A 57,671-nucleotide genomic window follows, 5' to 3' on the forward strand; every position below is an offset into this window, starting at 1 on the left:
AGCCGACCTCTTTTACTTCTTTATTATATGTGTGTAGGTGCTTACTACCTTTTTAGTGCCTATAAAATATGGATCTTCATTTATAACCTCTGACCCATAAGCATTATGACTGCACATCTTTAAAAGATAAGTGAGAATCATTATTAATATTTAGTTACACTCACATCAATTGGAATAATGAGTGACTAAATACATGGATATATCTCGTCGACGTTTTCTTCAATCTTCCTTAGCGATCTCTGCGCTTACCGTTCTGCCTGCATGTTCTCTATCTAGGAGTACTAATAAACAGGGGCAGCATATATACGACATCACTGCAGAGCCTTCTACTGCACAATTGGTCCCAGGATTTAACACGGATGTACTTGCGTTCAATGGCTCGATTCCAGCACCTACGATTCGATGTCGCCAAGGCGAGAAAGTTATAATTCGGTTTACTAACAAGCTTTCAGAGCCGACTACAATCCACTGGCATGGCTTGCGAATCCCTATTGAAATGGATGGTGTCCCTTTCTTGAGCCAGCCGCCTATCATGCCGGGTGAAACATTCGTTTATGAATTTACACCGCCAGATGCGGGCACGTTTTGGTATCACCCACACATGAATAGTGCTAAGCAGCTTGGTATGGGGTTAGTTGGATTAATTATCGTTGATGAGGCAGAGCCTGTTCAGTTTGATGAAGAACATGAAGTCGTCCTGAAGCATTGGCATATAGACAAACAAGGTCAGTGGAAAAAACTTATGGTGCCGCGCTTGAGTGCACGTATGGGGACTCCCGGAGAGTGGAGTAGTGTCAATGGTGTTCATGAGCCTGTTTATACGCTGAAGCAGAATGCTACCACGCGATTAAGAATTGCTAATGTCGATAACACCATTACTTACCCGATCGCTATTGAAGGCGCAGAGGCTTGGGTTATTGCTATTGATGGTAATCCTGTTAGAACGCCTTATAGGCTCACTCAACACAAAATTGGTCCGGGAATGAGGTTGGATGTCGGATTGATTGCTCCGAAGGTTGGAGAGCGTGTTTATGTGCGTCAAATGAAAGGGCGCTTCCCATTCCCTTTGTGTGAGTTTGATATTGTTGAGTCTAACCTACCGAGCAACCAGAAACTGCCTTTATTGCCTCTCAACCCTGTGCCTGATCTTGATTTGAAAAATGCGGAGCAAATCGATTATGTGTTTGAGTGGGAGGGGGCGGTCACTCCTGCTGATAAATCGGGCAAAGCGATACCTAAATTCTGGCTGATGAATAAACGAGCTTGGGAGGGAATGAGTAAAGATAATATTCCTGCGCCGCTTTCAACATTGGAGATGGGAAAAACCTATATCTTTAATCTAAAGAACGTGACTCAATACCACCATCCAATTCATCTTCATGGACACACATTTACCGTTCTTGAATTAGACGGCAAAAAACTCGATGAACCGTTTAATACCGATACGGTCTTACTTGGAAAAAACGGCAGTGCGAAAGCGGCATTTGTTGCAGATAACCCAGGACGTTGGATGTACCATTGTCATGTGATTGAACACATGAAGACGGGGTTAATGGGTTATATTGAGGTAAAGTGACTCCTGTAACTTTTTAAATCTTGATAAGTTTTAAGCGCTATACTTTGCTGAATTCTAAGATTGTATAATCACTATTGCCGTAAATTTGATTACAATGTCGCCATTAACTTTTTTGGGGGAATTATGGGACAACTATCCGTTTTGGGTTTTATTGCATTGGGTGGCGCATTTGGTGCATGTTCTCGTTACTTAATTTCTGAACTTTGTGTGATGCTACTTGGTCGTGGCTTTCCGTACGGTACCTTAACCGTGAACGTGGTCGGTTCATTTATTATGGGTCTACTCATTGCTGCGTTTGAAACTGAGTTGATGGTCACTGACCCATGGCGTCAAATCATCGGTCTTGGCTTTTTGGGCGCATTAACCACATTCTCTACCTTCTCGATGGATAACGTGTTGCTTATGCAGCAGGGTGCTTTCTTTAAGATGGGATTGAACGTATTGCTGAATGTCGTGTTAAGCATTTCGGCTGCGTGGATTGGTTTCCAATTATTGATGCGTAGCTAGCAAAAATACTCAAATCTTAATCAGGTCGGCTTGGTTTAACCAAGCCGTTTTTATATACTGATTTTACTTGTCGGAGTGCCATAAGGCTGAGACCGTTAATTCGGGATCCGTTGAACCTGATCAGATTAGAATCTGCGAAGGGAACAAGAGAAGATATTTACACCAGAGCTCTATCTGGTCGACCTATCAAATAATCGAATGTTGTTATAGACGAAGAGCACTCACTCAATCTTCCTTAATTCGATTCCTCTTGTCGCATCTATCCGCCAAGCATTTTTATCCCAATACTTTTTATCTAAGCATAACAAAGCAAGGAAAAATGCTATGTCGAGTCGCAAGCAAGCGAGACTGGAAGCAAAACAGTTCATTGATACACTCTCGGTACAACCGTACCCAAATTCAAGCAAAGTCTACGTAGGGGGTTCACGTCCCGATATTCGTGTGCCAATGCGTGAAATATCACTCGCTGACAGCCTTATTGGAGGCACAAAAGAAGCGCCTATTTTCGAGCCTAATGAGCCTGTACGCGTTTACGATACCTCGGGTGTATACACAGATCCAGAACACACCATAGACCTCTACAACGGCTTACCTAAGCTGAGAGAAGGGTGGATTGAAGATCGTGCCGATACTGAGCTACTTGATGAAGTAAGTTCGGTATACACCAAAGAACGCTTAGAAGACGAAACGTTAGACGATCTTCGTTACGGCAATCTACCACGCATTCGACGTGCTAAAGGTGGGCAGTGCGTGACTCAATTACACTATGCTCGCAAAGGTATTATTACCCCAGAAATGGAATACATCGCCTTACGTGAAAATATGGGGCGTGCTCAATACCGTGATGAAGTGCTGAATCAACAACATCCGGGTCAAAGCTTCGGAGCGAATCTCCCAAAAGACATTACCGCCGAGTTTGTACGCAGAGAAGTTGCTGAAGGTCGCGCAATTATTCCTTCTAATATCAACCACCCAGAATCCGAACCAATGATCATTGGACGTAACTTTTTGGTCAAAGTGAACGCCAACATCGGTAACTCATCGGTCACTTCTTCGATTGAGGAAGAAGTAGAGAAGTTAGTCTGGGCGACGCGTTGGGGTGGTGATACCGTTATGGATCTCTCTACTGGACGTAACATCCACGAAACTCGCGAGTGGATTCTGCGTAATAGTCCGGTTCCGATCGGTACCGTACCTATGTACCAAGCGCTTGAGAAAGTGAACGGTGTTGCGGAAAACCTTAACTGGGAAGTGATGCGCGATACTCTGATTGAGCAAGCAGAGCAGGGCGTTGACTACTTCACTATCCATGCCGGCTTACTACTTCGTTATGTGCCAATGACTGCAAAACGCGTTACTGGCATTGTTTCTCGTGGTGGTTCTATCATCGCGAAATGGTGTTTAGCGCATCACCAAGAAAGCTTCTTATATACCCACTTCCGAGAGATTTGTGAAATCTGTGCTAAGTATGATGTGGCGCTTTCTCTCGGTGATGGTCTGCGTCCTGGCTCGGTTGCCGATGCTAACGACGAAGCGCAATTTGCAGAGCTTCGTACCCTTGGTGAGTTGACCAAGATTGCGTGGGAATATGACGTACAGGTCATTATCGAAGGTCCTGGTCATGTTCCAATGCACATGATCAAAGAGAACATGGAAGAGCAGCTAGAGCACTGCCATGAAGCTCCGTTCTACACCCTTGGTCCACTGACGACAGACGTCGCTCCTGGTTACGATCATATTACGTCAGGCATTGGCGCTGCCATGATTGGCTGGTATGGCTGTGCGATGCTTTGCTACGTAACTCCTAAAGAGCATCTTGGCTTACCAAACAAAGAAGACGTGAAGGTAGGCATGATCACTTACAAGCTTGCTGCACACGCCGCTGATTTGGCGAAAGGACACCCTGGCGCTCAAGTTCGTGATAATGCGCTTTCTAAGGCTCGCTTCGAGTTCCGCTGGGAAGACCAATTCAACTTGTCACTCGACCCAGATACCGCACGCGCTTTCCATGATGAAACCTTGCCTCAAGAGTCTGGAAAAGTTGCTCACTTCTGTTCGATGTGTGGACCAAAGTTCTGCTCCATGAAGATTTCGCAAGAGGTACGAGAGTACGCGAAAGACACAGAGCAAGTTGCTGCGGACCAAGCTATCTCGATCAAAATGCTCGATGATCCTCTCGAGGGGATGCGTCAGAAATCGCAAGAATTTAGAGATACAGGTTCTGAGTTATACCATCCAGCAGCACATGCCGAGGTAAGTGATTAATGAGCAAAATCCTTATTCCGTCATCATTGATTGAACTAACAGGTTTAGTTCAGCAATGTTTGTTGTTGGCGAAAGAACAGGGTTTTAGCATTGAAGACATTGAGTTGGGTGTGAGCCCAACTCAATTTATTCAGCTTGTTCACGACCAACAGACCACAAACATAACGACAGATCTTATTAATGATTATGACTCTGAGCATGAGAGTTCATTTACGCTTTATTACCGTTCTACTTTGTCGGTAGAAGCGTGTGCTAAGCAACCGTCGAAAGTGATTTATATTGGTATTGCTGATAATCAGGTTTCCGATGAAAAGGAGAAAGTGCTTCAGCTTGATATCTGGCGTCACCCAATTAACAACGAAGTAAGAGCGCTTTCTGTTAAGTCCAAACTCAACGCAATGTTCGATCCCGAACATCACCTTGCTTGGATAGTAACGCTGACAGTACTCGGTTTTCCTATCGAAGATGCGTTAACACTTGCTCGAGGAATGCTAACTCAACAAGCGAATGTTTCACGTGAAACACTATCGAATGACAACCTTGACGAGGGGCAATCAACTCAGTGGGCTGACCAATTTGATGATTTCCCCACACCTGTACTGGAAGATAACCGACTCGGTATTCAAGTTGGTTGGTCAGCACAAGGAGAGAGCGTTAGCTTTCCAACTCTAACTAAGCAAAGTCTAGGGCTCTATCCAGTCGTTGATGATGTCGCTTGGATTGAGCGTTTACTGCCTTTAGGCATTAACACTATTCAACTACGAATCAAGAACCCACAACAAGTCGATTTGGAACAACAGATCATTCGAGCAATTGAGCTAGGTCGTCAGTATCAAGCGCAAGTGTTCATCAATGACTATTGGCAGTTGGCAATCAAGCATGGCGCTTATGGCGTTCACCTAGGACAAGAAGACATAGAAGAATCGAATTTGGCTCAGCTAACTAAAGCCGGCATTCGTCTTGGTCTTTCTACTCATGGTTATTATGAGCTACTGCGCATCGTACAAATTCATCCTAGTTACATCGCGCTAGGGCATATTTTCCCAACCACCACAAAACAGATGCCATCGAAACCACAAGGTTTGGTGCGCTTGGCACTGTATCAAAAACTGATTGATAGCATTCCTTATACAAATACAGAGGCTGCTTTCCGTCCTTCAAAAGACAAAGCAATGAGTAGCGATTCACTCGGTTTTCCGACGGTAGCAATTGGTGGCATTGACCAATCTAATGCTGACCAAGTTTGGCAAACGGGCGTCTCTAGCTTGGCAGTTGTGCGTGCTATTACGTTGGCAGAATCACCTCAGTCCGTCATCGAGTTCTTCGCACAACTGATGAAGGAAAGACAACTAACGTTTACTGAGCAGAATAGTGAATTGGCGGATATCAAGAGAGGCGAGCATGCTCACGGATAAGCAGTTCCTTCGCTATCAACGCCAAGTCGCTCTGCCTGAAATTGCCGAAGTTGGGCAAGAGCGTTTGAGCAAATCGCATGTGCTGATCATCGGTTGTGGTGGATTAGGGAGCGCAGCGAGTTTGTACTTGGCTGCAGCGGGCGTTGGTAAATTGGTTGTGGTTGATGACGATGAAGTTGATAGCAGTAACCTACAGCGTCAGATCCTTTATCGTGAACAAGACCTTCAAGTTGCGAAAACAGAAGCAACTGTAAAACAGCTCACTGACCTTAATTCTATGGTTCAAGTTCGTGCCCTCAATAAGCGATTAGACAAAGCACAGCTGCAGCTTGAGGCGATGCTAGCGGATGTGGTGTTGGACTGCACCGATAACATGCCAACGCGGCAGTTAATTAACCGAGTTTGTTTCGAGCAAAATACGCCGCTCATCTCAGCGGCGGCAATTGGTTGGCTAGGGCAATTCGCAGTCTTTGATTACCAAACACCAAGTGAACAAGAAGCGCAGAGTAAAGTGTGTTACCGCTGTTTGTATCCGTTTGACGAATTACCACAAACTCAAAAGTGCAGTGAGAGCGGTGTCGTCGGTCCGGTGGTGGGCACACTTGGCAACTACCAAGCGATAGCAGCAATTCAAAAACTGGCGACGGGGAAGTTTCATGTCGAGACTGCCAAGTTACATCTGTTTGATGGGTTGAAACTGCAATGGCAAATCATGGCGATAAGCAAAGACAAACAGTGCCAAGTGTGTGCTCAGGTTTAGCTTACGAGTAATGGGCAGAATTAAGAGAGTTGGAAGCAATGACGTTATCAGAACAACAAACAACACAAATGACCGCTGCTGACTTAGATGTGATCACTATTGTCATTAATGACCAGTCACATCAAGTTGCCAGTGAGTCGAATCTACAGCAAATCATTAGTCAATTTGCGCTGCCTGAAATGGGCTGTGTTTTTGCAATTAATAACAATGTTGTGCCGCGCAGTGAGTGGGCTAGCACAGTTCTTTCACAGGGAGATAGCATCTCTTTGTTTCAAGCGATCGCAGGGGGTTAAAGTCGATGCTTAAAATTGGTGATAAACAATTCGAATCAAGACTGTTCACAGGAACAGGGAAGTTTGCCAACAGCCGATTAATGGCAGAAGCGATTCAAGTGTCGGGATCTCAACTTGCGACCATGGCGTTGAAGCGTGTAGATGTGAACGACCAACAAGATGATATTTTGCTGCCGTTAGTACAAGCAGGTGTGAACTTATTGCCGAACACCTCGGGTGCAAAGAATGCTAAAGATGCCGTATTTGCGGCACAGCTGGCCCGAGAAGCGTTAGGTACTAACTGGTTAAAACTGGAAATTCATCCAGACCCGAAGTACTTGATGCCCGATCCAATTGAGACGCTTGCAGCCGCTGAGCAACTGGTTCGTGAAGGTTTCATTGTGCTTCCTTATTGTCATGCTGACCCGGTTCTGTGTAAACGATTGGAAGAAGTAGGCTGTGCTGCGGTTATGCCATTAGGTGCGCCGATCGGTTCCAACAAAGGGATAGTTTCTCACGACTTCTTAGAGATCATCATCGACCAAGCCAATGTTCCTGTCGTTGTCGATGCGGGTATCGGTACACCTTCACATGCCGCACGTGCGATGGAAATGGGCGCGGATGCCGTGCTCGTTAATACCGCGATTGCGGCTTCGAGCGATCCCGTTGCGATGGCGAGAGCATTTAAGTTGGCGGTAGAGTCGGGGCGTATGGCTTATGAAGCCGGACTTGCTGGTAAGGTTTCTCATGCGGTTGCGTCGAGTCCACTGACGTCATTCCTAGATGAGCTTTAGTCCTAGATTGGTTTAGCTATTAAGCGAGGAAAACATGAGCTTCGTTGAACAATTTAAGCAGCTCAATTGGGATGACATTTCGATGTCGATCTACGCGAAAACGGAACAAGATGTTGAGCGAGCATTGAATAAGCCCAAGCGTGATTTGGAAGATTTTAAAGCGCTAATTTCACCTGCGGCTGAAGCATACTTAGAGCAAATGGCGCAGTTGTCATACTCGGCAACTCGCAAGCGTTTTGGCAATACCATGTCGCTTTATATTCCATTGTATCTTTCAAACTTGTGCGCCAACGCTTGTACTTATTGTGGCTTCTCAATGGAGAATAGAATCAAGCGTCGTACCTTGAATAGGGACGAAGTGACTGCAGAAATCGAAGCCATTAAACGCATGAAATTTGATAGCGTATTGCTGGTAACTGGCGAACACGAAACCAAAGTGGGCATGAAATACTTTCGCGAAATGGTGCCGATGATTAAGCAACGTTTTAACTATTTAGCGATGGAAGTGCAGCCGCTAGATCAAGACGAATACGTAGAGCTCAAGACATTGGGTTTAGATGCGGTGATGGTCTATCAAGAAACATATCATCCTTCGACTTATGCTGAGCACCATTTGCGTGGCAATAAGATGGATTTCGAATATCGGTTGGATACACCCGATCGTCTTGCAAAAGCTGGCATCGATAAGATCGGTATTGGCGCTTTGATAGGATTGGAAGAGTGGCGTACCGACTGCTTTTATGTGGCAGCGCACTTGGACTATCTTGAGCGCACGTATTGGCAGACTCGTTACTCGATTTCATTTCCGCGTTTGCGCCCTTGTGAGGGGGCCAGTTCTTTAAATGGAAAGCAGCCAAAATCAGTAATGACGGATAAGCAGCTTGTTCAGTTGATTTGCGCTTATCGTTTGTTGAATCCAGAAGTGGAGTTGTCGTTATCGACGCGTGAGTCACCTAAGTTCAGAGACAACGCATTGCCGTTAGGTATCACCAGTATGTCTGCCGCATCGAAAACTCAGCCGGGTGGTTATGCGATGGATGATGTTGAGCTCGAGCAGTTTGAGATCAGCGATGAACGAAGTGCGGGTTCTGTGGAAGATATGATTCGAGCCAAAGGCTTTGACCCAGTATGGCGAGATTGGCACTCGGCGTATTCTGGTTAAGTAGCAAAGAAAGCCACTGGTCATCGTTATGTTTCACGTGAAACATAGGCAAAAAAGAGGGTTGATGCAAAACATCAACCCTCTACTTTTTTCTAGCTTCTAGCTGTGTGCTACAGGTAGCGTTGCTTGACGAAGCCACTTTTTAACATCACCTTCAACTAGCGCGCTGATCTCATCCCATACTTTCTGATGGTAATCATTCAGCCAAGCAAGTTCTGGACGAGTTAGCATATCAACGTTGATGTTGCGCTTGTCGATTGGGCAGCGTGTTAGCGACTCAAATGACAGCACAGGGAAGTCTCCGTTAGTTGGTGTTTCAACAACAAGCTCTAGGTTTTCAATACGGATACCGAATGCATCTGCACGGTAGTAACCTGGCTCGTTGGATAGCACCATACCTTCTGTTAGAGGCACGTCGATTTGTTTCTTCGAAATGCTCGCTGGGCCTTCATGAACACTTAGGAAGTGACCAACACCGTGACCAGTACCGTGATCGTAATCGTAGCCTTCCGCCCATAGGTGCTGACGAGCTAGTGTATCGATTTGGTAACCACGTGTGCCTTTCGGGAAACGTGCGCGAGCAACACCGATGTGACCTTTTAGCGCGAGAGTGAATTGTTTAATCATCTCTTGTGAAGGCTGACCGATCGCAATTGTACGCGTGATGTCGGTAGTGCCATCTAGATACTGACCGCCTGAATCCACTAGGTAAAGTGTGTTCAGTTCTAGCTTGCCAGGTTCAGGTTGGTTCTCGTGGTTGTAGTGACACATCGCCGCGTTGCCGCCCGCAGCTGAAATGGTATCGAAGCTAAGATCCATAAGTGTCGGGTCTTCGCTACGGAACGCTTCCAGTTTGTCTGCCAGCGTCGCTTCATCATGCAGGTTACCCGCAACGACTTCAGCATCTAACCAAGATAGAAACTTGCTCATCGCCACGCCATCACGGATATGACATGCTTTCATGCCTGCGATTTCAACTGCGTTCTTCGCCGCTTTTGGCATTAGGCATGGGTCAGCTTTACTCACCACTGATGCGCCAGCATTTTGTAGAACCAACTTAAACCATGCGTTACTTGTCGCAGGGTCAACCAGTACATTCTTGCCAGTTAGAGTTTCTAGTCGTGCTTGTAATGCTTCTGGGTGATGAACTGTTACGCCGGCACCAACGTGAGCGTCAAACTCAGCAGGTAGGCGAGCTGGATCTAGGAAGTATTCCACACTTGAATCTGAGTGTAGAATCGCGTGAGAAAGCAGAACTGGTAGACGTGATACATCTAGACCACGAACGTTGAGCAGCCAACAGATAGAATCAAGTGCTGTGATCACTGCGCTGTCTGCGCCGGCTTTTTTCACGAGCTCTGCGATTTCTTGACGTTTGCTTTCACTTGATTGACCAACTGCTTCTGTTGCCATTAGGCGAACATCAGAAACCACAGGAGCAGGGCGGTCGTGCCATAGCTCATCAATTGGGTTGCTGTCGAGAATCTTAAGTTCAAGTGCACCTGCAAGTTTTGCTTGTGCCATGTCTAGCCAAGCAGAGTTGTGCATGCGAGGGTCGATTGCCACAGACGCGCCATTCGCTAGATGGTCTTTAATCCAATCTAACGCGGGCTCTTCAATCAGGTGACGGTATTCGAATAGATCAGCAGGAACCTGCTTGGTTACTTGTACCGTGTAGCGACCATCAACAAAGATAGCGGCTTTGTCTTTGGTGATTACCGCAGCACCAGCAGAACCGGTAAAACCAGTTAGCCAATGTAAACGCTCGTTGTGCGCTGGTACGTATTCGCCTAAGTACTCGTCTTCATGTGGGACAAGTAGGGCATCAATATTATGTTGTGCTAGCCATTCGCGAATTGCATTCACGCGGCTTTGGGTATCGTTGTGCATCTGTGTTATTCCTTCAAATTACCGCTCCTTCATGCTCAGGTGTGGGAGCTGTTTCCATCTGCTTCATGCAGTTTACGATTCCATTGAGGTTCGCAATCACTTCAATAGAGTCGGAGTACAACAGGCCATAGATGAGCCAAAAAGGACTATCGACTGTTAAGCTACTCATTTTATCGTAAGAGCGCAAATCGCGTCCGGGATTTTTATCTAAGATGATCGGTTTTTTGCGTGATCATGGTACGTAGCCAAGTTAAAGCTGGGTCATTTTCTCTGTCTCTGTGCCAGAACAAAGTGTAAGCCATTGGTGGGAATTCGAGTGGCAGTGGCAGCAATGCCATGTCGTGTTGCTTGGCTGCCAGCTTCACAAAGTGGCTTGGCGCAGTAAACACAAAATCGGTGTAAGAACACAAACTGGCAGCGCTGTTAAAGTCCGGGACGGTGACTGCGATGTCACGCTCGCGACCAATGTCGGCTAAACGATAGTCGAGCAACCAACGGTCGTTGCCATCACAACGCACCTGTACATGACGCAGGGCTAGGTAAGCTTCTAAGTTCCAGTTACCACGCAAAGCCGGGTGGTCTTTACGCACGATACACATTTGGTGGTCGCGATAGATTTCCTGTTCACAAATGTCATCGGGCGGCAACATAGTCAGCTTGGCATCGTTGATGTCGATATCTCGCCCCGTCATACCCAAATCAATCTCACCACGTTGAATCATTTTAAAAGTCTGTTCAGACCATGGATGCGTGCTGATGGTCACGCCAGGTGCTTGTTGGAATATTGCTGGCAAGAAGTGGGGCAAAATCAACGGGTAGACACTCTCCACCGCAGCAATTTGAAAACGGTATTCACTGCTCTGTGGTGAGAACTCTTCTGGTTGAGTCAGGACATCAAGTTGATTTATCAACAGATCCAGTTTCGGTTTGAGGAACAAAGCTCGTGGTGTTGGCGTCAATCCATGCGAGTTTCGTGTGAACAAAGGGTCATCAAACTGAGTGCGTAACTTGGCCAAAGATTTACTCACTGCAGACTGACTCAAACAGAGTCGGTGTGCAGCTCGAGTAACATTCAACTCCTCGATTAGTACCTTAAAACAGACCAACAAGTTGAGGTCGATGCGTACCAGTTTCTCTACGTTCACTGTGATTTTCCTCATTGGAATAATGGTCATGAGTATACATCATTTCCATTCATATCATCAGATGATTAAGCTTTGCTCAAAAGTTCTTATTCAATTTGGAGTGTTTTGTGTCTAGCCATATTACAAATAGCAAAAAACAGATGGCGCTGTTGACCATGTTAGTTCTGTTCAGTCCGCTTGCGATTGATATCTATCTACCTGCTTTGCCTCTTATCGCATCCACTTTTCAGGTAGAAAATGCATTGGCACAAGACACCATCACTTGGTTCCTATTTGCTATGGGCGTTGGTCAGCTATTCGCAGGCCCCTTGGCAGATAAACTCGGACGTCGAACTGTTGCATTGGGAGGCATCACCATCTACGCATTGAGCGCTTTATTGGCGTGGAGTGCTCAAAATATTGAGTGGATGTTGACGGCTCGTTTGCTACAAGGCTTAGGTGCATGTGCAACATCTGTAGCAGCCTTTGCAACAGTTCGCGATATCTTTGGTCCGGAAAAAAGTGGCAAAATGATCAGTTACCTTAACGGGGCGATCTGCTTTATCCCGGCATTGGCGCCTATTTTAGGCAGTTGGTTAACCCAGCAATTCGATTGGCGTGCAAACTTCAGCTTCATGGCCGGCTTCGCTGTGATTGCCGGAACGATGATTTTCTTTGGAATGAAGGAAACCAACCCTGCAACAGAAAAGCAGGCGGTATTTAAACTGAGCCGTTATTGGTCTGTATTAAGCACGCCGTCATTCATTTTCCATGCATCATTGTGTCTAATGGCGATGGCGGTCATTCTTGCTTACGTCACATCAGCTCCTGGCGTTCTAATGACGGGCATGGGTTTATCCATGAACGAGTTTACCTTCTGGTTTGGTCTTAACGCGGCGTTTAATATTGCAGCTTGTATGTTGGCACCGAAATTCATGGATCGCTGGGGTACGCACAATTCACTGGTTGTTGGTATTAGCTTACTCTCGATAGCTGGCGTTATCATGATGGTGATGAAAGGACACAACACGGCGCTGTCTTTCATGCTGCCAATCTTTATCTCATCGGTTGGCTTCGCTTGGATTCTCGGTGCAGCAGCAGGTAAAGCGTTAGAGCCGTTTGGTGATAAAGCGGGCACAGCGGCAGCGTTACTTGGCTTGTTCCAAATGAGCGGTTCTGGTTTATTAGTAGGTACGCTACAGCGTCTATCACTTGACCCACAAACCCTGATCGCAATTCATATGTGGGTTCTACTTCCAGCATTGCTGATTCTGTTCACGAAAGCAGGCAAGAACTGGCATACAAAATTAGTGAATGCGTAAAACTCGGTAATTTAGTATTTTCCAATGTTACTAACGCGTGTATATTTGTCGTTCAAACTTTTCTCGACACCATAACGGAACTCAAAAAGTAATGTCGTTAACCACGTATGAAATGGCTCGTATCTTAGAGCAAATGGAAGAGTCACCAGAAAAGGTGATGTTTGGTAAGTTGCTCAACGAATTGGGTAACCAAAGCTCTGAGCGTATTCGTAGTGCGGCAAAACAAGTTCCATTGCCAGTCTTGCGTGATCTTGTGTATCAATTTCAGCAAGTGATTGAGTCACGTAAAGGCGAGCAAGTAGAGCAGATGGCAAAAGACCTCGCGAAGCAAGGTATCTCAGCAGAAGAGTTACTGGCTTACTTGAACAAGTAATAAAAAATCCCCGCATTATGCGGGGATTTTTTTAGTTAGTGACTTTCTTCTTGATAATGTGGTCGAGAGATAAAGGCCCTGGCCCCCACACAATCACTACAAGAATCATCAATCCCCAAAGTTGGTGATCATAGAAACCTTTCTCCCACAACAGTGGGTAAGAGACCACGGCGATGATGTTGAACACAAACAGAATCGCAGCCATCGGACGGGTAATCAATCCTAGTGCCAAGAACACCGGTAGAACCAATTCTGCAGCCGTACCTAGGTAAGCCGCCAATTCCCATGGCAGTATTGGCACTTGGTATTCCAGCTCAAATAAATACAGTGTGCTATCCCAAGATGAGAGTTTGATTAGCCCTGAATTGAAGAACACCCACGCTACCCACAAGCGACAAAAGAGAAGTAGTAAAGGGACAAAGCTAGTTTGTAGGGTACTGATTAAATCGTCGTACCGATTCACTAAGTTTTTAACCGTATCCGTCATAGAGTGCTCCTTAGATTGATTTCAATGTAAAGCCGTCAACGAGATCGAGTGCCATGATGCTATTAAGATGAGCGAGTAGTGCTTCAGGTATTTCGCTCAAGCTTTGTTTCTGCTCTAAACATTGCAGCAGTTGGAACACATTGGCATCGAGTGCGTGACACAAGGCTTCTCCATTGGCTTGAATCGAGATGACACCTTGTTGTAATTGGTTGATATTAAGTTGTTCGAATTGCCCAGTTTGAATCGCGCCAAACAAATCAAATACCGCGTAACTGGAGTCAAAGCTTCGGCAGCCTTGTTTAAGGTGCAAAACCAAAGCGGACTGTTGCTCTTCACTCACTTCGCCAAGTAACGCAAGCGGTTTTAATGCTGCCGCATTGGATTGTTCATACTGTGCTTGACGAGCGAGGTCGATATGCCACTCGAAGCGTGCGACTTCAGGGCTGTAGGGGGCTTGTGCTATCACCTGGCTGAACTGCATGATGGTATCTTGAAAGCCTTCGCCATAATGCACCACATTTCCTTCTTCTAATGGATAAGTGAGAACATGCTGGCGAGCCATCTGTTCGAAGCATTCTTCACCAAGTAGCGCTTCAACCATTGGGTAGGTAGCGGACAACACTTCGCTTAAGCTGACGATAAAGTTATTGCGGTAAATCTGCATGCGTTCATCAGCGGTAAACTCATCACTGGCAATATCGCAATCTTCGCCGAGTGCTTGATAATGTAGGGCTTTAGCAAACTGGCTTTGTAAGGTGGCTAGATTCATGATGCCTTCCTTGGTTCGCTTTGTTCACTTGGGAGTGCGCCTTGCAACAGCAGTTGCGATGCTTTCTGTGCTTCTCCGAGCAAGACTTCTGGCGCGGGGATATCCAAGTCCCATTCAATCAATGCATGACGTGGACCGTGTTTTTTTGTCCATTGTGCGAACAGCTGCCAAACTTCATCGCTGACTGGGCGGCTATGGGTATCAATCCATATCTCGCCTTTGTCGAGTTGTTTGATAGTAAAACCTGCCAAGTGAATCTCATCCACTTTGTCGGCTGGAATCGCATCTAGGTATGTGTCGCAATCAAAACCGTGGTTGAACGCCGAAACATAAACATTGTTTAAATCGAGCAATAAACGACAGTCGGTGCGTTTTTGCACTTCGGTAAGAAACTCCCATTCGCTAATGGTTGAATGTTGAAACTTCACATAACTGGATGGGTTCTCTATTAAGATCTCCCGTTGTAGGTAGTCTTGTACTTCATTGACATTACGAACGAATACTGCGAGTGCTTCCTCTGTGTATGGGAGTGGCAGTAAATCATTGAAATAATGCCCGCCGTTTTCACTCCAGCTTAAATGGTCAGATACTAGGATAGGTTCAATGAAGTCAATCAATGCTTTCAACTGTGCTAAGTGCTGTTGATTTACACGTTCAACTGACCCTAAAGATAAGCCTATACCGTGACAACTGATCTGGTAATGTTCTCGTAGGTTTTGTAATTGATGGCGCTCTGTCGCATTTGGCTGGAAGTAATTCTCACTATGGATTTCTAGCCAAGAAAGTTCGGGTTTGTTTTGGCTAAAGTAATCGAGGTGAGGGGTTCGCAATCCAACACCAACAAGTTCATGGAAGGTGTGGTGTTTCACGTGAAACTCCTTTTCAAATGAGGTGAGAGAGAAGGATGCGTTGGTTGAGCGTCAACGCATCCTAATAGGAGGTAGCTCTGAAAGATTATGAAGAAGAAGTGCTACCACCAACTAGCTTGTCACATAGACCTTTTGGTACGACTACGAATGCATCTTTTTGGTTATCTTCTTTAGCTGTACCAGCACAAGAACTGCTCTTCGTTGCACAGTCGTTTTTGCCTGCTTTTGAAACGCCGTAGCATTTTTCTTTATCAGCTGCGACAGCTGGAGCTGCAGTTAGCATTGTGCCACCAAGAGCTAGAAGGCCAGTAACAGCAGCAGTAACAGCTAGATTCGACTTTTTCATAATAAATTCCTCTGAATGATTTCCTTTACTTTAAGTTGGCAAGATGAATCGCCTGTTGTGGCGTTTTTGTTATCAACTTGCTTAACTTAAAAGATAGGAAACTGGCTAAAAAACTTTCAGAGAAATTTTCGAAACAAATGGTTTTAAAGAGTGGAATTTATATAACTTATTGATGCGTCGAGTAAAAAAACATCGAATTTTTTATGAATTTTTGTCTAATCTGAGGAGGTTGTTTAGGTTATAATCTATTTTTATGTATAAATAACCAGTAGCTCTCATCATGATGGATCCCTCTCTATTAGTCGACGGTTTGAACGATAAACAACGTGAAGCCGTTGCCGCACCTCTAGAAAACTTGCTCGTCCTTGCTGGTGCAGGGAGTGGTAAGACACGCGTTCTTGTTCACCGCATTGCTTGGTTGATGTCGGTCGAGCAGGCATCTCCGTTCTCGATTATGTCGGTAACCTTTACCAATAAGGCCGCGGCAGAGATGCGTGGACGTATCGAAGAGCTCATGATGGGCAGTGCAGGCGGAATGTGGAATGGTACTTTCCACGGGATTTGTCACCGTATTCTGCGTGCACATTATCTTGATGCCAAGCTACCGGAAGATTTTCAAATTATCGATAGCGACGATCAGTTACGTCTATTGAAGCGTTTAATCAAAGCGCAAAACTTAGATGAGAAGCAATGGCCTGCACGCCAAGTATCATGGTGGATTAACGGCAAAAAAGACGAGGGTCTACGTCCGTCACACATTGATGCGTACCACGATCCAGTGACCAAGACATACCTACAGTTGTATACCGCTTATCAAGAGGCGTGCGATCGCGCTGGATTAGTCGATTTTGCGGAAATCTTGCTGCGCGCACATGAGCTACTGCGTGATAACAAGTTCGTTCGTGAACACTACCAAGCACGCTTTAAGCACATCTTGGTGGACGAGTTCCAAGATACCAACAACATCCAATACGCTTGGCTACGTATGATGGCGGGCCCTGAGTGTCACGTGATGATCGTTGGTGATGATGACCAATCTATTTACGGTTGGCGTGGCGCGAAAATTGAGAATATTGAGAAGTTTACGCTGGAATTCCCAAGCGTGAATACCATCCGTCTTGAACAAAACTATCGTTCAACCAAGACCATTTTGGAAGCGTCTAACACCCTAATTGCCAATAACACTGAACGTATGGGTAAAGAGCTTTGGACTGATGGTGTTGTCGGTGAGCCTATCTCAGTTTACAGCGCTTACAACGAATTGGATGAAGCGCGTTTTGCGGTTAACAAAATCAAAGAGTGGCAAGAAAAAGGCGGCGCACTGAATGACGCTGCCATGCTCTACCGTAACAACGCCCAATCGCGTGTTCTGGAAGAAGCCTTGATTCAAGCTGGCCTGCCTTACCGTATCTACGGTGGTATGCGATTCTTCGAACGTCAGGAAATCAAAGACGCCTTGAGCTACATGCGTTTGATCGCTAACCGTAACGATGACGCCGCATTTGAGCGTGTAGTTAATACACCCACGCGTGGCTTGGGTGATAAAACTCTAGAAACCATTCGCTTTGCAGCGCGTGATCGCGGTTGCACCATGTGGGAAGCGAGTATGGTCATGCTTGAGGAGCAAGTATTACCAGGCCGAGCGGCAGGGGCATTAAGCCGTTTTATTGAGTTGGTGACAGCACTAGAAGATGACACGTTAGAAATGCCTCTGCATCATCAGGCTGATCATGTCATTAAATACTCAGGTTTGTTCGCCATGTACGAGCAAGAGAAGGGTGAAAAGTCTAAGGCGCGTATTGAGAACTTGGAAGAATTGGTGACAGCAACTCGTCAATTCGAGAAACCAGAAGAAGCCGAAGACATGTCATTGCTGACGGCATTCCTAACCCATGCAGCATTAGAAGCGGGCGAAGGACAAGCAGATGAATTCGAAGATGCGGTTCAGCTAATGACATTGCACAGCGCGAAAGGTCTAGAGTTCCCGCTCGTGTTTATGGTTGGTGTGGAAGAAGGCATGTTCCCAAGTCAAATGTCGGCAGAAGAGGCGGGACGTTTAGAAGAAGAGCGTCGTTTGTGCTATGTAGGTATGACTCGTGCGATGCAGAAGCTGTACATCACTTATGCTGAAATGCGCCGCTTGTACGGTCAGGATAAGTATCATAAGCCATCTCGCTTTATTCGTGAGCTACCAGAAGCATGTTTGGATGAAGTTCGTATGAAAGCACAAGTCAGCCGTCCTGCAAGCAGTGGCCGATTCAGCCAAACGGTCGTGAAAGATAGCTTCAATGAAACTGGCTTTACGCTGGGTTCTCGCGTCATGCATCCAAAGTTTGGTGAAGGTACCATCATCAACTTTGAAGGCAGCGGTCCACAAAGCCGTGTTCAGATTGCTTTTAATGGCGAAGGTATTAAGTGGTTAGTGACTGCTTACGCGAAACTAGAGAAACTGTAATACTTCACCAAACTAATCAACTTAAGAGCTGCTTCGGCGGCTCTTTTTGTTTGTGCTGTTTTTGTGTCGCTAATGCAGTAAAAAATGGAATGATAAATGGAGTGCAAAAGCGGCGATTTAACGATGTCGTTTGAAGTGAAAGGTGGGCGTTGTGGGTGAATGTCTACTTTCAGTAGATCTGCTGAGAAAAATTTTAGGCAAAGAAAAACCCCGAGGGCTTTCGCCCATCGGGGTTATAGTCTTACTCGCAGCAATCCGGCTACTAAGTGTGCTCCATGCATCTAATCCATGATAGTGTGCTGAATCCGTCAGCTTAATCCTTACGTCGCCATCCTAGCGGTGTCCTTGACCTTATCCTGGTCTGCTAACCATCCTCGTTAGCTCTCATCACTTGTTCCCTGAGCGGTGTCCCTGACATCATCCTGATGTTCAAATCCTTGCCTCGTCCAGAGGTGTCCATTTCCCGTCCTTAGTAGTAACCATCCTAGTCACTATTGATTCCGTTCAATGTCCAATTTTGCAATCCATGCCCGACTATTCATCCTGAATAACCGTTTCTTCTTCCTGAAGTTCACCAAGTCCGTGGTGTTTCCTGTTCCGTGTCAGCATCCTTCCGACAGGTTTAATATTACGTGTTTAGCGATTCCCAACAACGGGCTAATCTCACATTTTTTCACTCTCTTAGCGTTCAAAAAAGATACATAACCATTAAATTCAATAGCTTACGCTCTTTGTTGTACGGTTTTACCATTCAAAAAGAGAGGTTTGCTCAACCCTTTGTGAGAGATCTCGCACAAGGGGTCGAGCGAAAGACTCTTACTGCCCGATAGCGGCACCTTCACGCCTTGGATCGGCAGCGCCCTCAAGACCGCCTTTTGTTATACGTATCGCATGCAGTCCAGAGTTCAAATCACGAACATCAGTTTTAAAACCCATCTTCTCCAACTCAGGCTGTAAGCCTTCTGCAGCAGTACCTTGCTCAATATCTAAGGTGCCAAAACGGTTCAGTAATCGTGGCTGATTAATCGCGCTTTGGATGTCCATATCCCATTGCGTGTGGGCGATAATGGCTTGTGCGACGTAACCAATGATGCGGCTGCCGCCCGGTGAGCCAATTGCCATGTAAGGTTTATCATCCTTCATCATAATGGTTGGCGCCATGGATGAACGTGGGCGTTTGCCTGGTTCTAAGCGATTCGCGATTGGCACACCATCTTGATGCGTGCGGAAAGAGAAATCGGTAAGTTCGTTATTGAGCAAGAAGCCGCGCACCATCAAGCGTGAGCCAAAGGCGTTCTCAATGGTCGTTGTCATTGAAACCACATTGCCTTGCTTGTCGACGATATTGAAATGGCTGGTGGAAGGCAGCTCGATCGATTGGTCCATGCTTAAGTTCATGGCGTGGGACCAAGGAGGATTGCCAGCTTCAACCTTACTCAACGCTTTACCGACTTGAATGAGCTCAGCACGCTGTTTTAGATAGTCTTTATCAAGCAAGCCTTCGGTTGGCATTGGCACATAATCTTGGTCAGCCATGTATTTACCGCGATCCGCGAACGCAAGGCGAGACGCGTCGGCGATCACTTGCCATGATTTCGCGCTTTCGGCTCCCCAACCTTTAAGATCGTATTGCTCGGTGATCGCGAGAATCTGTCCAACCGTCAATGCGCCAGAGCTTGGTGGTCCCATGCCGCAGATGTCATAGCTTTGGTAAGCCGCACAAACCGGTTCACGTTGTTTGATTTGGAACGCATCAAAGTCAGGTTGTGCCAATACGCCAGGATTGCCCGGTGCATTCTGTACTGTCTTGATGATATCTGTGGCGATATCGCCTTGATAGAAAGCTTTGGCCCCTTGCTCTGCAATTGCCGTCAGAGTTTGCGCGTATTCAGGGTTCTTCAACAACGTGCCTTCGGCTTTTGGTGAGCCATCTGGATTAAAGAAGTAAGCCTTAGTCACAGGGAAGCGTGATAGGCGCTTGGCATCTTTCTCAATCAGACTCGCGAGGCGAGGACTCACTTCGAAACCTTGCTCAGCCAAGGTAATCACAGGTTGGATGATCTTTTTCCATTCCAACTTGCCGTATTTCTGGTGCGTGTCCCACAGTAGTTTCACTGTGCCAGGAGTAGCAACGGAACGCCCACCTACAACCGCATCGTAAAATTGTAGAGGTTGTCCTTTTTCATCTAAGAAGAGTTTCGGCGTCGCGGCGAGCGGTGCGGTTTCACGTCCATCATATGTAGTCAGTTTTTGTTTCTCACTGTCCCAATACACTAAGAAGGCACCACCACCAATGCCAGATGATTGCGGTTCTACCAAGCCCAGCATTAGTTGCACGGCAACCATGGCATCAATAGCATTACCACCTTGTGCAAGAACGTCTGCCCCGGCTTGGGTTGCAAGTGGGTTGGCAGCTGTGACCATATAGTCTTTGGCTTTGACCAATTGCTTTTGCTCGAAGCCAGTGCTGTGCTCCGGCGCAATCGCATCTGCCGCTTGGTTAGCAAAGGCTGAGGTAGATAAGACGAGTGGGGAAGTAAGAAAAAGACCCGTGGTCACGAGCCGGTTGAACGTCCAATGCATGATGACTCTCCATGTTGCCAGTTTTGTGCTTTCAGCTTGGCAGCCATGAAGAGTCACGTCGAGTCAGCAATCTTAGAAATGTCGATTGTGCTACGCTTTTAAATCAGTACTTTATCCGATAAAAGTGCTGATGGTTTGGTACAAAATACTGCCGCCCACGAGAGTAAATACCACGCCACACAGACCGTCGATGTAGATGCCTGCTTGTTGTAATTTACGTTGTAAGCGCTGCGTCGACAGCATCCATGCAAGGCTAGAGAACCAGAATAGCGACAAGCCAAACAGAATCACCAGAGCAATGCCTTTGCCAGTGATCGACATACCCGCTGGGACTAAACTCGACATCAAGCTGATAAAGAACACCAAGGCTTTCGGGTTAAGAATGTTGGTCGCAAATCCTTTAGCAAATGCCTGACGCTTATTACTGATCACTAGGTTGTTTTGCTTCTTAGGTTGATCCGCCAGTGGATTTTTGATCATTGAGATCACGGCGCGCAATGCACCAATACCTAAATAGAGCAGGTAACTACCACCGAGCAGTTGCACCACGGAGTACAGCACTGGGTGCTGGTGGACGATATAACTCACGCCTGTCAGGCTGAACAAAGAGTGCAGCAAAATACCGACAGACAATCCCAACGCAATGTACAAGCCAGTTTGACGACCGTGACGCGTCGCATTTTGTACGACCAGCGCAAAGTCCGGACCTGGACTCATTAGGGCAATAAAGTGAATGCTGGCGAGCGTCAGCAATATGGTGGATTCATTCATAACACATCTCAAATATAACCAATGCGGCTATTGTCGTGGCAAGTTACCTGTGGCGCTTGTAAAAAACTGACAGCTTTCTCGGTAAATGAAATTAACGAGTCACTTGAGAAGGGGAAACGCCGTAGGTTTGCTTAAACGCTTTGCTGAAATGCGCTTGATCGTAAAAACCGATTTGATGGGCGACGTCAGTACCACATTGACCAGATTGTAGTAACTTCATGCCTTGTTCGAGGCGCAGGCGTGCGAACCATGCGTAAGGTGTCATGCCTGTTTGCGCTTTAAAGTGGCGCTGGAACTGCGTTGGGCTCAGTTGGCACAGTTCTGATAAGGAGTCCAAACGCACAGCTTGGTCCAGATTTGCCATTAAGTAATCCTTTAGAGAACCGATAGATTGTTTGCCAAGCGGCACCACTTTTTGGCGCTCAAGCGATCCGTAGCGATCAAAAAGCTGGTTAAACCCTTCAAAAGGAAGGCAATCTTTGGCGAGCTGACTAATGTTTTTACCGCGAAGTAGGCCGTGTAAGTTACTAAGTTGTGAAAATATCTGCGGATCCGAGATGATCAGCTCATTGAAGTGTATTGTTTGACCGTTTTGCTTAAGATCAGCCAGATCGCTCATTAGGTGTGGTTCGATCGCAAACACATTCACCTGATAGCCACTGTCGAGCTTAGATTGCCCATCGTGCAGCTCATCTGGCGGCATGATAACGATTTGGCCGTGACCAACTTGATGACTGCAGCCCTGATATTGGAACTTCTGCTCACCATGCGTGATCAGACCAAGGTGAAAATCCAGATGGTAATGCCTTTGGAAAGCAAAGGTCTGGTATTTCGCCTCAATCAAACTGAGATTGTCATGCTCGGTTGCGTAATATTGGATCTGTTCCATTCAATAAAAAAGCTTGGTCATATTATGACCAAGCTTATCCGTCAATTTCTAACTTGTCTTGTAAAAAACGATCACTGTGCCTGCATGGCTTTGCGTGACTTACGGTTGTTACGCAGACCATCAAAGCTAAATACCACCAAGGCACCCCAAATAAAGGCGAAGGTGATGGCTTTATCACTGGTGAACGGTTCGCCGTAAATCAGTACCGCCAATAAGAACATCAAGCTCGGTCCAATGTACTGAAAAAAGCCCAAAGTTGAGAGTTTTAGGCGCGTAGCTGCACCGGTAAAGCACAATAGCGGCAGGGTAGTGATGACACCTGCGGCAATCAATAAAGTATTCAACTGCCATGGATTTTCAAACATGTTTGAGGTTGGGGTGCTGGCAATAAAAAAGAGATAGATACTTGCCGCAGGCAACATGACGAGAGTTTCAATGAATAACCCGGTTTGTGCTTCAACACTGACTTTTTTACGTAGCAAGCCGTAAAAACCAAAGCTCATTGCGAGTGCGATAGCAACCACAGGGACAGAGCCAAACACGATTAATTGCACTAATACGCCACAAGCCGCCAGCGCGACTGCGAACCATTGCAGCTTACGTAACCTCTCTCCCAGAAACACCATCCCGAGTAACACATTGATTAACGGGTTGATGTAATAGCCGAGACTGGCATCGAGCATATGATTTGACGTGACCGCCCAGATGAAGATCAGCCAGTTTGCCCCAACTAAAATAGCAGTAGAGATCAAATACATCATCTTGGTTTTATTTTTGATGATGTCTCTAACCGAGCGCCATTGGCGACCAAAATGAAGGAGTGCGGCAAGCAAAAAGAAAGACCAAAACACTCGGTGGCTTAAGATCTCTAGTGGTGAGACTTCAGTAATTGATTTGAAGTAAATGGGTGCGATGCCCCACATGGTATACGCACCAACAGCAAGCAAGACGCCTTGCCGTGAGCGTTGTTGTTCTTCTGGTGTCATGGGATGTCACCTAATTGAGTTTTTATAGAGCAGACAATCAGTATACGAGTCGTGAACTTAATCACCTAACAATTTGCGGTTTTATTCACCATGAAACCCCATTACAATGTGCCCTCACTTTGCGTGCTAGTGGCATGCATAAGCACTTCTTTCTAAGACCCAATCTGAGATTTTTCATGACCTCGACTTTGTTAGCCGAACAATCTGATTCGCCTTTGACGCCTCAACGTGTGTTGGAGGATGTATTTGGTTACCAAGAGTTCCGTGATGGTCAGCAGTTGGTGATTGACGCCGCGGTAGAAGGTCGTGACAGCTTAGTTATCCTGCCTACGGGTGGTGGTAAGTCGCTGTGTTATCAAATCCCTGCTTTGGTTCGCTCTGGCATTACTTTGGTCATTTCTCCGCTGATTTCGTTGATGAAAGACCAAGTGGATCAGCTTAAAGCTAACGGTGTAGCGGCTGAGTGCATTAACTCGACCATGGCTCGAGAAGATCTCATTAGTGTTTACAACCGAATGCACTCTGGTCATCTTAAGTTGGTATACGTCTCGCCAGAACGTGTATTGATGCGTGATTTCATTGAGCGCTTGGAAAACTTGCCGCTATCGATGATTGCCGTCGATGAAGCACACTGTATTTCCCAGTGGGGACATGATTTCCGTCCTGAATACGCCGCGCTTGGTCAACTTAAGCAGCAGTTTTCCCATGTGCCATTTATGGCGCTGACGGCGACTGCGGATGACGCTACGCGCAAAGATATTCTTGATCGACTTCAACTCAACGCACCTGAAGTTTATCTAGGTAGCTTTGACCGTCCGAACATCCGCTATAACTTAGTTGAAAAACACAAACCGGTTTCGCAAATCATTCGATATCTGGATACCCAAAAGGGCAACTGCGGCATCATCTATTGTGGTAGTCGTAAGAAAGTTGAGATGGTGACCGAGAAGCTGTGTAACAACCATATTCGTGCTGCAGGTTACCATGCCGGTATGGATGCAGACGAGCGTGCTTACGTTCAAGAAGCTTTCCAACGTGATGATATTCAGATCGTCGTTGCGACAGTGGCCTTTGGTATGGGTATCAACAAACCTAACGTGCGTTTTGTGGTTCACTTCGATATCCCACGTAACATCGAATCCTACTATCAGGAAACGGGTCGTGCAGGGCGTGATGGTTTACCTGCGGAAGCGATGATGCTGTATGACCCAGCAGATATAAGTTGGTTGCGTCGTATGTTGGATGAGAAAGACGACGGTCCACAGAAGCAGGTGGAAACCCACAAACTGAATGCGATGAGTGCCTTTGCTGAGGCGCAAACCTGTCGCCGTCAGGTGCTATTGAATTACTTTGGAGAGTATCGTGAGAAGCCATGTGGCAACTGCGATATTTGCTTAGATCCACCGAAACACTTTGATGCGACGGAAGAAGCGCGTAAGGCATTGTCTTGTGTGTACCGTGTAAACCAAAGCTTTGGTATGGGCTATGTGGTGGAAGTGCTGCGAGGTATGCAGAATATTCGTGTACGTGAAAACGGTCACGACAAGATCTCTACCTACGCGATAGGCCGAGACCATAGCCATGATTACTGGATCAGTATTTTCCGTCAGTTAATCCACAAAGGACTGTTGAGCCAAAACATCACGCGCAACTCAACACTGCAATTAACGGAAGAAGCGCGTCCGCTGTTGCGTGGCGATGTGACTCTAGAGTTAGCGGTCCCACGTTTAGACACCGCAGCACGTGCGGCGAAGTCAGATAAACTCACCAGCAAGAACTACGATAAGAAGCTGTTTGCCAAATTACGTAAGTTGCGTAAATCGATCGCGGATGAAGATGGTTTACCACCATACGTTGTATTCAGTGACGCGACCTTGATTGATATGGCGGAAATTCTGCCAACCTCTTACGGCGAAATGCTGGCAGTCAGCGGTGTTGGTCAGCGTAAGCTAGAGAAGTACGCCGATCCGTTCCTTGATTTGATTCAAGAACACATTACTCACCACGGATAAGGAACCAAAATGCAAAAGGAATTTGGCTTAGCGGACTACATGGCACGAGAGGGACGCTTAATCATAACCGCGCCAAGCTTTGACCTCGATAGTTTTCCTGCTTTAGGTGAGCGTTTACTTGGACTGCTTTCCGCTACTGTGGTCGAAAAGCAATGGGATGCGGACATTCATTCTTGGCTGATCGACTTTGAAGGTTGTCGATTGTTTATGAAAGCAGAACATTACAGTGAAGCGATTTGGTTTGAAGCCTTAGCGATTGAAGAGAGCAGGGAAGAGTTGGATTACCTAGCGGGATTGTTCCAACGCGGCTTCTAAAAAATAGAATTTTCCGAAAGGGTGTTTCACATGAAACGCCCTTTTTTGTGCTCAAACGTTTGCGTAATACAGACTGCTTGCGAGTCAAATTGGTTAATGTATAATCGCCCACCGTTTCGCTCAGAATGAGCTTAGCCAGTTTATTTTTTCATTTTACATTGTTGGTAAGAGTACTTTTCTTTATTGAAAGGACTCGATTTGGGTTCCCTCACCCCCAAACCAAACTAAAAAGGTATCGCATGAGTAACTTTACCCCTGCGCAGCAGCGCAACGCCCTTATCTATCTGGTTCTATTCCACTTAGTCATTATTGCATCTAGTAATTATCTAGTTCAGCTACCGTTTACTATCTTTGGCTTCCATACCACTTGGGGCGCATTTACCTTCCCATTTATCTTTTTGGCTACCGACCTTACGGTTCGTATTTTCGGTGCAAAAATGGCGCGTAAGATCATTTTCTTAGTGATGCTACCTGCATTGGCTGTCTCTTACTTCCTATCGGTGGTGTTCTTTGAAGGCCAATTCCAAGGCTTTGCTCACCTAGGGGAGTTCAACCTGTTCGTTGCTCGAATTGCGATTGCTAGCTTCATGGCTTACTTGCTTGGTCAAATCATGGATGTGCACGTGTTCAACCGTCTACGCCAGATGAAACAGTGGTGGGTGGCACCAACGTGTTCAACGCTTTTTGGTAATGCACTTGATACCATCGCTTTCTTTGCTATTGCGTTCTACCAAAGTCCAGATCCATTTATGGCGGAACATTGGACAGAAATCGCGCTGGTGGATTACGGATTCAAACTGATTATCAGTCTTGGTTTGTTCGTTCCTATGTACGGTGTACTACTGAATTACCTGATTAAGAAGCTGACTGCGGTGAACCCTGACTTTAAGGTGACGACAAGCGTTCAATCTTAATATCAGTGGGAACCCCGAAAGCCGCTTACTCAAATCAAGCGGCTTTTTTGTGCCTGTATACTAGGGGGTAGAGCATTTTGTGCAGCGCGGGGAGTAATTAGATCATGGGTGTCCAAAAGCCCCATGAGCTGTACGCAGGTAAAACTCGACAAAGCTTAACAATAAAAAAGGCCCTAATAAGGACCTTTCTTTAAACAATCATTGAGTGATGGTGATTAACTTGTGACGACGCTAAGCGGCCAGCCAATATCAGTCTGACGGTTGGATTCAATTTCCAACTCAGCGGCTGTTAACGGGTTTGCATCAAGCCAGTTAGCATCAATGTTCAGTGTTAACTTGTCGCCTTCTGCATTTAGCGTGACTTTTGGTTCCAGAGCTGGGTTACGGCGATGGCTCAATAGTACGGCAAGGCGTAATAAACGAAGTAATCGCTTACCACTAGTTCCAGACAGCGCGTGCTGCTCTGGTAAAGAGGTGAGCTGCTCACGGTAACGTCGAACGATTTCACCGATAACAAACTTCTGAGCGCGCGTATAACCAGGTAAGTCCAAATGTTGTAGTAGGTAAGCGCTGTGCTCACCGCCTTTCTTGAAATCGATAGTTAGCCCGATTTCGTGCAACTTGGCCGTTGTTTCTAGCAGTACTTTGCCTTGTGGTTCTGCTACCCATTCGTCATCACCGACTTGTTCAAGCAACCTGCTCGCAAGGTTTGCTACTTGCTCACCATATTGGCAATCCAATTGGTAACGACTCTGCACGCTGCAAATAGTACGTGCACGAATGTCATTTTGACGAAGTTCGTCGACCATCTCATACACTAAGCCTTCACGCAGTGCGCCGCCAGCCAATGTCATCGCATCAATTTCTAGTAACTCGAAAATGGCGATAAGAATGGATAAACCACTTGGGAAGACTAACGCGCGTTCTAGGGTAAGTCCCTCGATATCGAGTTCTTCTAAGTGATCGGCAAGCATGGCTTGTTTTTGCAGACGCTTGAGTTTTGCATGAGTAATGACTTCGTCCATACCTTGCGCAAGCATGATCTCTTGCAGAGCTTGAACTGTGCCAGAAGCGCCAACACAGACATCCCAACCTAGCTCTGTATACTGCTCCAGAATCGGTTTGAGTGTTTGTTTTGCGCCTTCTATAGCGGCTTCAAAGTTACGTGCATTGAGCTGGCGGTCTTTGAAGAAGTTTTCCAACCAAGTGACACAGCCCATTTTTAAACTGGTGAGTGCTTTGGCTTCAAAACCTTCGCCGATGATCAGTTCGGTACTTGCGCCACCAATGTCAACCACCAAACGACGGCCACTGCCGCCAGAAGTGTGAGCAACACCTTTATATATAGTGGCGGCTTCTTCTTCACCGGTAATCACTTCGATAGGCAGACCTAAAATTTGGTTCGCCTTCTCTAGAAAAACATCCACATTAGTCGCGGTACGCAATGTCGCGGTACCGACAATGCGGATGTTCTGTTTAGGAATGTCCTGCAAGCGTTCTGCAAATAGACTTAAGCAGTCCCATCCTCGCTGCATAGCTTCCGTACTAAGAGAATTATGTTCATCTAAGCCCGCTGCTAGACGAACTTTGCGCTTAATTTTAGCCATGGTTTGAACGCTGCCATCGATGTGACGCACAACGAGCATGTGAAAACTGTTCGACCCGAGGTCGATGGCGGCGTATAGCGGTGATGATCCTGCTTGACTCATAAACGACTTCAGTTTCCTATTATGATTGTTTTGGCGCTGATTGACGCGGCTGACGAGGACGGCGTCCTTGCGGCTTACGGTTACCAGAGCGAGTACCACCTGTATTGGTGCGGCGTTGCTGAGTACGAGGTGCACGCATACGAAGTGGAGCTGGTAATTCCTGAATCAATGCCGATGCATCGTAATCAGAAACTGGGATTGCATGCTCAATGTATTCTTCGATAGGTGGCAAGTTGATTGCGTAATCTTCACAAGCAAAGCTGATTGAGTGACCACTTGCACCTGCACGACCAGTACGACCGATACGGTGAACGTAATCTTCACAATCATCAGGTAAGTCGAAGTTAAATACGTGTGTTACTTGAGGAATATGTAGACCACGCGCCGCAACGTCGGTTGCTACGAGTAGGTCAACTTCACCGCGAGTGAATTGCTCAAGAATCTTTTCACGTTTCTTCTGTGGAACGTCGCCAGTCAATAGACCAACACGGTGTCCGTCTGCCGCTAGGTGACCCCAGATTGACTCACACTTGTGTTTGGTGTTTGCAAAAACGATCGCACGATCTGGCCATTCTTCTTCAATCAAAGTTTGAAGTAGTGCCATCTTATCTTCGTTAGAAGGGTAGAAAAGTTCTTCTTGGATGCGGTGACCTGTTTTTTGTTCAGGCTCAACCACAACATGCTCAGGGTTATGCATGTGCTCGAAGGCAAGTTCTTGTACACGGTAAGAAAGCGTTGCTGAGAAAAGCATGTTCAAACGCTCTTTTGGCTCAGGCATACGGCGGAACAAGAAACGGATGTCTTTAATAAAGCCGAGGTCAAACATGCGGTCTGCTTCATCCAAAACAACCGCTTGAATGTTGTTTAGGTTGAATACGCGCTGCTTGTAGAAATCAATAATACGACCTGTCGTACCGATCAGGATATCGACACCGTCTTGAAGCTTATTTAACTGCTTATCGTAGCTTTCGCCGCCGTAAGCCAGTGCTGCTTTAAGACCAGTACTTGCAATTAAAGGTTCAGCATCGTTGTAGATCTGAATCGCCAGCTCACGTGTTGGTGCCATGATGATTGCACGCGGTTGTGTTGGCTTGCGGCCTTCGTGTTCTGGTGTCGTCAGAAGGTGGTTGAAAGTTGCAGTAAGAAACGCGAGGGTCTTACCAGTGCCCGTTTGGGCCTGGCCTGCTATGTCTTGGCCGGTGAGCAGTACCGGCAACGCCAAGGCTTGGATAGGGGTACAAAACTCGAACCCTTTTTTTTCCAATCCTTCAATAACTTGGGGCTTTAAATCCAAATCGGCGAACTTTTGCTCTGTGATATGCGTCTTTTTCATGGCTATAGAATATCAGCTAAAGCTTGCAATACGAAAGTAAATACATTCCAATAGGGCATCTATTTACTGGTTATCATCCAACCAGTTTCGAAAAACACATTGGAGTGGAAGATGAGTGATAAGATTTTGCAGCTTACTGATGACGGTTTTGAAAACGACGTAATCAACGCTGCAGGCCCGGTTCTAGTGGATTTCTGGGCAGAATGGTGTGGTCCTTGTAAAATGATTGCTCCAATTCTGGACGAGATCGCTGATGAGTACGAAGGCAAACTCACTATCGGTAAACTAAATATTGACCATAATGCAGGTACACCACCTAAATTTGGCATTCGCGGCATTCCAACGCTACTGTTATTTAAAGACGGTAACGTAGCGGCAACGAAAGTTGGTGCTCTGTCTAAGACTCAATTAAAAGAGTTTTTGGACGCAAACCTATAATCACCAAGTGATTACAGACAAAACCGTGCAATGTAACAATGCGCGGTTTTGTTTTTCTAACTCTGGACTAGAATATTAATTAGTGCTAACTTATCGCGCGTTAATTGAACAAATTTCTCTTCTTGGTCGATCCTGAGACCAAATCCATCTTAACTAGAAAACAGATCTTATTTTGACTAAACAAGCATCCACCACCATGAATCTTACTGAACTGAAGAACAGACCAGTATCTGACCTTGTAAAGCTTGGCGAAAGCCTAGGTCTTGAGAACCTAGCTCGTCTAAGAAAACAAGACATCATCTTCGCTATTCTTAAAGCGCACGCGAAAGGCGGCGAAGACATCTTTGGCGATGGGGTTCTGGAGATTCTGCAAGACGGCTTTGGTTTCCTACGTAGCGCAGACAGCTCATACCTTGCTGGCCCTGATGATATCTACGTTTCACCAAGTCAGATTCGTCGTTTCAACCTACGTACTGGTGACTCAATTGCTGGTAAAATTCGTCCACCAAAAGATGGTGAACGTTACTTTGCCCTTCTGAAAGTCAACACCGTAAACGATGACAAACCAGATAACGCTCGTAACAAGATCCTATTCGAGAACTTAACGCCTCTACACGCGAACGAGCGTATGGTTATGGAGCGCGGTAACGGTTCTACAGAAGATATCACGGCACGTGTTTTAGATTTGGCATCACCAATCGGTAAAGGCCAACGTGGTTTGATTGTTGCTCCGCCTAAAGCGGGTAAAACAATGCTTCTGCAAAACATTGCTCAAAGCATCGCATACAACCACCCTGAGTGTGAGTTGATGGTACTTCTAATCGACGAACGTCCAGAAGAAGTAACAGAGATGCAGCGTCTAGTTAAAGGTGAAGTGGTTGCGTCAACGTTTGATGAGCCAGCTTCTCGCCACGTACAAGTAGCAGAAATGGTAATCGAGAAAGCAAAACGTCTTGTTGAACACAAGAAAGACGTGGTTATCTTGCTTGACTCTATTACTCGTCTAGCTCGTGCATACAACACCGTAGTGCCTTCATCAGGTAAAGTACTAACTGGTGGTGTGGATGCAAACGCACTACACCGTCCTAAGCGTTTCTTCGGTGCAGCTCGTAACGTAGAAGAAGGCGGCAGCTTAACTATCATCGCAACAGCGCTAGTCGATACTGGTTCTAAAATGGATGAAGTTATCTACGAAGAGTTCAAGGGTACAGGTAACATGGAACTGCACTTGAACCGTAAGATTGCTGAAAAGCGTGTATTCCCTGCGATTGACTTCAACCGTAGTGGTACTCGTCGTGAAGAGCTACTAACGAAGACAGACGAACTACAGAAGATGTGGATTCTGCGTAAGATTGTTCACCCAATGGGTGAAACTGACGCGATGGAGTTCCTAATCGATAAGCTAGCGATGACGAAGACAAACGACGAGTTCTTCGATGCAATGCGTCGCCAATAGTCTCAGATAAGTAATTCTGCGAAGGGCCACCGTATATCGGTGGCTCAGACTGCTGACAAAGGTCTAGCCATCAGGCTAGACCTTTGATCTAATAGGGGTATCGAAAAATGGATACTCCAATATGCTACAAGATCCTTCTCCTCAACAATACGAATTTGAAATGGTGACGATGGAGCAGTTAGTTCCTAAAGACCATTTAGTCCGCAAAATTGATAAAGCCATAGACTTCGAATTTATCCGGGACCAAGTCGCTCACCTCTATTGTCAAGATAACGGTCGACCACCTGTTGACCCTGTTCGACTTTTCAAAATCATTTTTATTGGCTACCTCTTCGGAATCAAAAGCGAGCGACAGCTCGTTAAAGAGATTGAAGTCAATGTAGCCTATCGTTGGTTCTTGCGCATGTCGTTAACGGAGAAGGTTATCCATGCTTCAACACTGAGCCAAAACCGTATTCGCCGCTTCAATAATACCGACGTATTCGAACGTATCTTTATCAACATCGTTGAGCAGGCTATGGCCAAAGGCTTGGTCGCTGGGCAGCAACTCTTTACCGACAGCACTCACCTCAAAGCAAACGCTAACAAAAATAAACACACCAATGAGGTCAGAGACGTTCGAGCCAGTGCTTACCTCGACATGCTTGATGAAGACGTTGCATTAGACCGAGAACGAGAAGGAAAGAAGTCGCTTAAGGCACGAGTATCCGAGCCTAAAACAAAGAATACGAAAGTCAGTACTACAGACCCAGAAAGTGGTTTTATGACGAGAGACAATAAACCACAAGGCTTCTTCTACCTTGACCATCGTACCGTCGATGGTCTGCATGGGATCATCGTCGACACTCATGCGACGGCAGGTAATATCAATGACTCTCAACCCTATATTGAACGACTGGACTACACGCTAGAGCAGTTCAATCTTAACCCTATAGCTGTTGGTCTCGATGCCGGCTATTTTACCGCTCCCGTGGCAGAGTCATTAGAGCGCCGAAATATCTTAGGTGTGTTCGGCTACCGTAGGCCATCAAGAACAAAGAACACGTTCAAGAAGAAGCACTTTATCTACCACAAAGAGAGTGACAGTTATCGATGTCCAAATGGGCAAACGCTTATCTACAAAACGACGTCACGAGATGCTTATAGAGAGTATCACTCAGACCCGAAAGAATGCGTGCTCTGCCCAATGCGAAATGACTGTACTCAAAGTAAAAACATGAAGAAAGTCATCACCAGACACATCTATACAGATGCAGTGGAGAGAGCGAACCAAATGCGGCTCTCTCCCTATGGGAAGAAGACGTATAGACGAAGAAGTGAGACGGTAGAAAGAAGCTTCGCTGATGCTAAGCAGCACCATGGGCACCGTTATGCCCGCTTCCGTGGGCTAAGCAAAGTGCAAATGCAGTGTTGGTTAGCTGCCGCAGCTCAAAACATCAAGAAGATAGCTCTAGTAATGAGTTATTTACAAAAAATGGGGTTCAATATGGCTCAAATAAGACAAATATTAGCTTCTAAATACTTGTTTAAGAGTTGGAACAGATTAAATCTGGTATAGCGAAAAATATCGCGATCGCGACCTACGGTCGCTTATAAAAAAGAACCCCACCGAAAAAGGTGGGGTTCGTCATCAATCTGGGCCACCGTATATCGGTGGCTTTTTTATTGCTTTCTCCCGATAGAAGCAGCAGAATGAAGAAAATGTTATCGGGAGGTTAACATGCAACAAGGAATGTTGTCGTCATTACTCCTGAGCTTGTCACTTATCACATTACCCGCAACGTTATCTGCGAAGGAAATGCAGGAAACCGTGGTAGAGCAGTGGCTTCAGGATACCCACATACAGACCAAAGTATCTGAATTGCTCGATTATGCAGTCAGAGACGAGGTCGACTCGCTTAAATTCGCTCTCGACCGACTTGCTTTCCCTCAACAAGAAGTCGTCCGTTTTCTTTTGCTCGAAAAGCTTGAGCAACAAGAAATCATCCTTACGCCAAGAATGGCCATTTTTGTCGAATCCCAAATCAGTATTACGCCAACCTATCAAGTGCTTGAGCGTGGTGATGGTTATGAGTTCAGTATACCCGCATTTAACTTTCCTGCGGTGGCAAGCCGTTTGATCAAACGCTGGAAGCAAGACCAAAGCACGTTGGAGTTTGTATTGGAAGCAGAGCGCCAAGAACTCAACCTTAAAGATTGGCTTACCGGTACATCGCAGCAAATACAAGCTCGAGAGGCATTGTTGATCCGCGAATTAGACAGCTTATCTCCAGATGCACTTGAGGCAATCACTAAACAGTTAACTCATGCAAACGTTACTAGCTGGTTACCTTCTACAGCTGTTGTCGTACGTTTAGCACAAGTGAGTCAAAATGAGGCGATGTATGATCTGTTGTGGCGAATGCGTGCTGATTACAACAGCCAAACTGAGCTTACAAGGTTAGCGGAAGTCGGTGATGCATTCTCTTTGCAGCAATTGATGAGCTCTACTGTTAATCCAACTTTAAAACCCTATGCAATTGAGCTTCTGACGAGATCCAATCCTCTGACTTCAGACGTAAAACAGTTTCTGATCGCTAAAATGGCGCTTTCTGAGGAAGCTACTTTAGTGGCCAGAGAGCTAGCGAAACAAGGGCATCAATCTTGGCTGGAAGAGTTAGTGTCAAACAATCGCCAAGTCAAAGCTCGGCAGATTGAAAAGTTCTTGGAATAACTGTTCCTGAATTAAGCGTTCTTCAAGGCTCGATTCTTGTCGCTGCTTAGCTCACATACCCACACAAAATAGGAGGATCTTAGCGTCCTCCTATTTGTTATACTGCGAATAATTTAATCAGCCAGCATGAAGGCCTATGAGTTTTAAGGATTTACGCGAATTTATCGACCACCTAGAACAGAAAGGTCGACTTAAACGCATCACTCACCCCGTCGATCCCGCTTACGAAATGACAGAAATAAGTGACCGCACCTTGCGTGCTGGTGGCCCTGCACTGTTGTTTGAGAACCCAATTGGCTACGACGTACCTGTTTTGACGAACCTATTTGGTACGCCAGAACGTGTCGCAATCGGCATGGGGCGCGAAGACGTTAAAGAATTAAGAGAAGTTGGTAAGCTGCTGGCTTATTTAAAAGAACCTGAGCCACCAAAAGGCTTTAAAGACGCCTTAGAAAAACTGCCAGTGTTCAAGCAAGTGTTGAACATGCCAGCCAAGCGTCTACGTAAAGCGCCGTGCCAAGACATTGTATGGCAAGGTGATGAAGTCGATTTGGATAAAATCCCAGTGATGAGCTGCTGGGCAGAAGACGTTGCGCCACTGCTTACGTGGGGTTTAACCGTGACTAAAGGTCCAAATAAGAAACGTCAGAACCTAGGTATTTATCGCCAGCAGAAAATTGCCAAGAACAAAATTATCATGCGTTGGCTAGCTCACCGCGGCGGTGCGCTTGATCTGCGAGATTGGATGGAAACCAATCCAGGGAAATCTTTTCCTGTTTCGGTCGCTTTTGGTGCAGACCCTGCGACCATTCTTGGCGCAGTAACACCAGTGCCAGATACGCTATCGGAATATGCATTTGCAGGTTTACTGCGCGGCAGCAAAACTGAAGTCGTGAAGTCAATCAGTAATGATTTGGAAGTGCCAGCGAGTGCGGAAATCGTTATGGAAGGTTATATCGACCCGAACGAGTTTGCCGATGAAGGCCCTTACGGTGACCACACTGGCTACTATAACGAAAAAGAAAAGCACCACGTATTTACCATTACGCACATTACTATGCGTAAGGACCCAATTTATCACAGTACTTATACCGGTCGTCCGCCAGATGAACCGGCTGTATTGGGTGTGGCATTAAACGAAGTGTTTGTGCCTATTTTGCAAAAACAGTTCCCAGAGATTGAAGACTTCTATCTACCACCGGAAGGTTGTTCGTACCGAATGGCAGTCGTCACTATGAAGAAGCAGTACCCAGGACATGCCAAGCGCGTAATGATGGGAGTGTGGTCTTTCTTGCGTCAATTCATGTACACCAAGTTTGTTATTGTGTGCGATGAATCGGTAAATGCGCGAGATTGGAATGATGTCGTGAAAGCCATGTCAGAGCATATGGACCCTGTACGTGATACCTTGATGATAGATAACACGCCAATTGACTCACTCGACTTTGCTTCACCCGTGGTTGGGCTTGGCTCCAAGATGGGTTTAGATGCGACCATTAAATGGGATGCTGAACTGGCAACACGAACCAAGGTCACCGAGCGAGATAATAAAGCGATTACCCAATCTGATCTGGATGCGTTGAAACAGCAACGTCCTGACATTGTCGATATCTATCTACCGGCAACGGCAAATAACCAATTTGCTGTCGTGACAATGAAGAAAGACCAAGCCGGTCAATCTCAAGCATTGATGGAATACTTGTGGGACTTCTTTGCTCAGTACACGGATAATAAATTCATTATTTTGTGCGACGATGACGTCAACGCACAAGATTGGAATGACATCATTTGGGCTGTGACAACCCGAATGGATCCAGACAGAGATACCACTCAAGTTCGTGGTAAGGTGGGTAGTTCATCTAAACTTGGGCTCGATGCGACCAATAAGTTTGAATCTGAAGCCACGCGCGAGTGGGGCTCGCCTATCAAAAAAGATCCTAAACTTGTGGCTAAAGTCGATGAGATTTGGGACCAGTTAGGTATTCTATGAGTCATCAAGTCCACCTTCTACCAATGGACGTTACGTTCCAAGTAAAAGAAGGGGAGACGGTGTTGGAAGCTGCGCTCAACAACAATATTCGCTTCCCACACCGTTGCCAAGTTGGCGCTTGCGCCATGTGCATGTGTAAAAAGCTAACGGGCGAGGTGAGTTATCACCTCGAACCGATGCTAACCGAAAAAGAGCAACAGCAAGGTTGGATATTCCCTTGCCAAGCCTATACAGAAAGTAATTTAGTGCTTACTTTTGACGAGTAAGCGAGAGGAACACCATGACCATCCAATGTAAAGTAAAGTCTATTGAGCCGTTAGCTTGTAATACTTACCAAATCCTTCTTCATCCAGAATCACCAGTGCCTTTTAAAGCAGGTCAGTACCTAATGGTAGTGATGGGTGAAAAAGACAAACGCCCTTTCTCTATTGCAAGTAGCCCTTGCCGTCATGAAGGCGAACTGGAGTTGCACATCGGTGCGGCAGAGCAAAATGCTTACGCATTAGAAGTCGTTGAAGCAATGCAATCGGCATTAGAAACAGATGGTCATATCGAAATTGATGCACCACATGGTGATGCTTGGGTTCAAGAAGAAAGCGAGCGCCCACTATTATTGATTGCTGGTGGTACTGGCTTTAGTTACGTGCGCTCGATTCTGGATCACTGTGTAGCACAGAACAAAACCAACCCTATCTATCTATACTGGGGTGCGCGCGATAATTGCCAGCTTTACGCTAAAGAAGAACTGGTCGAGATCGCTGAAAAGTTTGCTAACGTTCATTTTATCCCAGTAGTAGAAGAAGCACCTGCCGATTGGCAAGGTAAAGTTGGTAACGTGCTACAAGCGGTGAGTGAAGATTTCGAAAGCTTAGAAAACTACGATATCTATATTGCTGGTCGCTTTGAAATGGCTGGGGCAGCGCGTGAACAGTTCACCCAGAACAAGAAAGCGAAGAGTGAACGTATGTTCGCAGACGCGTACGCATTCATTTAAATACAGCTTTTGGGGCAGAAAAAGAGGGTTTTTTACCCTCTTTTTTGCTTTTTTGATGAAATAGTCATCGAACAGTTAGTTTTTTCCATTTTTTTTCAAAAAAGGGTTGCGAACGGATCTGAGTTCCCTATAATGCGCATCCACCGACACGGCAGACGCGATAAGGCTTCAGCAGGGTCGGAGAGGTGAAAAGCTTCTGAGAAAATAAATTGAAAAAAGTGTTTGACACCCTCAATTATCTCGCTAGAATGCACCTCCGCTTTGAGAGAAAAGCTTCTCGCAAAGCAAGCTCTTTAAAAATATAGACCTATCAATCTGTGTGGGCACTCGTTGATGATAATCCAATTAGAAACTTCGGTTTCAAATTAGGTTTCAATGAACTGAGTGACCAAGCAAGTCTTCGGACTTGGCACAGTCAATTCATTATCGTTCTGTTGGAACGATAATAGCTTTAAAATTACTTCTTACTTTCGAGTAAGGATGAGTTTTGAAGTCAGTATTCGTTGAGCCGAACAAAATCTTAAATTGAAGAGTTTGATCATGGCTCAGATTGAACGCTGGCGGCAGGCCTAACACATGCAAGTCGAGCGGAAACGAGTTAACTGAACCTTCGGGGAACGTTAAGGGCGTCGAGCGGCGGACGGGTGAGTAATGCCTAGGAAATTGCCCTGATGTGGGGGATAACCATTGGAAACGATGGCTAATACCGCATGATGCCTACGGGCCAAAGAGGGGGACCTTCGGGCCTCTCGCGTCAGGATATGCCTAGGTGGGATTAGCTAGTTGGTGAGGTAATGGCTCACCAAGGCGACGATCCCTAGCTGGTCTGAGAGGATGATCAGCCACACTGGAACTGAGACACGGTCCAGACTCCTACGGGAGGCAGCAGTGGGGAATATTGCACAATGGGCGCAAGCCTGATGCAGCCATGCCGCGTGTGTGAAGAAGGCCTTCGGGTTGTAAAGCACTTTCAGTCGTGAGGAAGGTAGTGTAGTTAATAGCTGCATTATTTGACGTTAGCGACAGAAGAAGCACCGGCTAACTCCGTGCCAGCAGCCGCGGTAATACGGAGGGTGCGAGCGTTAATCGGAATTACTGGGCGTAAAGCGCATGCAGGTGGTTTGTTAAGTCAGATGTGAAAGCCCGGGGCTCAACCTCGGAATAGCATTTGAAACTGGCAGACTAGAGTACTGTAGAGGGGGGTAGAATTTCAGGTGTAGCGGTGAAATGCGTAGAGATCTGAAGGAATACCGGTGGCGAAGGCGGCCCCCTGGACAGATACTGACACTCAGATGCGAAAGCGTGGGGAGCAAACAGGATTAGATACCCTGGTAGTCCACGCCGTAAACGATGTCTACTTGGAGGTTGTGGCCTTGAGCCGTGGCTTTCGGAGCTAACGCGTTAAGTAGACCGCCTGGGGAGTACGGTCGCAAGATTAAAACTCAAATGAATTGACGGGGGCCCGCACAAGCGGTGGAGCATGTGGTTTAATTCGATGCAACGCGAAGAACCTTACCTACTCTTGACATCCAGAGAACTTTCCAGAGATGGATTGGTGCCTTCGGGAACTCTGAGACAGGTGCTGCATGGCTGTCGTCAGCTCGTGTTGTGAAATGTTGGGTTAAGTCCCGCAACGAGCGCAACCCTTATCCTTGTTTGCCAGCGAGTAATGTCGGGAACTCCAGGGAGACTGCCGGTGATAAACCGGAGGAAGGTGGGGACGACGTCAAGTCATCATGGCCCTTACGAGTAGGGCTACACACGTGCTACAATGGCGCATACAGAGGGCAGCAAGCTAGCGATAGTGAGCGAATCCCAAAAAGTGCGTCGTAGTCCGGATTGGAGTCTGCAACTCGACTCCATGAAGTCGGAATCGCTAGTAATCGTGGATCAGAATGCCACGGTGAATACGTTCCCGGGCCTTGTACACACCGCCCGTCACACCATGGGAGTGGGCTGCAAAAGAAGTAGGTAGTTTAACCTTCGGGAGGACGCTTACCACTTTGTGGTTCATGACTGGGGTGAAGTCGTAACAAGGTAGCGCTAGGGGAACCTGGCGCTGGATCACCTCCTTATACGATGATTACTCACGATGAGTGTCCACACAGATTGATACGGTTTATAAGTAAGAGACGATACTGGGTCTGTAGCTCAGGTGGTTAGAGCGTTCGCCTGATAAGCGAGAGGTCGGTGGTTCGAGTCCACTCAGACCCACCAATTTCCTTGGAAATTGGCACACAGTATCACACTGATGGGGCTATAGCTCAGCTGGGAGAGCGCCTGCCTTGCACGCAGGAGGTCTGCGGTTCGATCCCGCATAGCTCCACCATCTTTAAGCGCATTCGATGAGTGCTTTTAAAAATGGTTTTCATCAGAAAATCTAGCTCTTTAACAATTTGGAAAGCTGACAAAACAATCTTTAAGATTGTTTGTAAAGTTCTCAATGTTTGTCTTTAAGACAAACACCAAAAAACACATTCAAGTGTTCTTGGGAATATCACTTTTACTGTGATTATTCGAAATTGAGTCCGGCAAAATCGATATGTCTCTCGCTCATTCAAATAATGAGAGACAACTTTGGTGATTTGAACATCAACTCGAAACTCCTTCGGGTTGTATGGTTAAGTGACTAAGCGTACACGGTGGATGCCTTGGCAGTCAGAGGCGATGAAGGACGTATTAACTTGCGATAAGCCCAGATTAGGTAGTAAAAACCACTTGAGTCTGGGATTTCCGAATGGGGAAACCCACTAGCATAAGCTAGTATCGCTGCGTGAATACATAGCGCAGCGAGGCGAACCGGGGGAACTGAAACATCTAAGTACCCCGAGGAAAAGAAATCAACCGAGATTCCGAAAGTAGCGGCGAGCGAAATTGGACTAGCCCTTAAGCTTTATATGCGTTAGACGAACGGTCTGGAAAGTCCGGCAATAAAGGGTGATAGCCCCGTAGTTGACAACGCACATTCAGTGAAATCGAGTAGGGCGGGACACGTGATATCCTGTCTGAATATGGGGGGACCATCCTCCAAGGCTAAATACTACTGACTGACCGATAGTGAACCAGTACCGTGAGGGAAAGGCGAAAAGAACCCCTGTGAGGGGAGTGAAATAGAACCTGAAACCGTGTACGTACAAGCAGTAGGAGCACCTTCGTGGTGTGACTGCGTACCTTTTGTATAATGGGTCAGCGACTTATATTCAGTGGCAAGGTTAACCATCTAGGGGAGCCGTAGCGAAAGCGAGTGTTAACTGCGCGACTTAGTCGCTGGATATAGACCCGAAACCAGGTGATCTAGCCATGGGCAGGTTGAAGATTGAGTAACATCAATTGGAGGACCGAACCGACTAATGTTGAAAAATTAGCGGATGACTTGTGGCTAGGGGTGAAAGGCCAATCAAACCTGGAGATAGCTGGTTCTCCCCGAAAGCTATTTAGGTAGCGCCTCGGACGAATACTACTGGGGGTAGAGCACTGTTAAGGCTAGGGGGTCATCCCGACTTACCAACCCTTTGCAAACTCCGAATACCAGTAAGTACTATCCGGGAGACACACGGCGGGTGCTAACGTCCGTCGTGGAGAGGGAAACAACCCAGACCGCCAGCTAAGGTCCCAAATTATTACTAAGTGGGAAACGATGTGGGAAGGCTCAGACAGCCAGGATGTTGGCTTAGAAGCAGCCATCATTTAAAGAAAGCGTAATAGCTCACTGGTCGAGTCGGCCTGCGCGGAAGATGTAACGGGGCTAAGTAATAAACCGAAGCTGCGGCAATGAAGTTTACTTCATTGGGTAGGGGAGCGTTCTGTAAGCCGTTGAAGGTGTGTTGTAAAGCATGCTGGAGGTATCAGAAGTGCGAATGCTGACATGAGTAACGATAAAGGGGGTGAAAAACCTCCTCGCCGGAAGACCAAGGGTTCCTGTCCAACGTTAATCGGGGCAGGGTAAGTCGACCCCTAAGGCGAGGCCGAAAGGCGTAGTCGATGGGAAACGGGTTAATATTCCCGTACTTCTTACAATTGCGATGGGGGGACGGAGAAGGCTAGGTGGGCCTGGCGACGGTTGTCCAGGTTCAAGTGCGTAGGCTGAAGAGTTAGGTAAATCCGGCTCTTTTTAAGGCTGAGACACGACGTCGAGCTACTACGGTAGTGAAGTCATTGATGCCATGCTTCCAGGAAAAGCCTCTAAGCTTCAGATTGTAAGGAATCGTACCCCAAACCGACACAGGTGGTCGGGTAGAGAATACCAAGGCGCTTGAGAGAACTCGGGTGAAGGAACTAGGCAAAATGGTACCGTAACTTCGGGAGAAGGTACGCTCTTGATGGTGAAGTCCCTTGCGGATGGAGCTGACGAGAGTCGCAGATACCAGGTGGCTGCAACTGTTTATTAAAAACACAGCACTGTGCAAAATCGTAAGATGACGTATACGGTGTGACGCCTGCCCGGTGCCGGAAGGTTAATTGATGGGGTTAGACTTCGGTCGAAGCTCTTGATCGAAGCCCCGGTAAACGGCGGCCGTAACTATAACGGTCCTAAGGTAGCGAAATTCCTTGTCGGGTAAGTTCCGACCTGCACGAATGGCGTAATGATGGCCACGCTGTCTCCACCCGAGACTCAGTGAAATTGAAATCGCTGTGAAGATGCAGTGTACCCGCGGCTAGACGGAAAGACCCCGTGAACCTTTACTACAGCTTGGCACTGAACATTGACCCTACATGTGTAGGATAGGTGGGAGGCTTTGAAGCACAGTCGCTAGATTGTGTGGAGCCGTCCTTGAAATACCACCCTTGTAGTGTTGATGTTCTAACGTCGACCCCTAATCGGGGTTGCGGACAGTGCCTGGTGGGTAGTTTGACTGGGGCGGTCTCCTCCCAAAGAGTAACGGAGGAGCACGAAGGTGGGCTAATCACGGTTGGACATCGTGAGGTTAGTGCAATGGCATAAGCCCGCTTGACTGCGAGAATGACAATTCGAGCAGGTGCGAAAGCAGGTCATAGTGATCCGGTGGTTCTGTATGGAAGGGCCATCGCTCAACGGATAAAAGGTACTCCGGGGATAACAGGCTGATACCGCCCAAGAGTTCATATCGACGGCGGTGTTTGGCACCTCGATGTCGGCTCATCACATCCTGGGGCTGAAGTCGGTCCCAAGGGTATGGCTGTTCGCCATTTAAAGTGGTACGCGAGCTGGGTTTAGAACGTCGTGAGACAGTTCGGTCCCTATCTGCCGTGGGCGTTGGAAGATTGAAGGGGGCTGCTCCTAGTACGAGAGGACCGGAGTGGACGAACCTCTGGTGTTCGGGTTGTGTCGCCAGACGCATTGCCCGGTAGCTAAGTTCGGAATCGATAACCGCTGAAAGCATCTAAGCGGGAAGCGAGCCCTGAGATGAGTCTTCCCTGATACTTTAAGTATCCTAAAGGGTTGTTCGAGACTAGAACGTTGATAGGCAGGGTGTGTAAGCGTTGTGAGGCGTTGAGCTAACCTGTACTAATTGCCCGTGAGGCTTAACCATACAACACCCAAGGGGTTTTGATGGACTCAATACAAGAACGATTGAATGTGTAAGTAGAACTTAAAACAGCTTTCCGGATTAAAGAATTTGCTTGGCGACCATAGCGATTTGGACCCACCTGACTTCCATTCCGAACTCAGAAGTGAAACGAATTAGCGCCGATGGTAGTGTGGGGTTTCCCCATGTGAGAGTAGGACATCGCCAGGCTTTAAATTTAGACTTAAATGTCTAACCAGTGCGGAGCGGTAGTTCAGTTGGTTAGAATACCGGCCTGTCACGCCGGGGGTCGCGGGTTCGAGTCCCGTCCGCTCCGCCACTTATTTAGAAAGCCTTGCTCAATGCAAGGTTTTGTCGAATCTACAATTTGTAGAATTTAGGGGTGTAGCTCCAATTGGCAGAGCAGCGGATTCCAAATCCGCGTGTTGGGAGTTCGAATCTCTCCACCCCTGCCAGATTGAAAGCCTCAGCAGAAATGCTGGGGCTTTTTTACGTCTTGAATCGATGAAAAGATTCATCTCCCTGATCTCCGCATAAATTTCCTATCATACCAATCTGGAAAATTAACTGGTCAGATTAATCCATTCTCTTCTGCACATATCTGTCACCCTATCAGTACTTTCCAAGAACCGAACCCATGCGCTGCACACCTTGTCTACAATATCGTTGTAGTTCGTAAAGGTCTGGTTCGCTAAATAGTGTTGTCGCAGTCAACTCCATACTTGTTCTATTGGGTTCAACTCTGGTGAATAGGGTGGGAGCTTGATGATACTCACATTGTTAAATTGCTCGGCAATGTCATCTGTATGCCATCCAGCCCTATCCATGATCACGACAGCATGACGGCCATACTCTGTTACTTGAGAGATTTGATTAAGGTGCTGGATCATAATTTCTTTATTTACCCAAGGTACGACGATGGCTTCCCCTATTCCTCTTCTTGGACAGACAGAACCGAATAAGTAAGCATACTCAAATTGCTGTTGCTTCACCGCTCGGGGTCTTGTGCCACGCTCTGCCCATAAGCGAGTAGTTGTATTTTGTTGTCCAAATCTCGCTTCGTCTTGAAACCAGACATCGACCGCCTCAAGGCTTATGTGACCTGGGATCTTGAGGATCGTTTCAGTTTTGAATCTTTTAAAATCGTCTTGGAGCTGTTGAGATTGAGAAGGGTGTTTGGAGCGTGACGTTATCCAAGAAAAGCCCATACGATTGAGCAAGTAATAGATAGAATCTGGGTGGTAATGCTTGCCAAACTCTTTGATGATGTAGGCGTGAATGTCACTACCAGTTAATCTTCCTACAGAAGGTTCGGAAGCTCGCCTCTTAATATATAGGCTTAACTGTTCACGTTGTTTTGGGGTAAGAAACGTAGGTCTTCCTGTTCTTGGTTTTTCTTGTAAGCCTTCAAGTCCTTCCTCCAGAAAGGTCTGAACCCATTTATTTACGCTAGTGCGACTTACCTTTAAGTACTTGGCAATCTGTGTTCGAGATTGTCCTTCTTTAAAGTGTGCTAGAGCGAGTAGACGCATCTTCATCTGAATAGACTTTTGCTGGCTAGCGAGCTTTTTAAAGTTGATGTTACTGAAGCTATCCCTAGTATTCTCGAACAAGAAGTTATAAAGCTAATTAGATCATATTCTTACTTAGATTGGTATTAGCCAAACACTAGCTCCTAAACTAGCTTTCTTCACTATCTGTCATTACAGGAGAAACCTTGTGTTAAGCATACTCAAAAATTCGAGCTATCCGCCCCTATAATAGCGATAGCAGTTCACACTTTTTCATTGTTCAATTCCGAACAAAACCTTCTAGAACATCTAGCCAACTCTCTAAAGTGCCTATAAAGGTTATCAAGCCTGCTTCTCGTTACCCCTATTGATACAGGGCTTCTGTTAACAGAAGTACGTTTCTATTCGCTACTGTATTCAATGTGAGTTAGCGCTTTTAAGCGCCCTTTAATACTTACTGCCGATTAACATGACTGCTTTGCAGAAAATGATTGAAGTAGTTTCAAGTGGTTCTTAATGAGATGAGGAAGTGCAGTTGGGAATGAACGACAAAAGCCTCGGTGATGGTGCGTCGTTGGTTTTAGGTGGTAGAGGGAGGTTAGCGTTGGAACTATGAAGGGGCTTGATAAATTGCAGGTAATAAAAAAGCCGACAGTAATAAACTGTCGGCTTTCTAACTTCTGAACCGCTTAGTTATTTTGAACTAGCGTTAGGGCTTTGCGAGAGACTTCGTGAGCCGCTTTAGTTAAGTTTTGCTTCTCTAGTGTGTCTGCTAGGTAAGCATAGTCAGAAACGTCTGAGCGAAGCTTTAGCGCAACCTCGAAATGTTCTTGTGCTTCTTGCCATTTCTCTTGGCGGAAGAAGAAGTGTGCCAATGCACTTTGTGCTGCTGCGTTTTCTGGTTCACGTTTCAAGACACCTTCAAGGAAAACAATCACCGGGTGGCTATCTGGTAGGTTTAGCTCTGGCAGTAATTGGTATAGATCCGGTGTTGGGCTCTTCTTCAAAGCTTCTTTGATCACAGTGAAGGCTTCGGTATCTGCTTTGCGGGAGATTAGCTCGTGAGCAAAACAACCGATCAGGTGAGCGTCTTGTTTTACCTTACGTGGCAGACTGTTCCAGTGTGAGATAAGACCTTCGCTACCTTGTTGCTGAGCCACTTCGTGTAGCAAACCACATTGAGCTTTCTGAATTAGCTCTGCTTGCTCTTCTTCTGTGATCAGTTTGGCTTTACTTAGCTGAGGCATCAGATCGATCAGTGATTGCCATAGCTTAAGCTGCATGTAAGTGGTTTTTTGCAGGTTAAGAACAATCGAGTTATTCGCGTACTGACCTTTTAATGCTTGTAACGTATCGAATGCAGACTCGAACTCGTTATCACGAATGAACTGTTTCGCGCGAGTCAACTCTACTGCTAAGTGCGCATTCTCTTGTTGGCTTGCTAGCTCTAGGTACTGGTCACGCTTCGTTTTGTCACCTTGCCCCTGCGCGGCTTCTGACGCCACTAGGTAGCAAAGCAACGGCATGTCGTGATGGTTTGCCCAGCGTGTCACTTTCTTCTCGGCACCTTTCCAGTCACCTTCAAGTAGCTTGATGATGCCCTCGTTGGTGTAACGACGAGAACGACGCATTTTACGGACGCTAAAGTAGTTCCAAGTGCTCGAGCTTGCGTAAACCAGTTTCTTGACGACATACTCCAATAGGAACAATGCAGCCAGTGCGGCAATCACAAAAATCACTAGGGTAGTGACACTCATCTCAATGGTTTTATTGGCAATTGAGATCAGGACATAACCTTGCTGGCCTGAGAACTGAGTACCAACAAATAAGCCAGCCCCAAGAACAACAAATAGGAAAATAAGACGAACCATTACTTATCCTCCGTACCTGTCATTGTGGTTACTTCACGACGTAGGCGCTCGCGAATCACATCTGATAGCTGATTTTGACTCTCCAGTTTCGCTGGGTATTCAACTTCGATGTCTTGTTTACTCAACTGGCTCAATGATTTGTTGAACTCTTTAACTGAATTATCATCTTGGTTGAAGAATGCCATTGCCCATTTGTCCGCGGTTTCCAAAGAGGTGGTGTATATTTCCCCTTGTTCTTGGTAAACCGATTTAATCGCTGTTTCGATCTTGGCTTTGATGTTCTCTTTCAAGTAGAAGTGTTGTTGTGGTGAGAGCAATGGAATCACATTGCCATCACGTGTACGGAAGGTGATGAAGTTCTCTGAGAAGTCTTTTAGTGAGGTCATCAGGTTATCTTGCCAGTTTGCAATGTCTTCTGATACTTGCTGCTTCTCAACCGCTGCCGCTTCTGGTAGTAATGCATTTGCGAGAGGCAGTTTGTCTACTTGCTGTTGCAATGCCGTTAAACGCAATACTAGACCATCACGGTCAACTAGTGGCACAACACGTAGCTTAGTGATGTCGTTTGCCATTGCTTTACGCAGACCTACAAGGCTTGGATCGTTTAGCGCTGCAATACGCTGGTCTGCGCTTTCCATCAACTGAGTCGCGCTTTCTACATCATGCTCTAGAAACAGCTTACGACCAGCAAGTTTTACTAGATAGTCAGCTTCTGCTAACAACCAATCGTTTGGACGACGGCCTTTCACGTCGGCCACTGCTAATTGTAGGCTTTCAATACTTTTTCGCTGCTGACCAAGAACCACTTCAGCTTTGTGCGTTGCTGTCGTCGCTTTTTCAATAGTTTCTTCTTTTACTTGGTTTAGCTCTTGTTTCATTGCTGATTGAGCTTGCTCTAGTTGGCTTTGAAGCTGAGCGATCTGAGTTTGGTATTCAGATTGCTGTTCAAGCATTTTGTATGTCAGACCACCACCAAAAATAAGTGATAAGACGATAGCCACAGTACCCAGCTTCACGCCGCGTTTGCCTTGCTTCTCTTCAAATTCAACTTTGTTTGGTTCTGCTGGTTTGGTTGGTTCAGCAGGCTTTGAGTCTACCTTTTTAGGCTCAGATTCTTGTTTCGGCGTGTCTTTTTCAGCTAGCAGTGCCGATGCAGTTTGTTCGGAAAGGTTTTTATCGTTATTTTTTTGGTCGTTATTTTTACTTGTCATGCCTATATCCTGTGTAGCTAGGGCTGGAGAGCAGCCAGTAATTCTTGGTTGGATGCACTTCCTGTACATCTGACCTGAGAGAAGCCCCTTTGAATTGCGATGTCAGCGATGCGCTGACTGGGGATATACAACTCTTGTTGATTAAGCCAAACCAATTGTTCTGACGTCAATTGGCTGCACAAATAATCCAGTTGTTCACCACTGGTGACGATTATCTGGTCGATTTGTTGGGTTTTCCATAATGAGACACAGCTTACTGGATCGAATGGGATAAATTCTCTCTTATAAGTCTCACTATAGTGAACTTTTGCTCCGCGTCTCACCAATGCATCTTTAATCAGTTCCCGCCCCCCGTTGCCACGAAGGATTAGAACTGTTTGTTTTTCTACATTGTTTAGTTCGGGAAGTTGCAACAAGTGCTCACTATCACTGACTTGTGGATAGTGTACTTTCTGTTGTGTGCATTTGCTCAAATAGTGTGCTGTTTTTTGACCAACGGCAAGGTATACAGCTTGCTTGGGCCATGATTTAGCGTTGTTTTCTAAGATTTGCTCAGCGCACTGCACCGCATGTTGGCTAACTGCAATGATGATTTGGGCACTTTCGATGTATTTAGAGAGGAGTGTATCGCTAAGATCGGCAACAATGTCGATCAATGGATGATGGATTGCAGTTATGCCGTGCCTTTCGAGTAGAGAGCAAAGCGCTTTGCCTTGCTCTCCCGGCCGAGTGACCAACACTGCCATGGTTAGTCGTGGTCTGCGTACAGCTTGGTTAAGATTTCACGTGCGCCGTTTTCTAGCAGCTCATTCGCAAGTTGAACGCCCAATGCTTCGGCATCATTGCGGTGACCACGAATTTCACCACGCACAATTAGGCTTCCATCTGGTTCGCCAACCAGTGCGCGTAGCCAAATGTTGTCACCGTCAAGCAGTGAGTAACTGCCGATTGGCACCTGACAACCGCCTTCAAGGGTCAGGTTCATCGCACGCTCACAACGTACGCGATCTGCCGTATCTTGGTGGTTTAGTGGCTCAAGTAGTTTAAGTAGACGTTCGTCATCCACACGACACTCAATACCTACTGCACCTTGGCCTACCGCTGGCAGCGATTGCTCTGGCTCGATAAAGCTACGAATTCGCTCTTCTAGCTCAAGGCGCTTCAGACCTGCTGCGGCAAGAATGATTGCGTCATATTCCCCTGCATCTAGCTTACCTAGGCGAGTACCTACGTTGCCACGTAGTTCTTTGATAACTAGGTCTGGGCGGTATTCTTTTAGCTGACACTGACGACGCAGGCTACAAGTACCTACAACTGCGCCTTGTGGCAGCTCATCAATGTTGTTGTAAGTGTTAGAAACGAATGCATCGCGTGGGTCTTCACGTTCACAAATCGTCACCAAGCCAAGACCTTCAGGGAAGTCTACTGGTACATCTTTCATTGAGTGCACCGCAAGGTCCGCACGACCTTCAAGCATCGCCACTTCTAACTCTTTAACGAACAAGCCTTTACCACCAACTTTTGCTAGCGGCGTATCCAAAATGATGTCGCCTTTGGTCACCATAGTGACGAGTTCTACTTCAAGACCTGGATGAGCGGCTTGAAGTGCGTCTTTTACAAAGTGTGCTTGCCATAGAGCAAGAGGGCTTTTTCGAGTTGCAATGCGAATTGGCGTGGATTGTGTCATGGTCTTCTCAATGCTGTTTAAGTTTTGCTTAATCGTAACACTCAACGCGTGAAAATCTTAATGTTAGTTAGGCTTCTCTTGGTGTCATGAATGGAATTACATTGCATTATGGAAATAGTGTGACTGGATTCTCATTTAGACTAAGGACTATTATTAGTTAGAGGCGAATACGAGCGACACTACTGCGCTATCAATTTTGCGACTAGTGTGGGGTTTTGAAACCGCAACTATTTGCGGGTGGAAATCTTTACCAACTCTGATGAAAGTGTTAAATTGATCACGTTTTTAGACCTTTTTGGTTTAAAACATCAGCAGATTTTCGTGATTGTTCAACCAAGGAACTTCCCTTGCAGGCTTACACCCAAAAACTTATTCAGCGACTAGATAACCTGAACCAGCAACGGATCGACCGTGCGCTGGCGCTTATGGATTCGCAAAGCCAGCAAGTCTTCCACTTGATTCCTGCCTTGTTGAACTACAACCATCCTGTTATTCCCGGCTACTACGATGCTGACGTACCTTATGGTGTGTTTGGTTTAGAGCTGAACGAACTCCAACAACGATTCCTTGATGATACTCAACTGACGATTGGGCAAGCGCTTAAGACAGCAGAGCAACCTGCGATCTTAGGTTTGTACACTATGGGCAGTACCTCTTCTATTGGTCAAAGTACTTCAAGTGATTTGGATATTTGGGTGTGTATCTCACCGGAGATGGATAAAGACCAACGCGAGCTGCTGACCAACAAATGCTTGCTGATCACCGACTGGGCTCAAAGCCAAGGTGTGGAAGCGAACTTCTTCTTAATGGATGAAGAGCGTTTTCGTAGCAACCGTTCTGAAGAGATGACTGGCGATAACTGTGGTTCTTCTCAGCATTTATTATTGTTGGATGAATTCTACCGTTCTGCTGTACGTCTGGCTGGACAGCGTTTGTTGTGGCAAATAGTGCCACCAGAAATGGAAGAGTGTTACGACGAGTACGTTGCACAGCTTTGTAAAGATGGCTATATCAACTGTGATGAGTGGATCAACTTTGGTCAGCTTAACCGCATTCCTGCTGAAGAGTACTTCGGCTCGAACTTGTGGCAGCTGTATAAGAGTATCGATTCTCCTTACAAGTCGGTGTTGAAAGCGATCTTGCTTGAAGCTTACTCGTGGGAATACCCGCACACACAGCTTCTTAGCATCGACACTAAACGTCGCTTCTTTGCCCACGAGCCTGACTTGTACGGCATGGATGCATATTACTTGATGCTAGAGAAAGTAACGCGTTACCTAGAGAGAATTCAAGACGACACGCGCTTGGATTTAGTTCGTCGCTGTTTCTACCTTAAAACCCATGAAAAACTGTCTCGTGAACCTGATGTGGGTTCCGTGGCATGGCGCCGTGAAGCCTTAAGCGACATGATTGCGAAATGGCATTGGGATGAATCGGTACTGGCAGAGCTCGATGATCGCCGTAACTGGAAAGTCGAACAAGTGAAAGTAGTGCACCATTCGCTACTGGATGCTTTGATGCAAAGCTACCGTAACTTGATTCAGTTTGCGCGTCGAAACGATATTACCTCTGCGATCAGCCCGCAAGATATCAGCATTCTCGCGCGTAAGCTGTACGCGGCATTTGAAGTACTGCCGGGCAAAGTTACCTTGCTTAATCCGCAGATCTCGCCAGATTTGCACGAACCTGACTTGAGCTTCATTGAAGTAAAAGAGGGCGGGGTAAACAAGTCAGGTTGGTACTTATACAAGCAGCCTTTGATTGCACACCGTATTCTTGGTCAGCCTTGCCTTGAGCACCATGAGTATTTGAGTAAGTTGGTTTCTTGGGCGTTCTTCAACGGTTTAATTACCGAGTCAACGCGTTTGCACGCGGTGGTGCGTGAGGCGCAGTTAGACATCGATAAGTTCTACCAAATGGTGAGTGACCTACGTAACACCTTCTCGTTACGCAAGCGTCGCCCAACCATGCAAGCGTTGGGTAGTCCGTGTGAAATTAGTCAGATGGCGATGTTCATCAACTTTGAAAATGACCCAACGGCAGAGCTGTCTGGTCGCTCACTCAAAGTGGATGTGAAGAACACCGATATCTTCAGCTTTGGTCCTGAACAAATTAACTTGGTCGGCAGTGTTGATTTAGTTTATCGCAACTCATGGCACGAAGTGCGTACACTGCACTTCAAAGGTGAAACCGCGATGTTGGATGCATTGAAGACCATTCTTGGCAAAATGCACCAAGACGCGATTCCGCCAGAATCGGTGGATGTATTCTGTTACGCGAAGAACATGCGTGGCGTGATGCGTAATATGGTTTACCAACTGTTAGCTGAGTGTATCGACTTGCGTTTGAAGCCTGTTGAGCAAGAGAAACGCCGTCGCTTTAAAGCCATACGTCTTGCCAACCAAACTTATGGTTTGTTCTTTGAGCGTCGTGGCGTATCGGTTCAGAAACTCGAGAACTCAGTTGATTTCTACCGCAGCATTTCAACCAACAAGCTAAAAGGTTCGCCGTTGTTGATGCTGGATCGTGAGCAAGAGTACCAACTACCAGAAGTCGTGGATGGCTTTGCGAGTGAAGGTTTAGTGCAGTTCTTCTTTGAAGACACTGACGATGGTTTCAACATCTACGTATTAGATGAGTCAAACCAAGTTGAGGTTTACCACCAATTCAGTGGTTCGAAAGATGAAATGATTGCGTCAGTGAACAGCTTCTACACCTCGGTAAAAGATGACAGTCGTGTATCGTCAAAGTTTATTAACTTTAATTTGCCGCAGTACTACCAAATCATTCATCCGGAAGAAGGGAATACCTACATTATTCCTTACCGTAATGATGGCTGTACGCCAACTCGTCCAACCAAAGCGGTAAATGCGTAAAACGAATAATAAAAAAGAGCACCTCGGTGCTCTCAGACTGCTGACAAAGGTCTAGCCATCAGGCTAGACCTTTGATCTAATAGGGGTATCGAAAAGTGGATACTCCAATATGCTACAAGATCCTTCTCCTCAACAATACGAATTTGAAATGGTGACGATGGAGCAGTTAGTTCCTAAAGACCATTTAGTCCGCAAAATTGATAAAGCCATAGACTTCGAATTTATCCGGGACCAAGTCGCTCACCTCTATTGTCAAGATAACGGTCGACCACCTGTTGACCCTGTTCGACTTTTCAAAATCATTTTTATTGGCTACCTCTTCGGAATCAAAAGCGAGCGACAGCTCGTTAAAGAGATTGAAGTCAATGTAGCCTATCGTTGGTTCTTGCGCATGTCGTTAACGGAGAAGGTTATCCATGCTTCAACACTGAGCCAAAACCGTATTCGCCGCTTCAATAATACCGACGTATTCGAACGTATCTTTATCAACATCGTTGAGCAGGCTATGGCCAAAGGCTTGGTCGCTGGGCAGCAACTCTTTACCGACAGCACTCACCTCAAAGCAAACGCTAACAAAAATAAACACACCAATGAGGTCAGAGACGTTCGAGCCAGTGCTTACCTCGACATGCTTGATGAAGACGTTGCATTAGACCGAGAACGAGAAGGAAAGAAGTCGCTTAAGGCACGAGTATCCGAGCCTAAAACAAAGAATACGAAAGTCAGTACTACAGACCCAGAAAGTGGTTTTATGACGAGAGACAATAAACCACAAGGCTTCTTCTACCTTGACCATCGTACCGTCGATGGTCTGCATGGGATCATAGTGGACACTCATGCGACGGCAGGTAATATCAATGACTCTCAACCCTATATTGAACGACTGGACTACACGCTAGAGCAGTTCAACCTTAACCCTATAGCTGTTGGTCTCGATGCCGGCTATTTTACCGCTCCCGTGGCAGAGTCATTAGAGCGCCGAAATATCTTAGGTGTGTTCGGCTACCGTAGGCCATCAAGAACAAAGAACACGTTCAAGAAGAAGCACTTTATCTACCACAAAGAGAGTGACAGTTATCGATGTCCAAATGGGCAAACGCTTATCTACAAAACGACGTCACGAAATGCTTATAGAGAGTATCACTCAGACCCGAAAGAATGCGTGCTCTGCCCAATGCGAAATGACTGTACTCAAAGTAAAAACATGAAGAAAGTCATCACCAGACACATCTATACAGATGCAGTGGAGAGAGCGAACCAAATGCGGCTCTCTCCCTATGGGAAGAAGACGTATAGACGAAGAAGTGAGACGGTAGAAAGAAGCTTCGCTGATGCTAAGCAGCACCATGGGCACCGTTATGCCCGCTTCCGTGGGCTAAGCAAAGTGCAAATGCAGTGTTGGTTAGCTGCCGCAGCTCAAAACATCAAGAAGATAGCTCTAGTAATGAGTTATTTGCAAAAAATGGGGTTCAATATGGCTCAAATAAGACAAATATTAGCTTCTAAATACTTGTTTAAGAGTTGGAACAGATTAAATCTGGTATAGCGAAAAATATCGCGATCGCGACCTACGGTCGCTTATAAAAAAGAACCCCACCGAAAAAGGTGGGGTTCGTCATCAATCTGAGAGCACCTCGGTGCTCTTTTTTCGTTTAGTTGACTGGTCGTCACAAATACTCATTTGGCTTATGGCCAATCGATGGTTTCGCCAGCGTGCTTTTCACACTCTTCTTTCACCATTTCAAACAGTTCCATGCACGTTTTAGAGCACGTCCATTTGTCGTCAACCAGCTTAAAGTGAAAGCCACCGGACTTAGAGGCCAACCAAATCTCATGCATTGGCTCTTGGCGGTTAATGATGATTTGGCTACGGTCTTCAAATTCTAATGTCATTACATTGCCAGACACTTCGTAATCAATGTCTGCGCCTGATTCATCGATGGATTCTTCGATGATTTGCATCTGTGCGTCCACCAGTTGATGAAATTCAGTATCGTTCATCCGTCTATCCTATTGCTTTTCCTGAGTGTGGTGCGATTATAGGGGGCATTGGTTTAATAATCACGATATGCAAAATGAAAAAATTACTTACTGTGTTGTTTGTGATGGTTGCAGCGACACTGGCTGGTTGCGGCCAATCAGGCTCACTTTACATCCCAGATGATGCTCAACAAAACGAGCAGTCACAATAATCAGCCACACCTTAGGGTGAAAACAGGGTTTAGCAGTCGAATTAATTAAGGGAAGCGAATTTTGGATTACTTCAACTATCAGGATGATGGCCAGCTTTGGGCCGAAGACGTCTCACTCCACGATCTTGCCGAGCAGCATGGCACTCCTCTTTATGTTTACTCACGCGCGACGCTAGAGCGTCACTGGAATGCATTTGATAGTGCAGTGGGTCAACATCCTCATCTTGTTTGTTACGCAGTAAAAGCAAACTCAAACCTTGGCGTATTGAATGCACTGTCTCGTTTGGGCTCAGGCTTTGATATCGTATCGGGTGGTGAGCTTGAACGTGTTATCGCGGCTGGCGGTGATGCGAAAAAGGTGGTGTTCTCAGGTGTGGGTAAAACACCCGCAGAGATGAAACGCGCACTGGAACTGGGCATTAAATGCTTTAATGTGGAATCTGAACCTGAGCTTGAGCGCTTGAACAAAGTGGCACAAGAGCTCGGAGTGATTGCGCCAATTTCGCTACGTATCAACCCTGACGTAGACGCAAAGACGCACCCTTACATCTCGACTGGCCTTCGTGACAACAAATTCGGCATCGCGTTTGACCGTGCACCTGCGGTATACCAATTCGCTCAGAGCCTGCCAAACCTAAACGTGCAAGGTATCGACTGCCACATTGGTTCTCAGCTGACTGAGATAGAACCGTTCATCGACGCCACAGACCGCTTGCTAGCGTTGATTGATGATTTGAAAGCGCAAGGCATCAATATCCGTCACCTTGACGTGGGTGGTGGTCTAGGTGTGGTATATCGTGATGAATTGCCACCACAGCCTTCGGATTACGCGAAAGCATTACTAAGCCGATTGGAGAACCACCAAGAGCTAGAACTGATTTTCGAGCCAGGTCGTGCGATTGCGGCGAATGCGGGCATTTTGTTAACGCGTGTGGAATTCCTAAAACACACTGAGCACAAAAACTTTGCCATTATTGATGCGGCAATGAACGACTTGATGCGTCCAGCACTTTATCAGGCATGGCAAGATATCGTGCCAGTCTCACCACGAGCAGGTGAAGCACAAACTTACGATTTGGTGGGGCCTATCTGTGAAACCGGCGATTTCTTGGGCAAAGATCGAGCACTAGTACTGCAAGAAGGTGATCTACTCGCGGTTCGCTCTGCAGGCGCCTATGGTTTTGTGATGTCTTCGAACTACAATACTCGTACCCGAGCGGCGGAAGTAATGGTGGATGGTAACCAAAGCCACCTTGTTCGCCAGCGTGAGGAGCTGACCAGTTTGTGGCAGCTGGAACAGATTCTACCGGAGTAACACACAACAAATGCATTTCCACTTTTCCAAAATGCACGGTTTGGGCAACGACTTTATGGTCGTCGACTGCATTACCCAAAACGTGTTTTTCTCCCAAGACTTGATCCGTCGTTTGGCGGATCGTCACACGGGCATTGGCTTTGACCAACTGCTCGTGGTTGAAGCGCCATATGATCCAGAAACCGACTTCCACTACCGCATTTTTAATGCCGATGGCAGTGAAGTTGAGCAGTGTGGCAATGGCGCTCGCTGTTTTGCGCGTTTTGTGCGTTTGAAAGGACTGACCAATCGATACAGCATTAGTGTTAGCACCAAGAAAGGTAAGATGATTCTTGATGTTGAAGACGATGGTGATGTAACGGTAAATATGGGCGTGCCTGAGTTTGAACCAAGCAAGATCCCTTTCAAAGCGAAGCAAAAAGAGAAAACCTACATCATGCGAGCAGGTGAAAAAACCTTGTTCTGCGGTGCCGTAAGCATGGGCAACCCTCATGTTGTGACGGTGGTTGATGATGTTGATACTGCTGATGTGGAAACGCTTGGTCCATTGCTTGAGTCACATGAACGCTTTCCTGAGCGTGTGAACGTGGGCTTTATGCAGGTAGTGGATCGCAACAACATCCGTTTGCGCGTGTATGAGCGTGGGGCGGGTGAAACCCAAGCTTGTGGTAGTGGCGCATGTGGTGCAGTTGCCGTGGGTATTTTACAAGGTCTACTGGACGAGAACGTGAAAGTCTCCCTACCGGGTGGCGAACTACGTATTTCTTGGCAAGGCCCAGGTAAACCGTTGTTTATGACGGGGCCAGCAGCGCACGTATTTGATGGTCAATTGTCGTGTTAGTTGAAGAGCAAGAAAACCAAATCTCAGAAGTCGAAGCGGATGCACTGACGGCGGAAGTTGTCGCTCAGTTCCTGAAAGACCATCCGGATTTCTTTGTTCAGCGTCCTGAACTGATTGACCGTTTATCTATGCCGCATGCCGATCTTGGCACGGTTTCTTTGGTTCATATTCAGATGAACCGCCAGCGTCAGCGTATTGAAGAGCTGGAAGAAGAGATCACGACACTGATGTCGTTGGCGGCGAACAACGATCGTACTTTCTACGAGTTCATGGATCTACAAGGACAAATCCTTAAATGTGGTGACTTCAAGCAAGTCATCAAGGCAATAGAACACAAAGCCAAAGACCTTGGATTGAAGGCGTATGTTCGTTTGTTGACTCAGTGCGATGCATCGACGCAACTGAGTAAGGAAAATTACCAACGTTTTGCGACGACACATTTAAACGGAAAAGACGCTTACTTAGGTCGCCTGCGTAAAGTGGATCGTGAAGCTTTGTTTGGGAATATGGATGTTCCAGAAATGGGTTCCTATGTGGTGTTACCACTCGTAAAAAAGCAGACACTTGGCGTGTTAGCCTTTTCTAGCGAGGACGGCGGTCACTTCCAACCAGATATGGACACCTTGTTTTTGCGTCACCTATCATTAGTAGTGGCACATCTCGCTCAAACACTGGTATGGCAAAGTCACCATGACGATAACTCCCAACACTCCTCTGCCAAATAGTCTTCAAAAGCCTCTTGAACGCTTCTATGAATTCCTGCGAAGCGAAAAAGGGCTTAGCCTGCACACTCAACGTAACTACAAGCAACAACTTGAAACCATGGCACATCACTTAGCTGAGATGGGTTTGAAAGACTGGTCGCAAGTCGATGCGGGTTGGGTGCGTCAACTTGCTGGTAAAGGCATGCGAGAAGGCATGAAAGCCAGTAGCTTAGCGACTCGATTATCTTCTCTGCGCAGTTTTTTCGACTTCCTTATCCTGCGTGGTCAAATGTCAGCTAATCCTGCCAAAGGGGTTTCTGCTCCGCGTAAAAAGCGTCCATTGCCAAAAAACCTTGATGTGGATGAAGTGAATCAACTGCTCGAAGTGAACGAAGATGATCCATTAGCGGTGCGCGATCGTGCCATGATGGAACTGATGTACGGGGCAGGTTTGCGTTTGGCGGAAC

The 57,671-nt window shown here is 46.5% G+C and carries 45 protein-coding genes, 4 tRNA genes, 3 rRNA genes, 1 pseudogene and 1 riboswitch (1 of these 54 running past the window's edge); of the genes and pseudogenes, 35 read left to right on the top strand and 18 right to left on the bottom strand.

Annotated elements, in window-relative coordinates; genetic code table 11:
* Positions 1–193: 193 nt before the first annotated feature.
* The 8 genes from C1S74_RS11075 to thiH all read left to right on the top strand — a co-directional run bounded on the left by C1S74_RS11075 (position 194) and on the right by thiH (position 8,751).
* Positions 194–1,576 (top strand): multicopper oxidase family protein, encoded by a 1,383-nt coding sequence (locus C1S74_RS11075; protein ID WP_045403329.1) that lies wholly within the window; start codon positions 194–196, stop codon positions 1,574–1,576.
* 123 nt (positions 1,577–1,699) lie between these two features.
* Complete coding sequence (gene crcB / locus C1S74_RS11080; protein ID WP_005430379.1) at positions 1,700–2,083, top strand: fluoride efflux transporter CrcB; 384 nt, start codon at positions 1,700–1,702, stop codon at positions 2,081–2,083.
* A gap of 61 nt (positions 2,084–2,144) precedes the next feature.
* Positions 2,145–2,243: riboswitch (TPP riboswitch) on the top strand.
* 164 nt (positions 2,244–2,407) lie between these two features.
* Complete coding sequence (thiC, locus tag C1S74_RS11085; protein WP_045403331.1) at positions 2,408–4,348, top strand: phosphomethylpyrimidine synthase ThiC; 1,941 nt, start codon at positions 2,408–2,410, stop codon at positions 4,346–4,348.
* Positions 4,348–5,763 carry a thiamine phosphate synthase gene (locus tag C1S74_RS11090; RefSeq protein WP_045403333.1) on the top strand — a complete coding sequence of 472 codons (1,416 nt, stop codon included), beginning with the start codon at positions 4,348–4,350 and terminating at the stop codon, positions 5,761–5,763. The genes thiC and C1S74_RS11090 overlap by 1 nt, the downstream gene beginning before the upstream one ends.
* Positions 5,750–6,523 (top strand): HesA/MoeB/ThiF family protein, encoded by a 774-nt coding sequence (locus C1S74_RS11095; RefSeq protein ID WP_045403334.1) that lies wholly within the window; start codon positions 5,750–5,752, stop codon positions 6,521–6,523. Before C1S74_RS11090 ends, C1S74_RS11095 begins: the two co-directional genes overlap by 14 nt.
* A 38-nt stretch (positions 6,524–6,561) precedes the next feature.
* The gene (thiS, locus tag C1S74_RS11100) at positions 6,562–6,816 is read left to right on the top strand and encodes a sulfur carrier protein ThiS (protein ID WP_005378804.1); all 255 of its coding nucleotides are present in this window, start codon (positions 6,562–6,564) and stop codon (positions 6,814–6,816) included.
* Between the two features lie 5 nt (positions 6,817–6,821).
* Positions 6,822–7,589 carry a thiazole synthase gene (locus C1S74_RS11105; RefSeq protein WP_045403336.1) on the top strand — a complete coding sequence of 256 codons (768 nt, stop codon included), beginning with the start codon at positions 6,822–6,824 and terminating at the stop codon, positions 7,587–7,589.
* A 34-nt stretch (positions 7,590–7,623) separates the two neighbouring features.
* Complete coding sequence (gene thiH, locus C1S74_RS11110) at positions 7,624–8,751, top strand: 2-iminoacetate synthase ThiH (RefSeq protein ID WP_045403337.1); 1,128 nt, start codon at positions 7,624–7,626, stop codon at positions 8,749–8,751.
* 99 nt (positions 8,752–8,850) lie between these two features.
* Here the strand turns inward: thiH and C1S74_RS11115 are convergent, their stop codons facing one another.
* Together C1S74_RS11115 and C1S74_RS11120 are read right to left on the bottom strand one after the other, a co-directional pair.
* Positions 8,851–10,641, bottom strand: coding sequence for an aminopeptidase P family protein (locus C1S74_RS11115; protein WP_045403339.1), 1,791 nt, complete (start codon positions 10,639–10,641; stop codon positions 8,851–8,853).
* 203 nt (positions 10,642–10,844) lie between these two features.
* The gene (locus C1S74_RS11120) at positions 10,845–11,786 is read right to left on the bottom strand and encodes a LysR substrate-binding domain-containing protein (RefSeq protein ID WP_038868610.1); all 942 of its coding nucleotides are present in this window, start codon (positions 11,784–11,786) and stop codon (positions 10,845–10,847) included.
* A 107-nt stretch (positions 11,787–11,893) separates the two neighbouring features.
* Here C1S74_RS11120 and C1S74_RS11125 point away from each other — a divergent pair, with 107 nt between their 5' ends.
* Both C1S74_RS11125 and tsrA read left to right on the top strand, forming a co-directional pair.
* On the top strand, positions 11,894–13,087 hold the full coding sequence (locus C1S74_RS11125; RefSeq protein WP_197064562.1) for a multidrug effflux MFS transporter: 1,194 nt from the start codon (positions 11,894–11,896) through the stop codon (positions 13,085–13,087).
* Between the two features lie 91 nt (positions 13,088–13,178).
* Positions 13,179–13,460, top strand: coding sequence for an H-NS-like global regulator TsrA (gene tsrA / locus C1S74_RS11130; protein WP_038868597.1), 282 nt, complete (start codon positions 13,179–13,181; stop codon positions 13,458–13,460).
* 31 nt (positions 13,461–13,491) lie between these two features.
* On the opposite strand, the gene C1S74_RS11135 is transcribed toward tsrA, so the two are convergent.
* The 4 genes from C1S74_RS11135 to C1S74_RS11150 all read right to left on the bottom strand — a co-directional run bounded on the left by C1S74_RS11135 (position 13,492) and on the right by C1S74_RS11150 (position 15,931).
* Entirely contained in the window at positions 13,492–13,947 is a 456-nt protein-coding gene (locus C1S74_RS11135) for a DoxX family protein (protein ID WP_045403341.1), read from the bottom strand.
* A gap of 10 nt (positions 13,948–13,957) precedes the next feature.
* Positions 13,958–14,716, bottom strand: coding sequence for an HvfC/BufC N-terminal domain-containing protein (locus C1S74_RS11140; RefSeq protein WP_045403343.1), 759 nt, complete (start codon positions 14,714–14,716; stop codon positions 13,958–13,960).
* Positions 14,713–15,585, bottom strand: a complete 873-nt coding sequence (gene bufB / locus C1S74_RS11145; protein WP_045403344.1) for an MNIO family bufferin maturase — start codon at positions 15,583–15,585, stop codon at positions 14,713–14,715. Before bufB ends, C1S74_RS11140 begins: the two co-directional genes overlap by 4 nt.
* An 85-nt stretch (positions 15,586–15,670) precedes the next feature.
* Positions 15,671–15,931, bottom strand: a complete 261-nt coding sequence (locus tag C1S74_RS11150) for a BufA1 family periplasmic bufferin-type metallophore (RefSeq protein WP_038868592.1) — start codon at positions 15,929–15,931, stop codon at positions 15,671–15,673.
* 280 nt (positions 15,932–16,211) lie between these two features.
* On the opposite strand from C1S74_RS11150, the gene uvrD reads away from it, so the two are divergent.
* Complete coding sequence (gene uvrD / locus C1S74_RS11155) at positions 16,212–18,386, top strand: DNA helicase II (RefSeq protein ID WP_038868591.1); 2,175 nt, start codon at positions 16,212–16,214, stop codon at positions 18,384–18,386.
* A gap of 816 nt (positions 18,387–19,202) precedes the next feature.
* Here the strand turns inward: uvrD and ggt are convergent.
* The 4 genes from ggt to rarD all read right to left on the bottom strand — a co-directional run bounded on the left by ggt (position 19,203) and on the right by rarD (position 23,615).
* Positions 19,203–20,969 (bottom strand): gamma-glutamyltransferase, encoded by a 1,767-nt coding sequence (gene ggt / locus C1S74_RS11165; RefSeq protein WP_045403347.1) that lies wholly within the window; start codon positions 20,967–20,969, stop codon positions 19,203–19,205.
* A gap of 111 nt (positions 20,970–21,080) precedes the next feature.
* Entirely contained in the window at positions 21,081–21,740 is a 660-nt protein-coding gene (locus C1S74_RS11170; RefSeq protein ID WP_005440026.1) for a LysE family translocator, read from the bottom strand.
* Between the two features lie 91 nt (positions 21,741–21,831).
* Complete coding sequence (locus C1S74_RS11175; RefSeq protein ID WP_045403349.1) at positions 21,832–22,629, bottom strand: AraC family transcriptional regulator; 798 nt, start codon at positions 22,627–22,629, stop codon at positions 21,832–21,834.
* Between the two features lie 71 nt (positions 22,630–22,700).
* Entirely contained in the window at positions 22,701–23,615 is a 915-nt protein-coding gene (gene rarD / locus C1S74_RS11180) for an EamA family transporter RarD (protein ID WP_045403351.1), read from the bottom strand.
* A 176-nt stretch (positions 23,616–23,791) separates the two neighbouring features.
* On the opposite strand from rarD, the gene recQ reads away from it, so the two are divergent.
* From recQ to C1S74_RS11200, 3 genes are all read left to right on the top strand, one after another.
* Positions 23,792–25,627 carry an ATP-dependent DNA helicase RecQ gene (recQ, locus tag C1S74_RS11185; protein ID WP_038877447.1) on the top strand — a complete coding sequence of 612 codons (1,836 nt, stop codon included), beginning with the start codon at positions 23,792–23,794 and terminating at the stop codon, positions 25,625–25,627.
* A 9-nt stretch (positions 25,628–25,636) separates the two neighbouring features.
* Complete coding sequence (locus C1S74_RS11190) at positions 25,637–25,942, top strand: DUF3630 family protein (protein WP_038868585.1); 306 nt, start codon at positions 25,637–25,639, stop codon at positions 25,940–25,942.
* Between the two features lie 239 nt (positions 25,943–26,181).
* A complete protein-coding gene (locus C1S74_RS11200; protein ID WP_045403353.1) occupies positions 26,182–26,856 on the top strand; it encodes a 7-cyano-7-deazaguanine/7-aminomethyl-7-deazaguanine transporter in 675 nt (224 codons plus the stop codon).
* A gap of 215 nt (positions 26,857–27,071) precedes the next feature.
* Here C1S74_RS11200 and gppA read toward each other — a convergent pair whose 3' ends face one another.
* Positions 27,072–28,565, bottom strand: coding sequence for a guanosine-5'-triphosphate,3'-diphosphate diphosphatase (gppA, locus tag C1S74_RS11205; protein ID WP_045403354.1), 1,494 nt, complete (start codon positions 28,563–28,565; stop codon positions 27,072–27,074).
* A 19-nt stretch (positions 28,566–28,584) separates the two neighbouring features.
* Positions 28,585–29,898 (bottom strand): ATP-dependent RNA helicase RhlB, encoded by a 1,314-nt coding sequence (gene rhlB / locus C1S74_RS11210; protein ID WP_038877451.1) that lies wholly within the window; start codon positions 29,896–29,898, stop codon positions 28,585–28,587.
* A 111-nt stretch (positions 29,899–30,009) separates the two neighbouring features.
* Here rhlB and trxA point away from each other — a divergent pair, with 111 nt between their 5' ends.
* The 14 genes from trxA (at position 30,010) to C1S74_RS11285 (ending at position 43,451) form a co-directional block, all read left to right on the top strand.
* Positions 30,010–30,336: a thioredoxin TrxA gene (trxA, locus tag C1S74_RS11215; RefSeq protein ID WP_004745500.1), complete on the top strand. Its 327-nt coding sequence runs from the start codon at positions 30,010–30,012 to the stop codon at positions 30,334–30,336.
* Between the two features lie 196 nt (positions 30,337–30,532).
* A complete protein-coding gene (gene rho / locus C1S74_RS11220) occupies positions 30,533–31,792 on the top strand; it encodes a transcription termination factor Rho (RefSeq protein ID WP_038868581.1) in 1,260 nt (419 codons plus the stop codon).
* 121 nt (positions 31,793–31,913) lie between these two features.
* A complete protein-coding gene (locus C1S74_RS11225) occupies positions 31,914–33,350 on the top strand; it encodes an IS1182 family transposase (RefSeq protein ID WP_103415238.1) in 1,437 nt (478 codons plus the stop codon).
* Between the two features lie 162 nt (positions 33,351–33,512).
* Entirely contained in the window at positions 33,513–34,505 is a 993-nt protein-coding gene (locus C1S74_RS11230) for a hypothetical protein (RefSeq protein ID WP_038868580.1), read from the top strand.
* 136 nt (positions 34,506–34,641) lie between these two features.
* Positions 34,642–36,495, top strand: coding sequence for a 4-hydroxy-3-polyprenylbenzoate decarboxylase (gene ubiD, locus C1S74_RS11235; RefSeq protein ID WP_045402599.1), 1,854 nt, complete (start codon positions 34,642–34,644; stop codon positions 36,493–36,495).
* Positions 36,492–36,761, top strand: coding sequence for a 2Fe-2S iron-sulfur cluster-binding protein (locus tag C1S74_RS11240; protein WP_009696789.1), 270 nt, complete (start codon positions 36,492–36,494; stop codon positions 36,759–36,761). The genes ubiD and C1S74_RS11240 overlap by 4 nt, the downstream gene beginning before the upstream one ends.
* A gap of 14 nt (positions 36,762–36,775) precedes the next feature.
* The gene (gene fre, locus C1S74_RS11245; protein WP_045402602.1) at positions 36,776–37,489 is read left to right on the top strand and encodes an NAD(P)H-flavin reductase; all 714 of its coding nucleotides are present in this window, start codon (positions 36,776–36,778) and stop codon (positions 37,487–37,489) included.
* 522 nt (positions 37,490–38,011) lie between these two features.
* Positions 38,012–39,564, top strand: a 16S ribosomal RNA gene (locus C1S74_RS11255).
* Between the two features lie 65 nt (positions 39,565–39,629).
* A tRNA-Ile gene (locus C1S74_RS11260) sits at positions 39,630–39,706 on the top strand.
* Between the two features lie 36 nt (positions 39,707–39,742).
* Positions 39,743–39,818: transfer RNA gene (locus tag C1S74_RS11265), tRNA-Ala, on the top strand.
* A 290-nt stretch (positions 39,819–40,108) separates the two neighbouring features.
* A 23S ribosomal RNA gene (locus C1S74_RS11270) occupies positions 40,109–42,999 on the top strand.
* Between the two features lie 90 nt (positions 43,000–43,089).
* A 5S ribosomal RNA gene (gene rrf, locus C1S74_RS11275) occupies positions 43,090–43,206 on the top strand.
* The 16S, 23S and 5S rRNA genes sit together here with 4 tRNA genes alongside, the layout of an rRNA operon.
* 32 nt (positions 43,207–43,238) lie before the next feature.
* Positions 43,239–43,315 (top strand) — tRNA-Asp (locus C1S74_RS11280).
* A gap of 59 nt (positions 43,316–43,374) precedes the next feature.
* Positions 43,375–43,451, top strand: a tRNA-Trp gene (locus C1S74_RS11285).
* A 108-nt stretch (positions 43,452–43,559) separates the two neighbouring features.
* On the opposite strand, the pseudogene C1S74_RS11290 reads toward C1S74_RS11285, so the two are convergent.
* The 5 genes and pseudogenes from C1S74_RS11290 to hemC all read right to left on the bottom strand — a co-directional run bounded on the left by C1S74_RS11290 (position 43,560) and on the right by hemC (position 49,276).
* Positions 43,560–44,534: pseudogene (locus C1S74_RS11290) on the bottom strand (IS630 family transposase).
* Positions 44,535–45,196: 662 nt separating this feature from the next.
* Entirely contained in the window at positions 45,197–46,378 is a 1,182-nt protein-coding gene (locus C1S74_RS11295; RefSeq protein ID WP_045402658.1) for a heme biosynthesis protein HemY, read from the bottom strand.
* A complete protein-coding gene (locus tag C1S74_RS11300; protein ID WP_045402660.1) occupies positions 46,378–47,589 on the bottom strand; it encodes a uroporphyrinogen-III C-methyltransferase in 1,212 nt (403 codons plus the stop codon). The genes C1S74_RS11295 and C1S74_RS11300 overlap by 1 nt, the downstream gene beginning before the upstream one ends.
* 17 nt (positions 47,590–47,606) lie before the next feature.
* Positions 47,607–48,335 carry a uroporphyrinogen-III synthase gene (locus tag C1S74_RS11305; RefSeq protein ID WP_045402662.1) on the bottom strand — a complete coding sequence of 243 codons (729 nt, stop codon included), beginning with the start codon at positions 48,333–48,335 and terminating at the stop codon, positions 47,607–47,609.
* Positions 48,336–48,337: 2 nt separating this feature from the next.
* A complete protein-coding gene (gene hemC / locus C1S74_RS11310) occupies positions 48,338–49,276 on the bottom strand; it encodes a hydroxymethylbilane synthase (RefSeq protein WP_045402664.1) in 939 nt (312 codons plus the stop codon).
* Positions 49,277–49,623: 347 nt separating this feature from the next.
* On the opposite strand from hemC, the gene C1S74_RS11315 reads away from it, so the two are divergent.
* Positions 49,624–52,152 carry a class I adenylate cyclase gene (locus C1S74_RS11315; RefSeq protein WP_045402667.1) on the top strand — a complete coding sequence of 843 codons (2,529 nt, stop codon included), beginning with the start codon at positions 49,624–49,626 and terminating at the stop codon, positions 52,150–52,152.
* 109 nt (positions 52,153–52,261) lie between these two features.
* Positions 52,262–53,698: an IS1182 family transposase gene (locus C1S74_RS11320; protein WP_103415280.1), complete on the top strand. Its 1,437-nt coding sequence runs from the start codon at positions 52,262–52,264 to the stop codon at positions 53,696–53,698.
* A gap of 140 nt (positions 53,699–53,838) precedes the next feature.
* Here the strand turns inward: C1S74_RS11320 and cyaY are convergent, their stop codons facing one another.
* Positions 53,839–54,153: an iron donor protein CyaY gene (cyaY, locus tag C1S74_RS11325; protein WP_045497930.1), complete on the bottom strand. Its 315-nt coding sequence runs from the start codon at positions 54,151–54,153 to the stop codon at positions 53,839–53,841.
* Between the two features lie 74 nt (positions 54,154–54,227).
* Between cyaY and lptM the strand changes: the two genes are divergently transcribed.
* The 5 genes from lptM to xerC all read left to right on the top strand — a co-directional run.
* On the top strand, positions 54,228–54,344 hold the full coding sequence (gene lptM, locus C1S74_RS27125; RefSeq protein WP_005533626.1) for an LPS translocon maturation chaperone LptM: 117 nt from the start codon (positions 54,228–54,230) through the stop codon (positions 54,342–54,344).
* Positions 54,345–54,405: 61 nt separating this feature from the next.
* Entirely contained in the window at positions 54,406–55,659 is a 1,254-nt protein-coding gene (gene lysA, locus C1S74_RS11335; protein WP_045402036.1) for a diaminopimelate decarboxylase, read from the top strand.
* Positions 55,660–55,669: 10 nt separating this feature from the next.
* Positions 55,670–56,500 carry a diaminopimelate epimerase gene (gene dapF, locus C1S74_RS11340; RefSeq protein WP_045402038.1) on the top strand — a complete coding sequence of 277 codons (831 nt, stop codon included), beginning with the start codon at positions 55,670–55,672 and terminating at the stop codon, positions 56,498–56,500.
* Positions 56,501–56,520: 20 nt separating this feature from the next.
* The gene (locus C1S74_RS11345; protein WP_045402114.1) at positions 56,521–57,225 is read left to right on the top strand and encodes a DUF484 family protein; all 705 of its coding nucleotides are present in this window, start codon (positions 56,521–56,523) and stop codon (positions 57,223–57,225) included.
* Positions 57,191–57,671, top strand: partial view of a tyrosine recombinase XerC gene (gene xerC / locus C1S74_RS11350; protein ID WP_045402040.1) — the 5' portion only. It continues 461 nt past the right edge of the window; the window shows 481 of its 942 coding nt (coding positions 1–481); its start codon is at positions 57,191–57,193; its stop codon lies off the right edge, out of view. The genes C1S74_RS11345 and xerC overlap by 35 nt, the downstream gene beginning before the upstream one ends.

It is taken from the genome of Vibrio hyugaensis, assembly GCF_002906655.1.
Lineage (GTDB): Bacteria > Pseudomonadota > Gammaproteobacteria > Enterobacterales > Vibrionaceae > Vibrio > Vibrio hyugaensis.

Coding starts and splice junctions, on each gene's coding strand:
- C1S74_RS11075 (WP_045403329.1), top strand. CDS start 194: ATGGATATATCTCGTCGACGTTTTCTTCAATCTTCCTTAGCGATCTCT.
- crcB (WP_005430379.1), top strand. CDS start 1,700: ATGGGACAACTATCCGTTTTGGGTTTTATTGCATTGGGTGGCGCATTT.
- thiC (WP_045403331.1), top strand. CDS start 2,408: ATGTCGAGTCGCAAGCAAGCGAGACTGGAAGCAAAACAGTTCATTGAT.
- C1S74_RS11090 (WP_045403333.1), top strand. CDS start 4,348: ATGAGCAAAATCCTTATTCCGTCATCATTGATTGAACTAACAGGTTTA.
- C1S74_RS11095 (WP_045403334.1), top strand. CDS start 5,750: ATGCTCACGGATAAGCAGTTCCTTCGCTATCAACGCCAAGTCGCTCTG.
- thiS (WP_005378804.1), top strand. CDS start 6,562: ATGACGTTATCAGAACAACAAACAACACAAATGACCGCTGCTGACTTA.
- C1S74_RS11105 (WP_045403336.1), top strand. CDS start 6,822: ATGCTTAAAATTGGTGATAAACAATTCGAATCAAGACTGTTCACAGGA.
- thiH (WP_045403337.1), top strand. CDS start 7,624: ATGAGCTTCGTTGAACAATTTAAGCAGCTCAATTGGGATGACATTTCG.
- C1S74_RS11115 (WP_045403339.1), bottom strand. CDS start 10,641: ATGCACAACGATACCCAAAGCCGCGTGAATGCAATTCGCGAATGGCTA.
- tsrA (WP_038868597.1), top strand. CDS start 13,179: ATGTCGTTAACCACGTATGAAATGGCTCGTATCTTAGAGCAAATGGAA.
- C1S74_RS11135 (WP_045403341.1), bottom strand. CDS start 13,947: ATGACGGATACGGTTAAAAACTTAGTGAATCGGTACGACGATTTAATC.
- C1S74_RS11140 (WP_045403343.1), bottom strand. CDS start 14,716: ATGAATCTAGCCACCTTACAAAGCCAGTTTGCTAAAGCCCTACATTAT.
- C1S74_RS11150 (WP_038868592.1), bottom strand. CDS start 15,931: ATGAAAAAGTCGAATCTAGCTGTTACTGCTGCTGTTACTGGCCTTCTA.
- uvrD (WP_038868591.1), top strand. CDS start 16,212: ATGATGGATCCCTCTCTATTAGTCGACGGTTTGAACGATAAACAACGT.
- ggt (WP_045403347.1), bottom strand. CDS start 20,969: ATGCATTGGACGTTCAACCGGCTCGTGACCACGGGTCTTTTTCTTACT.
- C1S74_RS11170 (WP_005440026.1), bottom strand. CDS start 21,740: ATGAATGAATCCACCATATTGCTGACGCTCGCCAGCATTCACTTTATT.
- C1S74_RS11175 (WP_045403349.1), bottom strand. CDS start 22,629: ATGGAACAGATCCAATATTACGCAACCGAGCATGACAATCTCAGTTTG.
- rarD (WP_045403351.1), bottom strand. CDS start 23,615: ATGACACCAGAAGAACAACAACGCTCACGGCAAGGCGTCTTGCTTGCT.
- recQ (WP_038877447.1), top strand. CDS start 23,792: ATGACCTCGACTTTGTTAGCCGAACAATCTGATTCGCCTTTGACGCCT.
- C1S74_RS11190 (WP_038868585.1), top strand. CDS start 25,637: ATGCAAAAGGAATTTGGCTTAGCGGACTACATGGCACGAGAGGGACGC.
- C1S74_RS11200 (WP_045403353.1), top strand. CDS start 26,182: ATGAGTAACTTTACCCCTGCGCAGCAGCGCAACGCCCTTATCTATCTG.
- gppA (WP_045403354.1), bottom strand. CDS start 28,565: ATGAGTCAAGCAGGATCATCACCGCTATACGCCGCCATCGACCTCGGG.
- rhlB (WP_038877451.1), bottom strand. CDS start 29,898: ATGAAAAAGACGCATATCACAGAGCAAAAGTTCGCCGATTTGGATTTA.
- trxA (WP_004745500.1), top strand. CDS start 30,010: ATGAGTGATAAGATTTTGCAGCTTACTGATGACGGTTTTGAAAACGAC.
- rho (WP_038868581.1), top strand. CDS start 30,533: ATGAATCTTACTGAACTGAAGAACAGACCAGTATCTGACCTTGTAAAG.
- C1S74_RS11225 (WP_103415238.1), top strand. CDS start 31,914: ATGCTACAAGATCCTTCTCCTCAACAATACGAATTTGAAATGGTGACG.
- C1S74_RS11230 (WP_038868580.1), top strand. CDS start 33,513: ATGCAACAAGGAATGTTGTCGTCATTACTCCTGAGCTTGTCACTTATC.
- ubiD (WP_045402599.1), top strand. CDS start 34,642: ATGAGTTTTAAGGATTTACGCGAATTTATCGACCACCTAGAACAGAAA.
- C1S74_RS11240 (WP_009696789.1), top strand. CDS start 36,492: ATGAGTCATCAAGTCCACCTTCTACCAATGGACGTTACGTTCCAAGTA.
- fre (WP_045402602.1), top strand. CDS start 36,776: ATGACCATCCAATGTAAAGTAAAGTCTATTGAGCCGTTAGCTTGTAAT.
- C1S74_RS11295 (WP_045402658.1), bottom strand. CDS start 46,378: ATGGTTCGTCTTATTTTCCTATTTGTTGTTCTTGGGGCTGGCTTATTT.
- C1S74_RS11300 (WP_045402660.1), bottom strand. CDS start 47,589: ATGACAAGTAAAAATAACGACCAAAAAAATAACGATAAAAACCTTTCC.
- C1S74_RS11305 (WP_045402662.1), bottom strand. CDS start 48,335: ATGGCAGTGTTGGTCACTCGGCCGGGAGAGCAAGGCAAAGCGCTTTGC.
- hemC (WP_045402664.1), bottom strand. CDS start 49,276: ATGACACAATCCACGCCAATTCGCATTGCAACTCGAAAAAGCCCTCTT.
- C1S74_RS11320 (WP_103415280.1), top strand. CDS start 52,262: ATGCTACAAGATCCTTCTCCTCAACAATACGAATTTGAAATGGTGACG.
- cyaY (WP_045497930.1), bottom strand. CDS start 54,153: ATGAACGATACTGAATTTCATCAACTGGTGGACGCACAGATGCAAATC.
- lptM (WP_005533626.1), top strand. CDS start 54,228: ATGAAAAAATTACTTACTGTGTTGTTTGTGATGGTTGCAGCGACACTG.
- dapF (WP_045402038.1), top strand. CDS start 55,670: ATGCATTTCCACTTTTCCAAAATGCACGGTTTGGGCAACGACTTTATG.